Here is a 51,758-nt window from a genome sequence, read left to right on the forward strand (position 1 = left end):
CGCAGGCAAGCCAGCGCCCACATGGGAACTCCAGTGTTCTTGAGGCAGTAGCCGGATCAGAACCCGCGCTGTTTGCTGATCGTTCCCACGCTCTGCGTGGGAATGCCGCCCTGGGCGCTCTGCGTCCACTCTTAAAGTCGTGACGCGGAGCGTCTCCAGATGCATGCCCACGCGGAGCGTGGGGACGATCAGCGCCAGGCCTTAAAACCCGCGATGTTTCTTCAGGTGCTCATTGATCTTCGCGGCCGGCACTTTTTGCAAGGTACACAGCAAGTCATGGGACAGCTCCCGCAAGCCATGAGTCTGGCGCAGTTCCTGGGCCAGGTGCGCTGTGAGGTTGGCGGCCATTTCCGCATCCGCCAGCGCCCGGTGAGCCTGGCCGGTGTGGGGCAGTTTGGCGTAGGTGTTGAGGGTGCCGAGCTTGTGGTTGGGCGCCGCCGGCATCAGGCGGCGGGCCAGCAGCAGGGAGCAGGCGAATTTCTGCAGGCGGGTGCGGCGGATCAGGCCCAGTTCAAAGTCCCAGAACTTCTGGTCGAACGCGGCGTTGTGCGCCATCAAGGGCGTGGTGCCGACGAACTCATTGACTTCGTTCATCACCCGTTCAGCCGGTGGCGCGCTGCGCAGCATGGCGTTGCTGATGCCGGTGAGCTGTTCGATAAACGCCGGTACGCGCACACCGGCGTTCATCAGGCTCTGGTAGCGGTCCACGATCTGCCCACGCTCGAGGATGACCACGCCAATCTCCGTGGCCCGGCAGTGGCTGCTGGGGGTGATGCCAGTGGTTTCAAAGTCGATGACCGCTATACGTTCCAAACCTGTTCCAACTCCGTTCTACGATCTATTTGAGCAACAACGCGCCTTCGATCGGCACGTAGTGGCTGGCGGCGCGTATCAATGAGTTGGCCGTCAGCCCCGGCACGCCGTAGGCCACGGCCCGCACGCCATGCTTGTGGATGATGCGTTCGAGCAACATGTCGAAATCACCGTCACCGGAGGCCAGCACGACTTCGTCGACATGGTCGGCGGCGTCCATGATGTCCAGCGTGATGCCCACGTCCCAGTCGCCCTTGGCGGAGCCGTCGCTGCGCTGGATATACGGCTTGAGTTTTACCGTGAAGCCCAGGTTGCGCAGGATCTGCTGGAACTGTTGCTGCTTGCTGTCGCCGCGGTCAATGGCATAGGCGTACGCCTCGACAATCTGCCCGCGCGCGCTGATGTCAGCCCACAGGGCGGCGTAGTTGAAGTGGCAACCATAGGCCTGGCGCACGGTGTAGTAGAGGTTTTGCACATCGGCGAACACTGCAATTTTTTTCACCGCACTTCCTCATGGACAGCCAGGCGCCAGCGCCCGGAAAGGGCGCCAGTATGCCAGCCAAGGGAGCGTTTCCGGGAAAAAATCAGACCGGAGCGCAGCAGCGCCCCGGGCCTGGTGTGTCAGACGAAGGAATCGTCGTCGCCAAAGGAAGAGGAATCGTCGGAATAATCGCTGTCGGCGAAGCTATCGGCGTTATTGCTGCCCCAGCTGTCGTTGCCGGCAAACGTCTGGTCATCGTTGCCCCAGTTACCTGAATCACTGGCCGGTGCCGGTTGTTCGATGATCTCCTCCACCACCTGCGGTTGCTGGTTGTGATGGAACAGGCTGCTGATCCCTTCGGCCAGCAACACCCCACCGGCCACGCCGGCGGCGGTCTTCATGGCACCACCGAGGAAGCCACTGCCGGCTGGCGCGGCTGCCGGTGCTTGCGCCGGCTGATAGTTCTGCTGGGGCGCTGGCTGGTTGAACGATGGCCGCGCCGGTTCACGCCAGCCGCCACCTGAGTTGCTCGGCGCAGGCTGTGGCTCACGGGAGCCGCCGCCAAAGATGCTCGACAGGAACCCACCATCGCTGGCCGGCGCAGGTTGCGTGGCCTTGGCCCGTTGCAGCTCGTCCTGCAATTGCTGAATCTGCTGGGCCTGTTGCTTGTTCTGCGCGTCAAGACTCTGCAACGCATGTTCCTGTACCAGAATCGACTGGGTCATGTAGTAGCCGACGGCAGGTTGGCGAGCCATATGCTCCTTGATCCGCGCTTCGGCCTGGGCGTCGCGGGGGGCTGAGTCCGTTTCGGCTTGCTGCAACCGTGAAAACAGTCCATCGATCAGGGTTTGCTCTTCGCTATTCATGGCGACCTCGTTAGATTGCCGATAAAAAATTCCGGTCCCGCCTGTGATCAGGCTGGGGGCTTTCCAGTTATGGGGATGTTACGAGTTGTTTCAATGGTCTTTACTCAAGGTTTACGTTTGCGCCCCTTGGACCCTGATCGGTTAAAGTGTGGCCCTCTGCTTCCAGGCCTGTGATGACCCTGATGAATCCGTTAGACGTTTTGCGCGACTCCTTCCGCTTTACCCAGCGCAACCTGGGCGCCATCGTCCAGCTGTGCCTGCCATTGGTGATCCTCGAAGCCTTGCTGCAACAGGTGCTGGACCACACGCTGGGCCCGGATGCGTTTCCCGGCTACAGCGTGGTCGTAGGTTTGTTGGTGTACCCGCTGTACACCGGCGCCCTGATCCTGTTTCTCGACGCCCGCACCCGAGGCGAGTCGCCGCGCACCAAGGACGTGTGGGCCATGGCCTTGAGCCTGTGGCCGCGTTTTGCCCTGCTGACAGCCATGAGCACGTTGCTGATTCTGTTGGGGCTGTCGCTGTATTTCCTGCCGGGCTTGTGGCTGATGGTGGTGCTGGCGTTTGCCGAATACCTGCTGGTGCTGCGCGGCATGCCCGCCCTGGAGGCGATGAAGGAAAGCTTTCGCCTGACCCGCGGGCATTTCTGGCGCATCCTGGTGTGCCTGCTGTGTGTGATGACGCCGTTGTGGCTGCTCAAGGGCGCCAGCGTGGCGGCGTACCCTGAGCCCGCGCCGTTGCTGGGGTTGCTGATGGACAGCGCCCACAGCTTCCTGCAACTGTTCACCAGCGTGGTGCTGTTCCGTTTATTCATGCTGATCGGTGGCGACGCCGACGTGCGGTGATATGCTCCGTGGCTCTTCTGACACGCATATAAGCCGAGCCGATGACCCGTTTATTGCGCATAACCCTGTTGAGCCTGTTGATCATCGCCGGCCTGCTGGCCGCGCTGATCTACAGCCTGACCTGGCGCCCTGCCGACAAAGAGACCCTGCCCGTCAGTTGCGTGGCACCCCGCGCCCCGACACTGTTGCCGGGGCAGGCGCTCAAGGTTATGACCTGGAATGTGCAATACCTGGCCGGCAAGAACTACGTGTTCTGGTACGACACCCCGGACGGCAGCGGCCCCGACGATCGCCCCACCGTCGAAGACATGGCCTTTAGCCTCGACGAAGTGGCGCGGGTGATTCGCGACGAACAACCCGACATCCTGCTGTTGCAGGAAGTCGACGAAGGCGCCAAGCCTTCCCATTATCAGGACCAGCTTGCGCTGTTGCAGGAGCGTCTGGTCGACCTCTACCCGTGCAGCGCCCAGGCCTTCGACTGGAAAGCCGATTTTGTGCCCAGCCTGCATATCTTCGGTAGCGTCGGGCGCAAGCTCGCTACGCTCAGCCGCTACCAGATCGAACACGCCGAACGCCTGCAATTGCCAACCGCCGACGCCAACTTTGTCAGCCGTCAGTTCCAACCCAAGCCGGCCCTGCTGCTGACGTATCTGCCCTTGAGCGACGGAGGCCAACTGGCGGTGCTCAACACCCGCCTGGACGCCGGTGCGCCAGGGCGCAGTGCCGTGCGGGAGCAAGTGACGAGTACGGTAAGACTGCTGGATAAACTCGAAGGTCGCGGCACACCCTGGTTGATTGGCGGGGATTTCAACCTGCTGCCACTGGGCCAGTTCCTGCGCCTGGACGCAGAAAAGCGTGGCCAGTATTCGCCGGACAGTGAGTTGCATCTGCTGTGGGACAAGTACCCGATGATCCCCAGCAACAGCCAATCCAGTGGCATCGACCGCGAGAAATGGCTGACGCACTTCCCCAACGACCCAGGCCTTGATGGCCCGGATCGCACGCTGGATTATCTGTTCTACAGCTCGCGGATCAAACGCGTGGAAGCCAAGGTGCGGCAGGAAGATACGTTGCGTATTTCCAATCACCTGCCGGTGATCGCCCGATTCCTGTTGCCTGCCGCGCAATAACCCCTAGGGTTTCAGGAGCGGCTTAAGCCACTCAAGGCTGGCAACCGTGGTGCCGGATGGGCGGTATTCACAGCCGATCCATCCTCGGTAGCCACGCTGCTCCAGCGCCGCGAACAAGCCAGCAAAGTCCATGGTCCCGGTGCCCGGCTCATGACGCCCCGGGTTGTCGGCGATTTGTACATGGACGGTCCTGTCGTAAAACTGCGCCAGCACCCCGGCTGGGTCGCAGGTCAACAACTGGGCATGGTAAAGGTCCAGAATCAGCCCGACACTCGTAAAGGTTTCCAGCACCTGCTGGGCCTTGCTGAAGTCAGACAGGTAATAGCCAGGCATCGCCTGCGGGCTGATGACTTCTATCAACGTTCGCAAACCCTGATCTTCAAGGTACTTGATCGCGTATTCCAGGTTATTGGTGTAGGCAAGCGCGCTCTCATCCTGAGGCGTGGTCACGCCCGACATGATGTGCACATCCGAGCAGTTCAGCGCCTGCGCATAGCGGGCCGCCTCGCGCAGCCCCTCGCGAAATTCCTGTTCCTTGCCCTGCAAGGCAGCGATGCCTTTGGTCACGCCCGCTGGCGCTGCGAACTGAATCAACGGCAGGTTGTATTGGGCCAGATGGTCAGCGAGCAGGCTGGCGTCGAATTCATAGGGTGACGGGAACTCCACTGCCCTGAAACCGGCAGCGGCGGCGGCTTCGATGCGTTGCAGAAAAGGCAACTCGTTGAATTGGAAACCGAGGTGAGCATTGAACTTGAGCATTGGGTACATATCCATCCTGGGAAAAAACGAAATCATCAGCCTTGGGTGTCGTTGGCGGCCGAATCCCTGATTCCAAGCCTTCAGGTAATGAGCCCAGCCTGCGTAAAGACTGGGAATGACTTGAACACTCAGGGCTTTCTGGGCTTGATCCTGGCCGTCGCTTCGGCCACCAACGGGTCATCCGGCCAATAATGCTTGGGGTATCGCCCCTTGAGATCCTTCTTCACCTCGGCATAGGTACTGCGCCAGAAGTTCGCCAGGTCCTGCGTGACCTGCACCGGCCGACGCGCCGGGGACAGCAAGTGCAACTTCACGGCCAGGCGTCCGCCGGCAATGCGCGGGGTGTCTGCCAGCCCGAACAATTCCTGCAAGCGCACCGCCAGGATCGGCGGCTGCTCGCTGTAGTCCAGGCGTACCGATGACCCCGACGGCACTTTCACATGCTGCGGCGCCAGCTCTTCCAGGCGTTGGGGCAAGGGCCAGGGCAGCAGGTTGTGCAGGTAGCTGGAGATATCCAGGTTGGCGAAATGGCTGAGGCGCGAGACTTTGCCCAGGTAAGGCATCAGCCAGTGTTCGAGGCTGGCGAGCAGGGCCTTGTCGCTGAGGTCGGGCCACTCGCTGGTGTTGCCGGCATCCAATTGGCGCAGCAGCATCACACGGGCTTGCCACTGACGCAGTTCCGGGGTCCAGGGCAGCAGTTCCAGGCCTTTGCGGCGCACCAGGTTGACCAGCGCCTGGCTGCGGGCGGATTCGTCGAGGCCGGTCAGGGGGTCGCGGCTGAGCACCAGTTCACCGACTTTGCGTTGGCGCTCGGCACGCAAGACGCCTTCGCGCTCGTCCCAGTCGAGTTGGTCGACGTTGCGCACTTGCTCGGTCAGCACCGTGTCGAACAGTGCCGGATCAAAATCCGCCGCCAGGTAGATGCGTTCTTCGCGCTGGCCCTGGCGGCTGCCCAGGTCGGCGATCACCAGCCAGGGTTGTTTCATCAGGCTGTCGGCTTCGGCAAACAGCGCTGCGCGGCCATTGGCCAGGCGGTATTCAGCGCCACCGGGGCGACGTTGCTGGGCGACGCGGTCCGGGTAGGCCAGTGCCAGCAAGGCGCCGAGCCAGCGCGGGTGGTCGGGGTTGTCCACCGGCTGGGTCGCCTTGCCGCGCAGGTAGCCACGGTATTGCCGGGCCAGTTGCTTGGCGCGCTGCACGCCACCCTGGGTACCTCGCGCACGCTCCTCGCCAGACATCAGCGCCAGGCGGCTGTGCAAATCGGCACCGCCGCCGCGCAGGATATCGCGCTCGCCCAACAGCGCCGCCACGTCACAGGCGGTGGCGGCGAGCCCCAGGTCTTGGCCACGCAATAACAGGTGGGCAATACGCGGGTGGGCGGGCAACTCGGCCATCTTCTGGCCATGGGCGGTGAGGTTTTCGTCGTTCAATGCACCGAGGCGTTGCAACAGGTCCTGGGCCTGGGCATACGCGGCTGTGGGCGGCGCATCCAGCCACACCAACTGGCTGGGCGTCACGCCCCAACGGGCCAGTTGCAAGGCCAGCCCCGCCAGGTCGGCGGCGAGGATTTCCGCGCTGCCATAAGCGGCCAGACCGTCGTGCTGGTCTTCGGACCACAACCGATAACACACCCCCGGTTCCAACCGTCCTGCCCGACCGGCGCGCTGGGTGGCGCTGGCGCGGGAGATGCGCTGGGTGTCGAGGCGGGTCATGCCGCTGCCGGGGTCGAAACGCGGCACCCGAGCCAACCCGGCGTCGATCACCACGCGTACGCCGTTGATGGTCAGGCTGGTCTCGGCGATGTTGGTAGCCAACACCACTTTGCGCTTGCCGGCCGGCGCCGGGTCGATGGCGGCGCGCTGGGCATTGAGGTCCAGCTCACCGTGCAACGGGCACAGCAGCACATCAGGGCGATCACCCAGGGCATCGGCCAGTTGCTGGTTGACCCGGCGAATCTCCGCCTGCCCCGGCAGAAATACCAGCACACTGCCGGCCTCGTCATGCAGGGCTTCGAGGATGGTTTGCACCACGCGCGGCTCGATAAACTCCCCGGCCTGGTAAGGGCGCCCCCAGCGCATCTGCACCGGGAACATGCGCCCCTCACTGCGCAGGATCGGCGCGTCATCCAGCAGACCGGCCAGGCGCTCGCCTTCGAGGGTGGCGGACATCAGCAGGATTTTCAGCGGCTGCTCGTCGCGAAACAGCTCGCGGCCGTTAAGGCTCAGGGCCAGCGCCAGGTCGGCGTCGAGGCTGCGCTCGTGGAATTCGTCGAAGATCAACAAGCCCACGCCGTCCAGCGCCGGATCGTCCTGCAGGCGGCGGGTGAGGATGCCTTCGGTGACGACCTCGATGCGCGTGTTAGGGCCGACTTTGCTGTCCAGGCGAATGCGGTAGCCCACGGTCTCACCGACCTTTTCACCCAGTTCACTGGCCAGCCGCTCGGCAGCAGCACGAGCAGCCAGGCGCCGGGGTTCGAGCATCAGGATGGTTTGCCCGGCGAGCCAGGGCTCATGCAACAAAGCCAAGGGCACGCGGGTGGTTTTACCGGCGCCGGGGGGCGCTTCCAGCACGGCTTCATGGCGATGAGCCAAGGCGTCACGCAAGGCGGGTAAAACATCATCGATCGGCAACGAATTCATACTGGCTCCAAAGCAGAGCGGCGAGTATAACGGCGAACTGCCGGATGCCGATGCGGGTCTCAAAAACAGCCACTCTTGGGACTGGGAATGCAGTCAAAGGTCGGAGCTGGCTTGCCTGCGATAGCGGTATGACAGTTGCCACTGTATTCCCCGAGCCGACGCTATCGCAGGCAAGCCAGCTCCCACATGGATTCATCGGCGCCTGGCCGATCTGGCTTATAGTCACCCTTAAATCTGTTCAGGAGACTTTTTCATGCGTATCGCTTCCCGTGTCATCGGCGGTGTCCTCGCCGTCACCCTGCTGAGCCAACTCACCGCCTGTGGGTCGATTTTCTACCCCGACCGCCGTGGCCAGATCGACGGCAAGATCGACCCAACCATCGCGGTACTCGATGCCCTCGGCCTGTTGTTTTATGTGATCCCCGGCCTGATCGCCTTCGGTGTCGACTTCGCCACGGGCGCCATTTACTTCGAACCGGGCAAGACCGCCCAGGTCGCCCCCGAGAAACTGCACGAAGCCATCGGCGCCGACGGCACGGTCGATAACGCCAAGCTGCAAAGCATCATCCAGAAGGAAACCGGCCGCACCTTGCCGCTGGATGACCCGCGCCTGATCCAGTTCAAGGGCAGCGTGCAGCAACTGGCGGCCCTGGGCCTGCAGCCTGCCGCGTAAGGACAGCTCATGACCAGCAGCCCCGAACACGCAAGGCTCTTGCGCCTGGCCACCCGCGCCTCGGTGGGCGTGGCCTGTGTGCTGATTGTGACCAAGGCCATCGCCTGGTGGCTCAGCGGCTCGGTGAGCATGCTCGCCGGGCTGACCGACTCACTGCTCGACGGCGTCACTTCGCTGTTGAATTTGCTGGCAGTGCATTACGCCCTGCGCCCGGCCGATGACGATCACCGTTATGGGCATGGCAAGGCGGAGTCGCTGGCGGGGATGGCGCAGGCCTTGTTTATCGCCGGCAGTGCGGTGCTGATTGCGCTCCAGGCGTATGAACGGCTCAAGCACCCAGAGCCGGTTGGCGCACCGTGGTTGAGTATCGGCGTGATTATCTTGTCCCTGGCGCTGACCGTGGCCCTGCTGGTGCTGCAACACCGCGTGGTGCGCGAGACCGGCTCCAACGCGGTGCGCGCCGACTCGCTGCATTACCGCTCAGACTTGCTGCTCAATGGCAGCATCCTGATTGCGCTGGTGTTGGCAGGCTTTGGCTTTCATCAGGTCGACGCCTGGTTCGGCCTGGGAATCGCCGCTTACATTCTGTGGAGCGCGATCCAGATCGCCCGGGAAAGCTTTGCGGTGCTGATGGATGAAGAGTTACCGCCAGACGTCAGCCAGCACATGCTGGAACTGGCCCGGGGCGTACCCGGCGTGCTGGGTGCCCACGACTTGCGTACGCGGGTTTCCGGCAACCACTGGTTTGTGCAGTTGCACCTGGAGTTGCCGGGCGAGTTAACGCTGTCGGTGGCCCACGGCATCAGCGACCAGGCCGCCGATGCCATCCACCGGGAATATCCGAAGGCCGAAGTGCTGGTGCATGCCGACCCGCGGGAAGTGGTCACCGGCAACAAAACCTAGTACTGCACCTGATATCCACGACTGCCCAGGCAGTTGCCCTGGGCCTGGCGGTAAGTTTGTACCACCGTAGGGTCCGGGGCATAGGTAACGGTGCGCGGGTCGAAGCCACTTTGTTGCACCGCCCAGCGATAACAGTCGTAGCCGTCCTGCTGTACCTGGGCTGGCGATTGGCCGTTGGCCGGGTAAGCCACCACGTCATAGCCGTTGCCTTGAGGCGTCGGCGGAGGTGATGGCACCTGCGTCGGTGGTTGTACCACCACGTATTGCTGGGTGCTTTGCTCGTAGGCGTAATAGGCGCCTGCGGCGAGGAACAACAGCGAGCCGCCTACCCACACTTCACGTGCGTAGTCCGGCAGGTAATGCACGCGAATGCCATAGGGCGGCGTCACCACTACGTAGCGTGGGCCTTGGGGGCGATACCAGTAGCCGCCGGAGAAAAAGTAGTCCTGGCCACGGTAAGGCACGCGGTAATTGCGATCGGGGAAACGGTCGATGACATATCCAGGGCGATGCTGCGGGCCTGGGCCCCAGCCATTGCCATGCCCGTCGGGGCGGCCTGGCCAGCGGTTATCACCGGGGCGATCGTTACTCGGACGCGAACCGGGGCCGCCGGCCTCCCAATGCCGGTTGTCATCGGGGCGTCTGGGAATATCACGGTAATAACCCTGGCGCGGCTCCTGGGTCTGGCGCACGGTATCGGGCCGGCCCTGGATCGGCAGGTTATTGGAGGGTTGCGGTTGCGGTGCTGGTCGCCCCGGCTCATGACCTTGAGGCCGACCTTGCCATTGGCCACCCTCGTGCTCGCCGCCACGATCACCCTGCGGGTTTTGTGGGCGTGGCTGATTGTGCTCAGGCCGTTGCCCCTGGCCCGGTGAGTTATCGCGTTCGTCGGCCATCGCCTGGGAGCCGACGCTGACCACCAGCAAACCAACACCTGCCATACGCCAGATGCGCTTCATGCTTTTCCTCACTGCGGATTGGGGCTTGATCATGAGACTGGAAACGCCTCGCCCGGTTCTGAGACAGGTTATCAGTCACGAGAACTATTTTCTGAAGGCAAAACGCGCACAAAGAAAAAGGGGTGACCCGTCGGCCACCCCTTGAGAATTTCGTCCGTGCTCAACGCTTTTGACGTTGGCTCACCTCACGCCGTCTTGTGGACAGTGTGCAGCCTGGAGGCCGGCTCAACCCTGCTGGGGCGGCGGCCGCAACGGGCCTGATTGGGCGCGCTGCTGTGGACTGTTGTCCAGGCGGTGATTCTGTTGGTAATCATAGGCGTGCCAGGCGGGCAGAGGATTGCGAAGATTGCGTCAATAAACAGTGCTTGCGCAATTTTTAACCCTTCATGGATAATTCACCGCAATAGTTACGACAAAGGCCAACCCAATGAGCAAGCTTGACCGATACGACCTGAGTATTCTGGCGGAATTGCAGCGCGACGCGAGGATCTCCAACCAGGAGCTGGCCGAACGCATCGGCCTGTCGCCTTCGCCCTGCTCACGCCGGGTCAAGCAATTGGAAGACGACGGCTACATCGCCCGCCAGGTCGCCCTGCTCGACCGCAAGATGCTCGGCCTGAGCCTTACGGCCTACGTACTGATCGGCATGGACCGTCACACGCCGGAACGCTTCGAGAATTTCGAAGCCGCCATCCGCACCCTGCCGCAAGTGCTGGAGTGCAGTTTGGTGACCGGGATGGATGCGGACTACCAGTTGAAGGTGGTAGTGCCGGACATGGATCACTATCAGAAATTGCTTCTGGGGCATCTGACCCGAATCGAAGGGGTGACCAGCGTGCGGTCCAGCTTTGTGCTCAACCAGGTATTGAACAGCACCGAACTGCCCCTGACCCACCTGCGCACCTGAGAACAACGATGCTCAACTGTAGGAGCGAGCTTGCTCGCAAAAAACGTTAACGATAACCCGTGCCTCCTGAATGAACGCGGCGTCTGTGAGTTTTTCGCGAGCAAGCTCGCTCCTACAATGACATCAGGCCCCCCACAGTTTGACCGTGCAGGACTCAGGTCAATGTTGCGTCTGTGACGCTGCCGTATACTGCTCGCTTGTCTTGTCGGAAGAGCCCCATGAACAACATCGACCCCGCCCTGTTTGAAGAATGGATGATGACCGGCCTGGTCACTATCCTCATCATTTTCATGGGCTTCATCGTCTGGGACCTGGCGAAGAAATCCAAGGCCGGGCGTTTTGGTTCGTTCATCCTGTTTTTCGTGCTGGGCCTGGGCGTGGCGGCGTTCATCATCAAGAGCGTGGTGATCGGCCTGATTGAATCCGGCGCCTTATAAGCGCGCCGGCACTGCCTTCCACTGGCCTTGATCCAAGCCGTCGATCGACCACTCACCAATACGCACGCGCACCAGGCGCAGCGTCGGCAAGCCCACTGCTGCGGTCATGCGCCGTACCTGACGGTTGCGCCCTTCACGTATCACCAACTCCAGCCAATACGTCGGCACGCTTTTGCGAAAGCGTACCGGCGGGTTGCGCGGCCATAATGCCGGCTCATCCAGTTGCCGTGCCTCGGCCGGCAAGGTCATGCCGTCGTTGAGTTCCACGCCTTGGCGCAGGCGTTGCAGCTGTTCTTCGGTGGGTTCACCTTCTACCTGCACCCAGTAGGTTTTCGCCAGTTTGTGCTTGGGGTCGGCAATCCGCGCTTGTAGCTGACCATCGTTGGTCAGCAGCAGCAGGCCCTCGCTGTCACGGTCCAGGCGCCCTGCCGGGTAAATGCCGGGGATATCAATAAAATCCTTGAGGGTCGCGCGCCCACCTTCGTCGCTGAACTGGGTCAGCACATCGAAGGGTTTATTGAACAGGATCAACTTGGGCTCGGCCGGTGGCGCCTTGGCAACGCGGCGAGCGGCAGAGTGCGGTGGTTTCACGCCAGGACGGCGCGAATCAGGACGGCTGGGACGGGACATGGCAAAGGAACATCTAACGGTCAGGACCGACAATGCTAGTGGCCTGACCGCTAAATGACCATCCCAACCGCTTAGCGGAACGGCGGCTCGTCGAAGCTGCGTAGTTTGCGCGAGTGCAGGGAGTTGAGTTCGGTGCGCAACAGGTCGACCGCCTCGATGCCGATCTTCAAGTGCTGGCTGACCGCACGCTCATAGAACGCGTTGGCCGAACCCGGCAGCTTGATCTCGCTGTGCAAGGGTTTGTCCGATACGCACAACAAGGTGCCGTAAGGCACGCGCAAACGGTAACCCTGGGCGGCGATGGTGCCACTTTCCATGTCCACGGCCACGGCGCGGGACAGGTTGATCAGCGGCCGCTCCTGGGCCCAGCGCAGTTCCCAGTTCCGGTCGTCATAGGTCAGCACGGTACCGGTGCGCAGGCGTTTTTTCAGCTCTTCGCCTTTTTCGCCAGTGACCTTGGCCGCCGCCTGCTGAAGCGCCAACTGCACTTCGGCCAGGGCCGGAATAGGGATGTTCGGCGGTACCACGCGGTCGAGAATCCCGTCGCGGCGCATATAGGCGTGGGCCAGTACGTAGTCGCCGATGGTCTGGGATTGGCGCAGGCCGCCGCAGTGGCCGATCATCAGCCAGCAATGCGGGCGTAGTACGGCCAAGTGGTCGGTGATGTTCTTGGCGTTGGACGGGCCTACGCCGATGTTCACCAAGGTCACGCCGTGGCCGTCAGTGGCCTGCAGGTGATACGCCGGCATCTGGTAGCGGTGCCAGACCACGCCGGCGGCAATGGCCGAGGCTTCGCCGTGGTCCATGCTCTTGTCGATCACCACGTTGCCGGGCAGCACCATACGGATAAACCGCGGGTCGCTGCGCAGTTGCTCCAGGCCATGCAGGATGAACTGGTCCACGTAGCGGTGGTAGTTGGTCAGCAAGATCCACGGCTGCACATGGCGCCAGTCGCTGCCGGTGTAATGCACCAGACGACGCAGGGAAAAGTCCACGCGGGCGGCATCGAACAGGGCCAGGGGCAGTGGGTCGGTGTTTTCCCAGTCGTACAGGCCATCGGCAATGCCGTCGGTGGCGGCGGACAGGTCGGTACTGGGGAATACACGAGCCAGGGTCGCGGCGGTGACGCCGGAGCCGGCCAGTTCATCACCCTGCTCCACCACATAGGGGTACGGGATGTTCTGCTGGCTGACGCCCACTTCCACCGTCACGGTGAAGTCGTGCATCAGCGGCACCAGTTGCTCCAGCAGGTACTTACGGAACGCGGCCGGGTGGGTCACGGTGACGCTATAGGTACCGGGCAACTGCACCTTGGCATACGCACGGGTGGTCTGTGGGACTTCGCCGTGGCAGTGGTAGGTCAGGCGCAGTTCCGGGTAGCGAAACAGTGCGCGTTGAGCGGCGTCGGGTTCGACGCGGTCCTTGAGGTATTGCTTGAGCGCTTGGTTGAGCGCGCCAGTCGCACGCTCATGCAGCGCCGCCAGCCGGTCCACGGCTTCTTCGGCGGTTTTAACGACAACAAAAGCTTCGGTCACGGTAAGCATCCTGTGTTCTGACTTGCAGGCCTTTATCTTGCCTGTATCCAGGCCTCACCGAAACACCGGAAGTGGAATGCTTTGATAGGTGGGAGCTGGCTTGCCTGCGATAGCGGTCTATCAGCCACATAATTGCTGGCTGGACCACCGCTATCGCAGGCAAGCCAGCTCCCACATTTGACTGTGTTTATTCAGAGGGATTGTGGGGTTGAGCGGGCGACAATAGCTTGCACATCCACCCCACGCGGCAAGGTGCCATATACCCGCCCCGACGACTCACCCAACCGACTGGCGATAAACCCGTCGCTCACCGCCGCATTGCCCGCCTCCAGCAACAACTTGGCCTGCAACGCCAGGGCAATGTCCTCGGTCAGTTGCCGTGCCCGATACTGGATATCCTGGGTGTCCATGAACGCCGCCTTCAACTGCTCGATATGCCGCGCCAGCTGTTTGTCGCCATGGCCATCCCCCAGCTCCACAAACAACACCTCCAGCACACCCGGCTCTTTGGACAACGCACGCAGCACGTCCAGGCATTGCACATTGCCAGAGCCTTCCCACGTGGAGTTAACCGGTGCCTCACGGTAAAGACGCGGCAGGATGCTGTCTTCCACGTACCCGGCGCCGCCCATGCATTCGGCGGCTTCGTTGATCATCGCGGGCGCGCGCTTGCAGATCCAATACTTGCCCACGGCTGTGACCAGCCGGGCGAACTTGGCTTCATGTTCATCATCAAGCTGATCCAGGGCACGCCCCATGCGCAGGCTCAAGGCCAGGGCCGCTTCGCTTTCCAGGGCCAGGTCGGCCAGCACGTTCTGCATCAGCGGCTGCTCGCTGAGCACGCGGCCACCCACTTGGCGATGGGCGCAGTGATGGCTGGCCTGGGTCAGCGCCTGGCGCATCAAGGCGCTGGAGCCGACCATGCAATCGAAACGTGTCATGGCAACCATTTCGATAATGGTTGGAACGCCGCGGCCTTCTTCACCGACCATCCACGCCAGGGCGCCGCGAAACTCCACTTCGCTGGAGGCGTTGGAGCAGTTGCCGAGTTTGTTCTTCAAGCGCTGGATGTAGAACTCGTTGCGCGTGTCATCCGGGCGGTGCCGGGGCAGCAAAAAACAGGTCAGACCCTTATCGGTCTGGGCCAGGGTCAGGAAGCCATCGCACATTGGTGCCGAGCAGAACCACTTATGCCCCACCAGTTCGTAGGCTTGGCCGGGGCCACCCGCGCCCACGGGATAAGCGCGAGTGGTATTGGCGCGCACGTCGGTGCCGCCCTGCTTCTCGGTCATGGCCATGCCGATAGTAACGCCGGCCTTGTGGGCGATGCCGACATTGCGCGGGTCGTAGTGAGTATTGAGCACTTTAGGCAGCCAGAGGTCCGCCAGCTCCGGTTGCAGGCGCAGGGCCGGAACGCAGGCGAAGGTCATGGTCAGCGGGCAGCCGCTGCCGGCTTCGGCCTGGCTATGCAGGTAGGTCATCGCCGCACGCGCCACATGGGCGCCAGGCTGCGGATGGGCCCACGGCAACGACGGCAGGCCATGCTCGACGGCGGTGCGCATCAACTCGTGATAAGCCGGGTGAAACTCCACCAGGTCGATACGATGGCCGTAACGGTCATGGCTACTGAACACCGGTTTGTTCTGGTTGGCCAGGAACCCGGCTGCCATCAACGGCCCACCGGCCAGCGCACCGTAGGCATCAATGCGCGCTTGTGCCCAACCGGCGCCGAAGCGGCGTGACCATTCCTGCAAAGGCAAGTCGATGCGATACAGGTTAGTGCCGTCCAGGGACGGTGGCTGGTTGGTGACGTCGTGGGTTTCGGCAAACTGATGCAGGTTCATGACGGGCCTCCTGGAAAAAGGCCGCATCGATCTCAGGCTGCCTGTAGGAGCGAGCTTGCTCGCGAAAAACCTGAGAGCAACGCGCTAACCCAGGCGGGGCGCGTTATCGTTGACGTTCTTCGCGAGCAAGCTCGCTTCTACAAAAAACACGGATCGATTGAGGCCGGTTTTTTCAGTTAAGCATCGCCACCGCGCTTAAAAAAGTGGCATACGTGCCGAATGCTCGGCGCTTTCACCCTCATCCGCACACAGCACGCTGCGCTCAAGCGCCGCCTGCAAGGCGTCGAAACGCACCGGTTTGGCCAGTCGGTCCGTCATGCCAATACCATGGCAGCGCTCACGCTCCGGCCCATTGGGCGAAGTGCTCAGGGCGATCACCGGCAATTCACCGCAGCCGGGCAATGCGCGAATCTGGCAGCACAACGAAAAGCCACCCTCTGGCACATCCAGCAGCACGGCGTCGAAACTGTGCCCCTGCAATGCAGCGAGCGCCGCCGGGCCGCTGTCCACGGTTTTGACCCGGTAACCGAGCTTGAGCAACATGCCACGCACCGCCAACTGGCCCACGCTGTTGTCGTCCACCAACAGCACCGTGCATTCCTGAGGCGCACGCTGTGCAGGCAAAGCCTGCGCGGCCGGCGTCACCTGCTGCGGCACGGCGCTGACGTCCATTTCCAACTGGAAGCGGCTGCCTTTACGGGGCTCCGAATGATGGGTCAGGCGCCCGCCCAGCAGTTCGATCAACTGCCGGCAAATCGCCAGGCCAATGCCCAGGCCGCCGTATTCACGCGTCATCGAGCCGTCCAACTGAAAGAAACGCTGATACAACGTGGCCTCATCGAGAAAGGCAAAGCCGATACCGGTGTCGGTGACGATAAAGCTCAAGTGCAAGGCGCCATCCCCTTGCGGCACGCCCACCACACGCAAACGCACCGCGCCGACGTGGGTGAATTTGAACGCATTGTCGAGCAGGCAATCCAGGCACTGACGCAACTTTTGGGCATCGCCGATGAGCCGGTCTGGCAGCTCATCCGCGACGTCAATGGAGAACGCCAGCCCCTTGGCCTGGGCGCTGCCGGTGAACTGCTGGCGCAAGGTATCGAGCTCGCCGCGCAGGCTGAACACTTGCGGCTGGGCCACCAGGCGACCGGCCTGCAACTCGGTGAGGGTGAGGATGCCGTTGACCATGCGCATCATGTCCCGCGCCGAGCCGGCGGCGGTTTGCTGGTACTGCGTCAGGTCATCGTCCAAAGGCACGGTTTGCATCAGTTCCAAAGAGCCGATCACACCGTTCATCGGCGTGCGCAATTCGTGGGTCAGGGTGGCGAGAAATTCGTCTTTGAGGCGATTGCTGCGGGCCAGTTGCTGGTTGAGCGCTTCCAGCTTCTGGCTGGCATCGAGGAGAATCTGCGCCTGCTGTTCGCGCATGCCGTTGATACGGTCAGCCAGGGCCAGGGACAACAGCGCCACTTCAATGGCTGAGCCGAGCTGGCTGGCGTACATGGTCAGGAACACGTTAGGCAGATAACCCAGCACCATCAGGGTATTGATCACCCCGCCGAGCAGGAAGGCCGACCAGGCGATGATGAAATAACGCGCCATGCGCTGCCCGCAATACCAGGCCTTGATGGCCGCCACGAAGATGGTCACGGTAAACACCAGCGCCAGCGCAGTGGCCAGGCGCAGGGCCACGGCGTAACTGGTCAACAGCGCCAGTGCCATCACCAACCCGCCACAGGCCGCCAGCGCCAGCAGGATGCGGTTGAGCCAGCGACTGTGCTGCGCAGTGTGCAGGAAACTGCGCGCGAACAGGCTGCCGAACAAAGCCGCCGAGCCGATCAGGAACGGAACCGCCGCATTCGCCCACCAGGGGTTGTTCGGCCAGAAGTACTCCACCGCAACGCCATTGACCGACAGCTGATACAAGCCGAACGAAGCGATATAGAAGATGTAATAGAGGTAGCTGGTGTCGCGTACGCTCAGGTAGATAAACAGGTTGTAGATCAGCATGCCCAGCAACACACCGTAGATGGCGCCGAGCACGTACAAACGCAACGGTTGCTCTTCCATATAGGCAGTGCCCGCCCACAACGTCAGCGGTGCCTGGATCGAGCCTTGGCTTTGCAAGCGCAGGTAGACGGTTTGTTGCTGGTCGGGCAAGAAGCTGAGCTTGAACAGGTAGTTGCTCTGGCTCACCTCACGGCTGGAAAAAGGCAATGCGCTGCCGGTGCGGGCGGTGAGGCGGTAGTGGCCGGTGCCGTCGTTCTGGTAGAGGTCCAGGCGATTGAGCGGCGGGTAGGCCAGTTCCAGAAACCAGGTGCGTGGTGCGCGGGGATCTTTGGCGGTGTAGTGCAGGTTGACCTTCAGCCAGAACACCGAGCGTGAATAGCCGGCATTGAGCGTGTCTTTGTCGTGGGTCTTGAATTGGGCGGCATAGGCGGGGGAACTGACATCGGCGATGGTGAGGGCATCGGTTGGGTCTTCGAGCACTTGCATGACCCGGCCCAACGGGAGGCTGCGCGTGTCCTGGTTGAACTCGACAGCGCCGGCGAGCATCGGTAGCCCGCACAATATAAACATCAGCAAATAGCGCATAGAGCCCCAGCGTAGCCTGGTCCGGTTGTGTCAAAAGCCCCCCATTCCTTTTGAGAAGACGTACACCGGCGATACAGTAAGTTATTGGGATGCACTTTAGCATAGCCAGTAAAAGCCATTAGCCACTGCCGGAACTTTTTTTAGAACAGCTCTAGCGCAATGCTTTCAGACCACTGCGTTGCAGCGTTCGGCCACGCAAAGCGACGCTGCAGCAGCAAACTTCTGCCATCGCCAGGCAGCCACGCAAAAAGCGTTTGGTGGTAAGCTCGCGCACCATGAATATCTACAGTTCTCGCCCCGTTGTCCTCTGTCTCTCCGGCCACGATCCCAGTGGTGGCGCCGGCCTGCAGGCAGATATCGAAGCCCTGCTCGCCCAGGGTTGCCACGCGGCCCCGGCCGTCACCGCGCTGACCGTGCAGAACACCGTCAATGTCAGTGATTTCCGCGTGCTTGACCGTGAGTGGGTACTGGCCCAGGCCAATGCCGTGCTCGGCGACTCTGAAGTCGCGGCGGTCAAGCTGGGCATGCTCGGCTCCACTGCGATGGTCGACACCGTGGTCGAGCTGCTGCAGGCGCACCCGCATTTGCCGGTGGTCTGCGACCCGGTGCTGCGCGCCGGCGGCGGCGGTAGCCTGGGCAAGGACGAGGTCGGTTATGCGATGCGCGAGCGGCTGCTGCCCCTGTCATTGATCGCCACCCCCAACCTGCCAGAAGCGCGCATCCTCGCGGAACTGCCCGACGGCAGCGCCGACGACTGCGCCGACAAGCTGCTGCCGTACATCAAGCACCTGCTCATCACCGGCGGCCATGGCGATGAGCACGAAGTGCACAATCGCCTGTACAGCCGCGACGGCACGCGCCAGACCTTTACCTGCCAGCGCTTGCCCGGCAGTTATCACGGCTCGGGTTGCACCTTGGCCAGTGCGCTGGCCGGGCGCATTGCCCAGGGTGAAGGTTTGGCCAGCGCCGTGCAATCGGCCCTCAACTACACGTGGCGTACCCTGCGTGATGCCGAACAACTCGGCCAGGGCCAGTTCGTGCCGCGCCGATTGCCGCTGGATTTCTGCTCGTAACTTATCGCTCGTCAGCAAGGGGTTTGCCCGATGAAACTACGCGGCCTTTACGCCATTACCGACAGCCAGCTGTTGGCCGGCAAATTCCTCGCCTACGTCGAGGCGGCGCTGGACGGTGGCGTCACCCTGTTGCAGTACCGCGACAAAAGCAGCGACGAGGCACGGCGCCTGCGTGAAGCCGAAAAGCTCTATGAACTGTGCTCGCGCTACAAGACTCAATTGATCATCAACGACGATGCCGAACTGGCCGCGCGACTGGGCGTCGGCGTACATCTGGGCCAGACTGACGGTCCGCTGACCTCGGCCCGGGCACTGCTCGACGCCAAGGCGATCATCGGCGCCACCTGCCACAGCCAGATCGAACTGGCCGAACAGGCCGCCAAAGAAGGCGCCAGCTACGTCGCCTTCGGCCGCTTCTTCAATTCCACGACCAAACCCGGCGCACCCGCCGCCACCGTTGACATGCTGGCCCAGGCCCGCAAGCGCCTGCACCTGCCGATCTGCGTAATCGGCGGCGTCACCCTGGAAAACGCCGAGCCGCTGGTGGCCCACGGGGCCGACCTGCTCGCCGTGGTCCATGGCCTGTTCGGTGCCGACAGCACCCAGGAAGTCACCCGCCGCGCCCGTGCATTCAACGACCTTCTTAAATCTTCAGTTTAGAGAGCCCGATCATGTCCCGTTCCGAAACCCTGTTTGCCAACGCCCAGAAACACATCCCCGGCGGTGTGAACTCCCCTGTGCGTGCGTTCAAGAGCGTGGGCGGCACGCCGTTGTTCTTCAAGCATGCCGAAGGCGCCTACGTCACCGATGAAGACGACAAGCGCTATGTCGACTATGTCGGCTCCTGGGGCCCGATGATCCTCGGCCACAGCCATCCGGACGTGCTGGACGCGGTGCGCCAGCAACTGCAGCACGGCTTGTCCTACGGCGCCCCGACCGCGATGGAAACCGAGATGGCCGACCTGGTCTGCTCGATCGTGCCGTCTATGGAAATGGTGCGCATGGTCAGCTCCGGCACCGAAGCCACCATGAGCGCGATCCGCCTGGCCCGTGGTTTCACCGGCCGCGACAACATCATCAAGTTCGAAGGCTGCTACCACGGTCACTCCGACAGCCTGCTGGTAAAAGCCGGCTCCGGCGCGCTGACCCAAGGCGTACCCAATTCTGCTGGTGTACCTGCGGCGTTCGCCAAGCACACCCTGACCTTGCCGTTCAACGACCTCGCGGCCGTCGAGCAGATGCTCAGCGAAGTCGGCCAGGACGTTGCCTGCATCATCGTCGAGCCAGTCGCCGGCAACATGAACTGCGTTCCACCGGCCCCGGGTTTTCTTGAGGGCCTGCGCGAGCAGTGCGACAAGCATGGCGTGGTGCTGATTTTTGACGAAGTGATGACCGGTTTCCGGGTCGCCCTCGGTGGCGCCCAGGCTTACTACGGCGTCACGCCAGACCTGAGCACCTTCGGCAAGATCATCGGCGGCGGCATGCCGGTAGGCTGCTTCGGCGGCAAGCGCGAGATCATGCAACACATCGCCCCGCTCGGCCCGGTCTACCAGGCAGGCACCTTGTCGGGTAACCCGCTGGCAATGGCCGCCGGCCTGACCACCCTGCGCCTGATCAGCCGCCCGGGCTTCCACGCCGAGCTGACCGACTACACCACACGCCTGCTCGACGGCCTGCAACAGCGCGCCGATGCCGCCGGCATCCCGTTTGTGACCACCCAGGCCGGTGGCATGTTCGGCCTGTACTTCAGCGGCGCCGACGATATCGTCACCTTCGATGACGTGATGGGCAGCGATGCCGAGCTGTTCAAGCGCTTCTTCCACCTGATGCTCGAAGGCGGCGTGTACCTGGCACCGAGCGCCTTTGAAGCTGGCTTCACTTCGATCGCCCATGGCGAAGCCGAACTGAAATTGACCCTGGATGCTGCCGAGCGCGCGTTCGCGGCCCTGAAATAAGTGACGGCAACCTCTGACGTTGCCCCTGGCAGCGTCAGATTTTCTACTTTGCTTACAGAGAATTCCTGGTTTTTTCGAGAATTGCCCTGCAATCCGGCAGATAACTTGCCCAAGCAGCAGAAAAACGAGTAAAGACTTTGTAAGCAGAGGCCTGCTTATTTCATAATGCGCGCTTATTGGACTCCCTCGAGGGTCCGCGCGCCCCGTCAGAGGTAAGTCGATTCCCATGAAACGCACCGGCCGCACCCTGGTTCTGGGCTGCCTGTTGCTCCTTCAACCGCTACTGGCACATGCCCAGGCCGGCGGCAACTCGTTGTTAATCCCAGCGATGGGTCGTTGCACCCTCAATACCCAGCCAGAGAGCCAGGCCGAAGCCCTGAGCGCGTGCCAGAAACAGGCCGAGGAAGGGGATGCGCAAGCACAATACGAGTTGGGCGAGTACTACCACGACAGCAAGAACCCGGCCGTTGACCTCAACAAAGCGTTGAGCTACTTCGAGAAAGCCTCGTTGCAGGGCCACGCCCAGGCGCAATACCAGTTGGGCAACATGTTCTTCAAAGGCGAAGGCGTGCCGGCCAACAACGTCCAGGCGTACATCGTGCTGAAAATGGCCGCGGTCAACGGCGCCGAAGACGCACTGGACACTGCCGACGAAGTCGCCGAGCACATGCAGCGCGATGAACTGGAAGTGGCGACCCAGGTGCTAGGGCAGATTTTCCGCAACTACCTGCAGGAATTGCAGAGTGCTGATGGGCGTTCGCCGTTCTCACCCCTTCCCTGATTTTTTGTAGACCTTACATCGCTATCGCAGGCAAGCCAGCTCCCACAGTGACTGCATTCCAGCATTGAAACGCGGTCGAGTGTGGGAGCTGGCTTGCCTGCGATAGACCCCCCCTCGGTCTAAAGCCCTACTTCTCAGGCATCGGCATCGGAAACGGCATCACATTGCTCATGCCCCGAGCTTCACTGATCTTCGGCGTCCCCAAGCGCTCGACTTCATCGATGCGCACAATCGAATGCATGGGCACAAAGCTGCGCACTACCCCTTCGAACTGGGCCTTGAGCTTTTCTTCGCCCGGATCGACCACCAACTGGGTGCGCTCGCCAAAGACGAACTCTTCCACCTCCAGGAAGCCCCACAGATCACTTTGATAGATCTGCTTGGCGTACATTTCGAACACCTGGCCCTGGTTGAGGAAAATCACCTTATAGATTGGAGCTTCACGTTTGGTCATGGTGGGCGAACAACACATGGGGATATAAAAGAGGGCGCGAACTATAGCATGGCACCCGATGCACAGCGCTAGGAACCAATGGGCATGCCCCCCTATAATGCGCGGTTCTTTACCACCAGTTGACGATTCCCATGGCCAAGAAGCTTTACATCGAAACCCACGGTTGCCAGATGAACGAGTACGACAGCTCGCGCATGGTCGACTTGCTGGGCGAACACCAGGCCCTGGAAGTCACTGCCCGCGCCGAAGATGCCGACGTGATTTTGCTCAATACCTGCTCGATCCGCGAGCGGGCCCAGGACCGTGTGTATTCGCAGCTGGGCCGCTGGCGCGAATTGAAACTGGCCAACCCGGACATGGTGATCGCCGTCGGCGGGTGCGTGGCCAGCCAGGAAGGCGCTGCGATCCGCGACCGCGCGCCCTATGTCGATGTGGTGTTCGGCCCGCAAACCCTGCACCGTCTGCCAGAGATGATCGACGCCGCACGTATCACCAAGCTGCCGCAGGTTGACGTGTCGTTCCCCGAAATCGAAAAATTCGACCATCTGCCCGAACCGCGCATCGATGGGCCGAGCGCCTATGTGTCGGTGATGGAAGGCTGCAGCAAGTACTGCACCTTCTGCGTGGTGCCTTACACCCGTGGCGAAGAAGTCAGCCGGCCGTTTGACGATGTGCTGTCGGAAATCATCCACCTGGCTGAAAACGGCGTGCGCGAAGTGACCCTGCTGGGCCAGAACGTCAACGGCTACCGTGGCCAGACCGATGACGGCCGCCTGGCCGACCTGGCGGAATTGATCCGCGTGGTCGCCGCCGTTGATGGCATCGAGCGCATCCGCTACACCACCTCGCACCCGCTGGAGTTTTCCGACAGCCTGATCCAGGCCCACGCCGAAGTACCAGAGCTGGTCAAGCACCTGCACTTGCCGGTGCAATCGGGTTCGGACCGCATTCTCTCGGCGATGAAGCGCAACCACACCGCACTGGAATACAAATCCAAACTGCGCAAACTTCGCGCCGCCGTGCCAGGCATTTGCATCAGCTCGGACTTTATCGTCGGCTTCCCGGGCGAAACCGAGAAAGACTTCCAGCAGACCATGAAGCTGATCGAAGACGTGGGTTTCGACTTCTCCTACTCGTTCGTCTACAGCCAGCGCCCAGGCACTCCGGCTGCCGACCTGCTGGATGAAACCCCGGAGGCGTTGAAAAAAGAGCGTTTGAACGCGCTGCAACATCGCCTCAATCAGCAGGGCTTCGAAATCAGCCGACAAATGGTCGGTTCGATCCAGCGCATTCTGGTGACCGATTATTCGAAGAAAGACCCGGGTGAATTGCAGGGTCGTACCGAGAACAACCGAATCGTCAACTTCCGCTGTGACAATCCCACGCTGATCGGCCAGTTTGCCGATGTGCACATTGATGCGGCGCAGCCACACTCGTTGCGTGGCTCGTTGATCAACTGATCTCGCTGACCGGATGAAGATCAAAATGTGGGAGCTGGCTTGCCTGCGATAGCGATGTATCAGTGCCCAATGTGCCAACTGACCCACCGCTATCGCAGGCAAGCCAGCTCCCACAGGGGTTCTTCAGGGTTATCGAGAGTGGGGCCAGGCTATTTAAGTGCTTTCGCACACCAGCGCCTGGCGTTATTCTCTCTCTCACCTCATCAGCCAAAGGGCGGCTAAAAGCAACCTTGAACGCACCCATAGCAGAACCCCATCGTTTTATCCTCGAGCCTTTTGAGGCTCGCCGTTTCGCCAACCTGTGCGGACAGTTCGACGAGCACCTGCGCCTGATCGAACAACGCCTGAGCATCGAGATCCGCAACCGCGGCAATCAGTTCGAGCTCATTGGTGAACCCCAACACACCACGTCTGCAGAAAACCTGCTGCGCCGTCTCTACCGCGAAACCAAGGGTAGCGAGCTGTCGCCGGAGACCGTGCACCTGTACCTGCAGGAGTCGGCTGTGGAAGACCTGGCCAATAACCCGGTGGCCGAAGCCAGCGTGGCCTTGCGTACCAAAAAAGGCATGATTCGCCCACGCGGCTTGAATCAGCAGAAGTACGTCAAGGAAATCCTGGGCAACGACATCAACTTCGGCATCGGCCCGGCCGGTACCGGCAAGACCTACCTCGCGGTGGCCTGCGCCGTCGACGCCCTGGAGCGCGAGCAAGTGCGGCGCATCCTGCTGGTGCGCCCAGCGGTCGAGGCCGGCGAAAAGCTCGGTTTCCTGCCCGGCGACTTGGCCCAGAAGATCGACCCGTACCTGCGCCCGCTCTACGACGCGCTGTACGAGATGCTCGGTTTTGAATACGTGGCCAAGCTGATCGAGCGCCAGGTGATCGAGATCGCCCCGCTGGCCTACATGCGTGGCCGTACGCTCAACAACAGCTTCATCATTCTCGACGAAAGCCAGAACACCACCGTCGAGCAGATGAAGATGTTCCTCACCCGTATCGGTTTCGGCTCCACTGCCGTGATCACGGGCGACATCACCCAGGTCGACCTGCCCAAGGGCACCAAGTCGGGCCTGGGCCAGGTGATCGAGGTGCTCAAGGACGTGCCGGGTATCAGCTTCACGCACTTCATGCCCAAGGACGTGGTGCGCCACCCGCTGGTGCAGCGCATTGTCGAAGCCTATGAGCGTTTCGAACACCGCGACGACGCGCCCGCCAAGGACGCTCGCCACGATGCTTGAGCTCGACCTGCAGCTGGCCACCGACGCGCCCGCCCCCAGCGAAGCCCAGTTCCGCCAATGGTGTGAACTGGCTTTGCGCCAGCGCACCGCTGACTCGGAGCTGACCATTCGTCTGGTGGACGAGGCCGAAGGCCGTGAGCTGAACCACACCTGGCGCCAGAAAGACTACGCGACCAACGTGCTGTCCTTCCCCGCCGACGTGCCCGACGAATTGCTGGATATCCCGCTGTTGGGCGACCTGGTGATCTGCGTCGCGGTGGTCGAGCGAGAAGCGGCGGAACAAGGCAAGGAACTTGAGGCCCATTGGGCCCATCTAGTCATCCACGGCTGCTTGCATCTCTTGGGTTACGACCATATAGACGATGACGAAGCCGAGGAAATGGAAGCACTGGAACGAACGTTGCTTGCAGAACTGGGTCACCGCGACCCATATGCAGACGACGAAAGCTGATCAACACTCAACTGTCACATCAAAGGATTTAGAGTAATCGCTATGAGCGAAGACCGATCGAGCAACGGGCAGAAGTCATGGCTGGGTAAACTGACCCAGGCTTTTGCCCACGAGCCGAAAAACCGCCAGGAGCTCTTGGAGCTGCTGCGCGATGCACACCAGAACAAGTTGCTGGACAGCGAAGCGCTGGCCATCGTCGAGGGCGCCATCCAGGTGGCTGATCTGCAAGTACGTGACATCATGGTCCCGCGCTCGCAGATGATCAGCATCAAGGCGACCCAGACCCCACGGGAATTCCTCCCGGCCGTGATCGACTCGGCGCATTCGCGCTACCCGGTGATCGGTGAAAGCCATGACGACGTCATGGGTGTCCTGCTCGCCAAGGACCTGCTGCCGTTGATCCTCAAGGAGAATGGCGACAGCTTCAACATCAAGGACCTGCTGCGCCCGGCCACCTTCGTGCCGGAGTCCAAGCGCCTGAATGTGCTGCTGCGCGAGTTCCGCGCCAACCACAATCACATGGCCATTGTGATTGACGAATACGGCGGCGTGGCCGGCCTGGTCACCATCGAGGACGTGCTGGAGCAGATCGTCGGCGACATCGAAGACGAGCACGACGTCGAAGAAGACAGCTACATCAAGCCGCTGCCCAGCGGTGACTTCCTGATCAAGGCGCTGACGCCCATCGAGAACTTCAACGAGTTCTTCGACAGCGAGTTTTCGGACGATGAGTTCGACACCGTCGGCGGCCTGGTGATGAGTGCGTTCGGGCACCTGCCCAAGCGTAATGAAACCACCGAGATCGGCGCCTATCGCTTCCGCATCCTCAATGCTGATAGCCGTCGTATCCATCTGATCCGTTTGACACCCATCGCCCGCTAAGGACTGACATGCGCCGTCTCACCTCACCCGGCTGGCCCGGTAACTTGCTGGCCGTGGTGGCCGGCGCCATCACAACCCTGGCGCTGGCGCCGTTCGATATCTGGCCGTTGGCGCTGGTAGCGGTCGGCCTGTTCTATATCGGCCTGCGGGAGCTGACACCCCGCCAGGCCCTGGGCCGTGGCTGGTGTTTCGGCTTCGGCCTGTTTGGTGCCGGCACCAGTTGGATCTACTACAGCATCCACCACTTCGGCGGCGCTTCGGTGCTGCTGGCGGGGTTCCTGATGCTGCTGTTCACCGCCGCCATCGCCTGGTTCTTTGCCCTGCCCGCCTGGCTATGGGCGCGCTGGTTGCGCCGTAACGAAGCACCACTGGCGGATGCATTGACGTTCGCCGCGTTGTGGGTCGGCCAGGAAGCCTTTCGTGGCTGGTTCCTTACCGGCTTCCCGTGGTTGTACTCCGGTTACAGTCAACTCGATGGGCCGTTGACCGGCCTCGCGCCATTGGGTGGGATGTGGCTGATTTCCTTCGCCCTCGCGCTCACTGCCGCATTGCTGTGCAACCTGCCGCGCCTGCTGGCCAGCAAGCGCAATGCCTTCATCGGCGCGGGCCTGTTATTGCTGGTTGCGCCCTGGGCGATTGGCCTGGCACTCAAGCATCACGCCTGGACATCGCCGTCTGGTGCGCCCCTGAGCGTGGCTGCGATTCAGGGCAACGTCGAGCAAAGCATGAAGTGGGACCCGGACCAGCTCAATGCACAGTTGGCGCTGTACCGCGACATGAGCCTGAGCTCCAAGCGCGTCGACCTGCTGGTCTGGCCGGAAACTGCCGTGCCGGTGCTCAAGGAGTCCGTGGAGGGCTACCTGGGCATGATGGGCAAGTTTGCCGCCGACCGGGACAGTGCGCTGATCACCGGGGTACCGATTCGCCAGGAAGTGCACCACCAGAAGCGCTACTTCAACGGCATCACCGTGGTCGGCGAAGGCGACGGCACCTACCTCAAGCAAAAACTGGTGCCGTTTGGCGAGTACGTTCCGCTGCAGGACATGCTGCGCGGGCTGATTGCCTTCTTCGACCTGCCCATGTCGGACTTCGCCCGCGGCCCTTCTGACCAGGCCATGCTGCAGGCCAAGGGTTATCAGATTGCGCCGTTCATTTGCTATGAAGTGGTGTACCCCGAATTCGCCGCCGGCCTGTCGGCCCAGAGCGACCTGCTGCTGACTATCAGCAACGACACCTGGTTCGGCCGCTCCATCGGCCCGCTGCAGCACCTGCAAATGGCGCAAATGCGTGCGCTGGAGGCTGGCCGCTGGATGATCCGCGCCACCAACAACGGCGTGACCGGGCTGATCAACCCGTTTGGGCAGATCACCGCGCAGATCCCGCAGTTCGAGCGCGGCATTCTCTATGGGGAGGTGGTGCCGATGCATAACCTCACGCCGTACCTGCAATGGCGTTCGTGGCCGTTGATCATTGTGTGTGTGCTGCTCTTTGGCTGGGCGCTGTTGGCTGCTCGGATGGCCAAAACGGTCTGACCTGTGGGAGCTGGCTTGCCTGCGATGGCGGTGTATCAGTGCCCTGAGTGCTCACTGACCCACCGCCATCGCAGGCAAGCCAGCTCCTACATTTGACCTCCTGTGTTGCGCCTACCGGTAGAACAACCGATACCCCACCTGCCCCACCGCTTCATTGATCAACTGCCCGCTTTGCCACACCGCCTTGACCTCCGGCATCCAGCCACCCAGCGGTCGGCCATGGTCGACACCCAAAAAGCCCACCGGCCCCGGCACCACGGTGAAGCCGGCCTTTTCAAAACTCCACACCGAACGCGGCATGTGCCAGGCCTGGGTCACTACCACTACACGCTTGATGCCTTGCGGCAACAAAATCTCGGCGCTCATCTGGGCGTTTTCCCAGGTAGTACGGCTGCGCTCTTCTTTCCAGCGCACGGTGACACCGAAGTCATCCTGCATCGACACGGCCATCAGCTCGGCCTCACTGGGCGGCGTGCCGTAGTGCAAGCCGCCGCTGGTCAGCACTGGCAAACCGGATGCCTTGGCCAGCCGCGCGGCAAAACGCTCACGTTCCAGGCCAATACCGGTGGGCTGGTCGCTGCCCCACGCAATATCTCCACGCTCGCGCCCCGAGCCCAGCACCACAATCGCATCGGCACGCTGGGCCAGGGTGGCCCAGTCTTCCCGGACCAAAGGCGGCTCTGTCTCCAGGGCACGGGCGCCCCATTGCACCATCACTGGCAGGCTGATCAACCACATTCCGCCCAGCCCCAGGGCAAAGCACAAGCCCGCCAGGCGCGGACGGCTGCGGCGAAACCACCAGGCACACGCCAACAACAGCAGAAAAATACCGGGCGGCAACAACAGTTGTTTAATGAAATAACGAAAAGGCATCGGGCATCTCCAAAGATGCCCGAAGCCTAGATGCATCGGGGTTTTGCAACAATCCTTACCGACAACATTTTGATAACGCTAACGGATAACGCGGGGCTCACTTGCACCGCACGGAGCGGAAGTTCTCTGGCCCGCGGCCGGTCGCCAGGTCTTTGAGCCAGATGACCTTGGCCGAATGAGCAGGCGGGGAAGCCTGCCCATGGGAGGCGCGGTCGTGATTCAACGCCAGATAGTTCTTGATCAATTCAAGCTCCGCCAGGCTCAAGCCTCGCAACTCCAGCTCCAGAGGCCGTTCATCACGCAATCGGCCTGCGGTTCTTGCGGCGTCCAATGCCCGACCCAAACGGTCGATCAATCCTTCATACAACTGCGGTTTCGTTAAAGTTCGCTGCGATTCAACCATCCCCTCACCTCATTGAAGAAATACTTGCTCCCCACTAAACAGCGTAGCCCCCGTTGCTGCGCCTGCCCGGTGCCGCGACAGACGGCCCTTGGCGCGCAATCAGGGTTTCCCTCGATAGAGTGGGGTCATGTATGCTACGGCGCTTCCTGTAACTCCACTTCCCGCAGGGTTTGGGCACGGACGCGCCGCTTCTTGGTGTCGAACAACCCGGACAGTGCACCGAAGAGGATTAGGCCACCCCTATCCAGTTCAAAAGTAGCCATGCACGAACAATATCAGCCCCGTGAAATAGAAAATGCCGCCCAAACCTTCTGGGACGAGCAAAAGTCCTTTGAAGTCAGTGAACAGCCAGGCAAGGAGACTTACTACTGCCTATCGATGTTCCCTTACCCCAGCGGCAAGCTACACATGGGGCACGTGCGCAACTACACCATCGGCGACGTGATTTCGCGCTACCAGCGCATGCTCGGCAAGAACGTGCTGCAACCCATGGGTTGGGACGCCTTCGGCATGCCGGCAGAAAACGCCGCGATGAAAAACAACGTGGCGCCCGCCAAGTGGACCTACGAAAACATCGCCTACATGAAGACCCAGTTGCGCAGCCTGGGCCTGGCGGTGGACTGGTCCCGCGAGGTCACCACCTGCAAGCCGGATTACTACCGCTGGGAACAATGGCTGTTCACGCGCCTGTTCGAAAAAGGTGTTATCTACAAAAAAAGCGGCACCGTGAACTGGGACCCGATCGACCAGACCGTACTGGCCAACGAACAGGTCATCGACGGTCGCGGCTGGCGTTCCGGCGCGCTGATCGAAAAGCGCGAAATCCCGATGTACTACTTCAAGATCACCGCCTACGCGGATGAACTGTTGTCGAGCCTTGACGATCTGCCGGGCTGGCCTGAACAGGTCAAGACCATGCAGCGCAACTGGATCGGCAAATCCAAGGGCATGGAAGTGCAGTTCCCGTACAACGTCGACTCCATCGGCGAAGCCGGCGCACTCAAGGTGTTCACCACCCGCCCCGACACCCTGATGGGCGCGACCTACGTCGCCGTGGCCGCCGAACACCCGCTGGCCACCCAGGCCGCACAGAACAACCCTGAGCTGCAGGCGTTCATCGCTGAATGCAAAGGCGGCAGCGTGGCCGAAGCCGACGTCGCCACCCAGGAGAAAAAAGGCCTGCCGACCGGCCTGTTCGTCGAGCACCCGTTGACCGGCGAGAAACTGCCGGTTTGGGTCGCCAACTACGTATTGATGCACTACGGCGATGGCGCCGTCATGGCCGTGCCGGCCCACGACGAGCGCGATTTCGAATTCGCCACCAAGTACAGCCTGCCTATCAAGTCGGTCGTGCGTACCAGCTCGGGTGATACCAACCCCGCTCCGTGGCAAGACGCCTACGGCGAGCACGGCACGCTGATCAACTCCGGCGAATTCGACGGCCTGGACTTCCAGGGCGCGTTCGACGCCATGGAAGTGGCCCTGATCAAGAAAAACCTCGGTGCCTCGCGCACCCAGTTCCGTCTGCGTGACTGGGGCATCAGCCGCCAGCGCTACTGGGGTTGCCCGATCCCGATCATCCACTGCCAAACCTGCGGTGACGTGCCGGTACCGGAAGACCAACTGCCGGTCGTGCTGCCAGAAGACGTGGTGCCGGATGGTGCTGGCTCGCCGTTGGCGCGCATGCCCGAGTTCTACGAGTGCAGCTGCCCTAAATGCGGCGCGCCGGCCAAGCGTGAAACCGACACCATGGACACCTTCGTCGAGTCCTCGTGGTATTACGCTCGTTATGCCTCGCCGCACTATGAAGGCGGCCTGGTGGAGAAATCCGCAGCCGACCATTGGTTGCCAGTGGATCAGTACATCGGTGGCATCGAACACGCCATCCTCCACCTGCTGTACGCGCGCTTCTTCCACAAGCTGATGCGTGACGAAGGCCTGGTGAGCTCCGATGAGCCGTTCAAGAACCTGCTGACCCAGGGCATGGTGATCGCCGACACTTACTATCGCCGCGAAGCCAATGGCGCCTACACCTGGTTCAACCCGGCGGATGTCGAGCTTGAGCGTGACAGCAAGGCCAAAGTCATCAGCGCCAAGTTGAAAGCCGACGGCCTGCCGGTGGAAATCGGTGGCACCGAGAAAATGGCCAAGTCCAAGAACAACGGCGTCGACCCACAGTCGATGATCGATCAGTTCGGCGCCGACACCTGCCGCCTGTTCATGATGTTCGCCTCGCCGCCTGACATGAGCGCCGAATGGTCCGACTCGGGCGTCGAAGGCTCGCATCGTTTCCTCAAGCGTGTCTGGCGCCTGGCCCACGCTCATGTCAGCCAGGGCCTGCCGGGCAAGCTTGATATCGGCGCGTTGAACGACGAGCAGAAAGCCGTTCGCCGCAGCATCCACCTGGCTATCCGCCAGGCCAGCCAGGACGTTGGGCAGAACCACAAATTCAACACCGCCATCGCCCAGGTGATGACGCTGATGAACGTGCTGGAAAAAGCCTCGCAGGCGACCGAACAAGATCGTGCGCTGATCCAGGAAGGCCTGGAAACAGTTACCCTGTTGCTCGCGCCGATCACGCCGCACATCAGCCATGAACTGTGGAGCCGTCTGGGCCACAGCGGTGCCGTCATCGATGCCGCCTGGCCGGTGCAGGATGACAGCGCCCTGGTACAGGACACGCTGCAACTGGTCATCCAGGTTAACGGTAAACTGCGTGGCCAGATCGACATGCCGGCCAGCGCCAGCCGTGAAGAGGTTGAAGCAGCTGCACGTATCAATGAGAACGTGCTGCGCTTTACCGAAGGCCTGACCATCCGCAAGGTGATCGTGGTGCCCGGCAAACTGGTCAATATCGTCGCCAGCTAAATCGGATCGGGCGCGGGGCTTGGCCCCGCGCCGAACTAAACCTTTAGGGCCCGATAAGGCCCACCTGGTTTCAAGGGGAGCAACAAAATGATCAAACGCAATCTGCTGGTTATGGGCCTTGCCGTGCTGTTGAGCGCTTGCGGCTTCCAGCTGCGCGGCACCGGCACCAATGAGCTGTCGCTCAAGGAACTCGACGTCAGCGCCCGCAACGCCTACGGCGAAACCGTCACCCAGCTGCGCCAGACCCTGGAAAACAGCGGTGTGCACGTGTACAACGGCGCAACCTACAAACTGATCCTGACGGATGAGCGAGAAACCCAGCGCAATATCAGCTACGCCAGTGCTGGCCGTGCGTCCGACGTCGAGTTGAACACAGCGCTGATGTTCGAAATACAAGGCCGTGATCAGTTGCCGTTGATGGGTGACAAGATCCAGGTGCAGAAAGTGGTGAGCCACGATGGCAACAACCTGGTGGGTTCGGACTCCGAGACCATCCAGGTGCGCAAGGAAATGCGTCGTGAGCTGATCCAGCGCATGATGACTCGCCTGCAAATGCTCACCCCGGAAAAACTGGCTGAGCTGCAGCAAGTGGCCGACAACAAAGCCAAGGCTGACGCCGACGCCCTGAAAGCCGCGCAGGAATATGAAGACAACACACCGAAACAGTCGCCTGTTGAAGTCCCTGTCGAGTAAGCCAGACGGGGCGCCCCTGGCGCCCCGTTCGCCCCGCCTATGAAACTTGCCCCCGCCCAACTCGCCAAGCACCTGCAAGGTGGCCTTGCGCCTGTCTATATCGTCAGCGGTGATGACCCGCTGCTGTGCCAGGAAGCGGCCGACGCTATTCGCACCGCCGCACGCCAACAAGGCTTCGATGAACGCCAGGTCTTCAGTGCCGACGCCAGTTTCGACTGGGGCACGCTGCTGCAAGCTGGCGCGAGCATGTCGCTGTTTGCCGAGAAACGCCTGCTGGAACTGCGCCTGCCCTCGGGCAAGCCGGGCGATAAAGGCGCGGCGGCGTTGATGGAATACTGCTCGCGCCCCGCCGAAGACACCGTGTTGCTGGTCAGCCTGCCCAAGCTCGACGGCAGCGCGCAGAAAACCAAGTGGGGCAAGGCTCTGGTTGAAGGTCCACAGACTCAGTTCATCCAGATCTGGCCGGTGGACAGCAACCAGTTGCCGCAGTGGATTCGTCAGCGCCTGTCTCAATCAGGTCTCGCTGCGACACAGGATGCCGTGGAGCTGATCGCCGCTCGGGTCGAGGGCAACCTGCTTGCCGCCGCCCAGGAGATCGAAAAGCTCAAGCTGATGGCCGAAGACGGGCAGATCACCGTCGAAACCGTGCAAGGCGCAGTGGCCGATAGCGCGCGCTTTGATGTGTTCGGCCTGGTGGACGCCATCCTCAACGGCGAGCCCGCCCACGCCCTGCGCATGCTTGAAGGCCTGCGCGGCGAAGGGGTGGAACCCCCGGTGATTCTCTGGGCCCTGGCCCGTGAGCTGCGCGTGTTGGCGAACATTGCGCTGCAATACAGCCAGGGCACACCGCTGGACAAATGCTTCAGCCAGGCCCGGCCACCGGTGTGGGACAAGCGCAAACCCCTGATGAGCAAAGCCCTGCAACGGCACTCGGCGCAACGCTGGGCGCAACTGTTGCTGGAAGCGCAGCGCATCGATGCACAGATCAAGGGCCAGGCGGCCGGCTCGCCATGGATGAGCCTGAGCCGTCTGTCGCTGTTGATGGCCGGCCAGCGCCTGGCGTTGCCTGCCGAATAAACCCTTCTGTACAACAGCTCCCACATTGACTCTGCCCACTGCTTATTTGCGACATTTCCCACCTATCGACGGGCTTTACAGCCGGCCCACTTCGGCAGATGATTTGCACCGCTGCATTCCACCCCCAAGCGAGAGAATCCATCATGAGCAAAAAGCCATCCAAGCATGGCCCCAACAAAGCCAAATCCATCATCGCCCAGCCACTGTTCCGCAGCCGTCAGGAACGCGCCGGCAAGGGCAAAGGCAGCTACCGCCGCGAAGCCTTCCAGTCTAATAGCTGGGAGGCTTCTTACTTTCTGGCTGCCTGAAGGCAAGCGCCCCTCTGGCATGATAAGGTCTGTACCTGATTTGTAACCCCTGGACCTGTGCATGCCCTCTCGTCTTTCTCGTCATTGGCACCTGCGCCAATTGATCGCTGCCTCCAGCCTCATTCTGCTCGTCGCCTGCGCCGAAAAACCTACCGCTGCGGACGCTCAACCCCTGCCCAAGCTCCAGACGGCCCCGGCTATCGCGCCTGCCGTGGTGGCCCCGTTGGCGGTGGACAATCTCGATATCCAGCCGACCCAGACCTTTGCCGAATGGCAAGCTGGCTTCCGTGCGCAAGCGCTGCAGGCCGGGATCACTGCGGCCGTGTTCGATAACGCTTTTGCCGGCGTCACACCTGATATGGCGGTGATTCGCGCCGACCGCAGCCAACCCGAATTTTCCCGCCCAGTGTGGGAATACCTCGACGGAGCACTGTCGCCGGTGCGCGTGCGCAATGGCCAGGCACTGCTGGTCAAGTACGCCGATATTCTGCAAAGCATCGAGCAACGCTATGGCGTCGACCGCCAGGCGCTGGTCTCGGTGTGGGGCATGGAGAGTAACTTCGGCGCTTTCCAGGGCAATAACTCGGTGATCCGCTCCTTGGCCACCCTCGCCTATGAAGGACGTCGTCCGGCCTTTGCGCAAGCGCAGTTGCTGGCAGCGCTGCAGATCATCCAGCATGGCGATATTCAGGCCGACCAGATGAAAGGTTCCTGGGCCGGGGCGATGGGCCAGACCCAGTTCATCCCGACCACCTACAACACCCATGCCGTGGACTTCGACGGTGACGGTCGCCGCGATATCTGGAACAGCCCGTCCGACGCCCTCGCCTCCACGGCGCATTACCTGCAAAGCTCGGGGTGGCAGAAAGGCCAGCCGTGGGGCGTTGAAGTACAGCCGCTGCCGTCGGGCTTCGACTACAGCCTGGCCGATGGCGGCGTGCGCAAGACCGTGGCGCAATGGCTGCAACTGGGCATCCAATTGCCGCCTGGCGTGAGCCTGCCGGCCAATGTCGACCAGCTGTCCGCCGCCCTGCTGCTGCCGGCCGGCTACCGTGGCCCGGCGTTCCTGGTGCTGGATAACTTCCGCGCGATCCTCAAGTACAACAATTCGTCGTCCTATGCACTGGCGGTTGGTTTGCTGTCGGAGCGATTTGGCGGCGGCGGTGTGATTCGGGGCAGTTGGCCAAAAGATGAGCTGCCACTGAGCCGTTCGCAACGCATAGACCTGCAGACGGCGCTCAGCGCCAAAGGCTATGACGCGGGTAATGCCGACGGGATTATTGGCGCCAACACGCGCAAGGCGATTCGGGCTGCACAGCAGGCGCTGGGCTGGCCGGCGGATGGGTATCCGACGGTGAAATTGCTGGAATCGCTGCAGAACCGCTGAAGTGATCGCTCCCACGCTCTGCGTGGGAGCGCTGCCTTGGACGCTCCGCGTCGGCGGCTGAAGAGGGTGACGCAGAGCGTCACTGGAGGAATTCCCACGCAGAGCGTGGGAACGATCAGGCCTTGAACACTACATCCTGCTCCAACACCACCCGCTGCTCCCCCGCATCCAGGCGCACCAAGGCGCCCATCGGCAATGTCAGGTTCGGGTCGCAATGCCCACTGCGCCAGCCTGCCAGCACTGGAATGCACAGCGGCTCAAAGGTCTGCTTCAGCAGACGCGCCAATGCCGCGCTATCCACACCGGCCACATCCCCTACCAACACGCCAGCGACTTGAGCCAGCTTGCCAGCCAGGCGCAGGTGGGTCAGCAGGCGGTCGATGCGATAGAGCGGTTCGTTGACGTCTTCGATAAACAGGATGATGCCATCAGCGTCTATTTCGTAAGGCGTGCCCATGACCGCGGCGATCATCGACAAGTTACCGCCCAGCAAACGCCCACAAGCCACACCTGGCTCGATTGTGGTCAGCGGGTAGGCCATCGGGTGCGGCAGCACACTGCCGGCGCCCCGTTGGCCACGCAGCAGGCTGAACAAAGAGGATTCGGTGGGCGGCTGTTTGCCACCGAGCAGGTCGGCATTGAGCATCGGGCCATGGAACGTCACAAAGCCCGCATAGCGGTTGATGGCCAGGTGCAAGGCGGTGATATCGCTGTAGCCCACAAACGGCTTGGGGTTGGCGCGCAGCAGGTCAAAGTCCAGCGCATCGAGCAAACGGGGCGTGCCATAGCCGCCACGCAGGCAGAGGATGGCATCGATGTCGGGGTTGGCGAAGGCGGCATGCAAATCGCGCAGGCGCACTTCATCGCTACCGGCCAGGTAGCCGTCGCGCTCGTGCACACCAGGGAAAATGTGCAGGTCGTAGCCACGGGCACGCATCCATTGCCGGGCTTTTTCAACATCCAGCGCGGCGGGGCCGGCGGGGGCGATCAGGCCGAGGGTGCCTTCGGGGCGCAGTGCAGGTACGGCGGCGGTCATCCATGGTTCTCCCTATATGACGCAGAACGAAATGTGGGAGCTGGCTTGCCTGCGATGCAAGCGCCTCGGTGTATCAGTGACACCGAGGTGATGCTATCGCAGGCAAGCCAGCTCCCACACAAGCCCGCATTTCACATTGATTCTGGAGCGGCTTACGAAACCAGGCTCGCCTTGACCAGCTTGGCCTGCTCATCGGCGTGGTACGAAGACCGCACCAACGGGCCCGAGGCCACGTTCTTGAAGCCCATCTTGTAGCCTTCCTCGGCGAACCAGGCGAAGGTGTCCGGGTGCACGAAACGCTGCACCGGCAAGTGGCTGCGGGACGGTTGCAGGTACTGGCCCAGGGTCAGCATGTCGATGTCGTGTTCGCGCATGCGCTTCATGACTTCGATGACTTCTTCGTCGGTTTCACCCAGGCCCAGCATCAAGCCGGACTTGGTCGGGATGTGCGGCATCATCTGCTTGAATTTCTGCAGCAGGGTCAGCGACCACTGGTAGTCCGAACCCGGGCGCGCCGCCTTGTACAGGCGCGGCACGGTTTCCAGGTTGTGGTTGAACACATCCGGCGGCTCGGCAGCGGTGATGTCCAGGGCGACGTCCATCCGGCCACGGTAGTCCGGCACCAGGGTTTCGAGCATCACGTTCGGCGACAGCTTGCGGATCTCGCGGATGCAGTCGGCAAAGTGCTGGGCACCACCGTCACGCAGGTCGTCGCGGTCTACCGAGGTGATCACCACATACTTGAGCTTCAGGTCGGCGATGGCGATGGCCAGGCTTTCTGGCTCATTGACGTCCAACGGCTTCGGACGGCCGTGGCCGACGTCGCAGAACGGGCAGCGACGGGTGCAGATGTCACCCATGATCATGAACGTGGCGGTGCCGCCAGAGAAGCACTCGCCCAGGTTCGGGCAGGAGGCTTCTTCGCATACGCTGTGCAACTTGTGTTTGCGCAGCAGCGACTTGATACGGTCGACTTCCGGCGAAACCGGGATGCGCACGCGAATCCAGTCAGGTTTCTTCGGCAGTTCGGTGGTCGGGATGATCTTGACCGGGATGCGTGCAACCTTCTCGGCGCCGCGCAGCTTGACGCCGGCTTCCACCTTGGCACGCGGGGCCGGGGCTGGACGCTCAGTGATGTCCAGCGTCGGGATCATGGTTTGCACAACATCAGTAGTCATATCAATCGATTCCGCCCGTCAGGGTCGTCTGCTCTGCATAGTCGAGGTGTTTGACGAGCTGCGCGCGCAGCCGGGCACTTACCTCGGCAAATTCTATGGATGTTGCATGGTCACTCAACTGGGTCATCGCAAGCCCGGCGTAACCGCACGGGTTGATCCGTCGGAACGGCGCCAGGTCCATGTCCACATTCAAGGCCAGGCCATGAAAGGAACAACCGTGGCGAATGCGCAGCCCCAGGGAGGCGATTTTCGCGCCATCCACGTATACACCCGGTGCATCGGGCTTGGCCACGGCGGTCACGCCGTAACTGGCCAACAGCTCGATCAGGCACGTCTCCATGCGGCTGACCAGGTCGCGCACGCCAAACCCCAGCTTGCGCACGTCCAGCAGCAGGTAAGCCACCAGTTGACCGGGCCCATGGTAAGTCACTTGCCCCCCTCGGTCGACCTGCACCACCGGAATATCACCCGGCAGCAGCAAGTGTTCGGCCTTGCCGGCCTGGCCTTGGGTGAATACCGGCGGGTGTTCTACCAGCCAGATTTCATCCGGGGCCGAAGTGCCGCGCTCATTGGTAAAGCGCTGCATGGCATGCCAGACCGGCTCGTATGCCATCCGGCCGAGCTCGCGAAAGCCCAGGACTTGCGACATCACAGCACCATATGCACGAAGCCGGTGGCTCGCAGTTCGCTGTTGATGTTGTAGAGCTGGTCTTGATCGGTCGCAACGATGTGCAACTGGATCGTGGTGTACTTGCCGGTGGAGCTTTGGCGCTCGTCCACGCGGTTGTCGTTGATCGTCGCGTGCTTCCTGACGATCTCGAGAATCTTGTCCTTGCGGCCGACACCGGTATCGCTGATCACCTTGACGGGATAATCCGTCACAGGAAATTCGATCTTTGGCGCCTTTACTTCTACGTCTTTATCGGTCATGGCAGAACAGCCTCGTAAGCGCTAAGCCGTGGCGACGGGCAAAGCCCCGCGTTGGATCAACGCGGGGCTTTGCAGGTGCACACAATCAGTTGAACAAGCCGTAGAAGAATAGACGGATGCTATCCCATACGCGGCGGAAGATACCACCTTCCTCGACAGCGTCCAGCGCGATCAGGTCGGCGCTGTGCACCACCTTGTCGTCGAGCTTGACTTCGACCTTGCCGATCACATCACCCTTGGCGATTGGCGCAACCAATTGCGGGTTCAGGGTCATGCTGGCGGCGAGCTTTTTCAGCTGGCCTTTAGGCATGGTCAGGGTCAGGTCGTCGGCCAGGCCGGCCTTGACTTGCGACGTCGCGCCCTTCCACACCGGCGCGGTCGCCAGCTCAGCACCCTTCTGGTAGAAGGTCTGGGTTTCGAAGAAGCGGAAGCCGTAAGTCAGCAGTTTTTGCGTCTCGGCCGCACGGGCCTGCTCGCTGTTGGTGCCGAATACCACGGCGATCAGGCGCTGGCCATCACGTACGGCGGACGACACCATGCAGTAGCCGGCTTCGTCGGTGTGGCCGGTCTTCAGGCCATCGACGGTCTTGTCGCGCCACAGCAACAGGTTGCGGTTAGGCTGCTTGATGTTGTTCCAGAAGAATTCCTTCTGGGAGTAGATCGCATAGTGCACCGGGTCAACGCGGATGATGGCGCGCGCCAGGATCGCCATGTCATGAGCCGACGAATAGTGCTCTGGGTTCGGCAGGCCGGTCGGGTTCATGAAGTGGCTGTTGGTCATGCCCAGCTCACCGGCGGTTTTGTTCATCATGTCGGCGAAGGCGTCTTCGCTGCCGGCGATGTGCTCGGCCAGGGCGACGCTGGCGTCGTTACCGGACTGGATGATGATGCCGTGCAGCAGGTCGCTCACGGTGACTTGCGAACCCACCTTGATGAACATCCGCGAACCACCGGTACGCCAGGCGTTTTCGCTGACGGTAACCGGGTCGTTTTCGCCGATCTGGCCGCGACGGATTTCTAGGGTCGCGATGTAGGCGGTCATCAGCTTGGTCAGGCTGGCAGGCGGCAGGCGTACATCACCGCCGTTTTCGACCAGCACGTTGCCACTGGCGGCGTCCATGAGGACCCACGACTTGGCGGCCAGTTGCGGGGAGGCCGGCACCATTTCAACCGCCCAGGCGGCTGGCGTGATGATCAGCGAGATAAGCAGGCACGTACGTTTGGCTAAGGTGGTGATGTTCATCCGTCTCTCGAAATTGCTTATGGAAACTTGCCCTCGCGGGCAAAACTATTCAGACAGCCCGCTTCCAGACTGTCACGTGTTCGGTTGCCCGCTCACCCCTTGCCCCTGGGTTTTTATTGTTCAACGAGCCAACAACCAGGGTTCAAGCGCGCATGCGCGTCTGAGCCATCAATCCGTTACTGCTTATTCTGCGGTGACCACGCTGGGTTGCCCCAGATTGGCCAGACGCACGCTGTTCTGCACTTGCGCCACTTCGCTCGGCGAGCCGATAGGGCCCATGCGTACACGGTGCAAGGTTTGCTGGTTACGCACGATGGAACTGATGAAGACCGGCGCGCTGACCATGCCGCTGAGCTTGGACCTTAACAGTTCTGCCGCATCCGGGTTGGCGAAAGCGCCGACCTGCAGGTATTGCCCACCGGCCATGGAGGCGCCCGCTGCCGCGTGAGGTACCACCACGGTATCAGGCGCATGCTGCGCAGGTGGCGGGGTCCATTGCTCGATCTTGCCGGTGGAGGCCGTCACTTGCGGTTGCGGGGTTGGCGGTTCGTTGAGCATCAACGGCGCGGGTTTGCCACGCTGGGCCCAATACTGCGCCGGATCGATGCCTTCGACCTTGACCCGTGCGGTGCCGGTTTCGGCATAACCGAGTTTCTTGGCGGCCGCGTAGGACAAGTCGATGATCCGGTCCGAATAGAACGGCCCACGATCATTGACCCGCAGGATCACGGTGCGATTGTTGTCCAGGTTGGTCACGCGCACATAGCTGGGCAGCGGCAGGGTCTTGTGGGCCGCGCTCATGCCATACAGGTCATACACTTCGCCGTTGGCGGTGTTCTGGCCATGGAACTTGGTGCCGTACCAGGACGCGGTGCCCGACTGCACGTAAGTCTTGGATTCCTGCAGCGGGAAGTAATTCTTGCCCAGCACGGTATAGGGGTTGGCCTTGTACGGGCCGGTGTGCAGGGTCGGCGTGGCGTCCGGGATTTTCGACACATCCACATCCCACCACGGCGCGCCGTCTTTGTGCGCGCGGTTGATGTCCAGGCCCGGCTGGGCACGTACCACCGCACCGCCCGCCTTCTTGGCCGGCGCACGGTTAGGGGTGGTGGAGCAACTGGCTAGCAACAAGGACAACGCGGCGAACGCCACCAGCTTGAGCGGTTTTTTGAACGGCGATACCCGCATTACTTGTTGCCCCGTGCTTGAACCAGCTCATCTGACAGCTGATGCACGGCCATGGCGTACATCACACTGCGGTTATAACGCGTGATTGCGTAGAAATTCTTCAGGCCCATCCAGTATTCAGGGCCATTTGCGCCTTCCAGGCGGAATGCCGTCACCGGCATGTCGTCGCGTGGCGCATTCTGACTCGACCAGCCCAGCGCTCGCAACTCCCCGACGGTCTTGACCGGTTCGATACCTTGGGTCAGGCCCTCGTCGGCGCGCTCGCCCGTGACATCGGCGCGGATAACCACCGGCTCCCCGGCGACCCAACCGTGGCGCTTGAAGTAGCTGGCCACGCTGCCGATGGCATCGTCGGGGTTGCTCCAGATATTGATGTGCCCGTCACCGTCGAAATCCACCGCATAGGCGCGAAAGCTGCTCGGCATGAACTGCGGCAAGCCCATCGCCCCGGCGTAGGAGCCCTTGAGGCTCAGCGGGTCGACCTGCTCTTCGCGGGCCAGCAACAGGAATTCGCGCAGTTCCTTGCGGAAGAACTCGGCGCGGGGCGGGTAATCGAAGCCCAGTGTCGACAAGGCATCGATCACCCGGTAGCTGCCGGTGTTGCGCCCGTAGAAGGTTTCGATGCCGATGATCGAGACGATCACCTGCGCCGGCACGCCGTACTCCTGCTCGGCGCGGGCCAGTACCGCCTCGTGCTGGCGCCAGAAATCCACGCCGCGGGCGATGCGCGCATCAGTGAGGAACATCGGGCGATAGTCCTTCCACTGCTTGACGCGTTCGGCGGGCCGGGAGATGGCGTCGAGGATCGCCTGCTTTTTCTGGGCTTCGCGAAACACGCCCATCAGTTGCTCACCGGCAAAACCGTAGTCGCGGGTCAGCTCACCGACAAATTCGGCAACCTGGGGAGAGCCATCGTAGTCACCGGCCTGCGCCTCTTGCGTTGCACCCAGCAGCCCGATCAGGCCCATCCAGGTCGCATGCCGAGTCGCCCAGCCGCGCATTACTTGCATTGACATCTTCACCTTATTCAAACCTGTGCGATCCACTTGCGATGCGTATGAATCGACATCAAAACCCCAAACGCTGACAGCAATGTCACCAGCGAAGTTCCGCCGTAGCTAATGAATGGCAACGGCACCCCAACCACCGGCAGCAGGCCACTGACCATACCGATGTTGACGAAAACATAAACAAAAAAAGTCATGGTCAGGCTGCCGGCGAGCAATTTGCCGAACAGCGTCTGCGCCTGGGCAGTGATCACCAGGCCGCGACCAATCAACAGCAGATAAATCAGCAACAACGCGCAAATGCCCACCAGGCCGAACTCTTCGCCCATCACCGCGATGATGAAGTCGGTGTGGCTCTCGGGCAAGAAGTCCAGGTGAGACTGGGTGCCCAGCAACCATCCTTTGCCAAATACCCCGCCGGAACCGATGGCCGCCTTGGATTGGATGATGTTCCAGCCAGTACCCAGCGGGTCGCTCTCCGGGTCGAGGAACGTCAGGATCCGTTGCTTCTGGTAGTCGTGCATGAAGAAGAACCACATGGCCACGGCCACGGGCACGGCGGCTGCCAGCACGCTGAGGATCCAGCGCCAGCGCAGGCCGCCCATGAACAATACGAACGCCCCACCGGCGAGGATCAATAACGAGGTGCCAAGGTCCGGCTGGCGCACGATCAACACAAAGGGCACACCGATCAGGATCAGGCTGATCGCCACGTGCTTGAGCTGCGGCGGCAAGGTGCGCTTGGACAGGTACCAGGCAATGGTGGCGGGCATCAGGATCTTCATGAATTCCGACGGCTGGAAGCGAATCACACCGGGGATGTTGATCCAGCGTGTGGCGCCCATGGCGTTGTGGCCCATGACGTCCACCACCACCAGCAACAACACGCCGGCGACATACCCCAAGGGCACCCAGCGCGCCATGAAACGCGGCTCCAGTTGGGCGATCACCACCATCGACAGCAGGCCCAGGCCAAACGAGGACGCCTGCTTGATCAGCAGGTCCCAGTTCTTGCCGCTGGCCGAATACAGTACAAAAAGGCTGCCGGCCGCCAGGGTCAGCAGCAGGATCAGAAGGGGGCCATCAATGTGCATGCGTTGCAGCAACGTCGCACGGCGACGCATCACATCTTCGCTGGAGAGGATGCGGTCAAAATTACTCTTCACGGGCCGTAACCTCGGGGCTTGAAGGGGGGCCGCCATACTCGGGCTTGAGCCGGCCATCGTCGGCCAGCAGCCAGGCGTCCATCACCTGGCGTACCACTGGGGCCGCGACGCCGGAGCCGGACTCGCCGTTCTCGACCATCACTGCCACCACGATCTTCGGGTCTTCCGCCGGGGCAAAGCCGACAAACAAGGCGTGGTCGCGGTGGCGTTCCTGCACCTTGGAGCGGTCATACTTTTCGCCCTGCTTGATCGCGACCACTTGGGCGGTACCACTTTTGCCGGCAATGCGGTATTGAGCGCCAATTGCCGCTTTGCGCGCAGTGCCGCGAGCGCCGTGCATCACCTGCTGCATGCCGTGGTTGACCTTGGCCCAATCGGACGGGTCACGCAGCACAATGTCAGGAATAGGATTGTCGTCCACCGGCTTTTCGCCTTCGATGGTCCTGGCCAGGTGCGGTCGATTCCACACGCCTTTGTTCGCCACCAGCGCCGTGGCCTGGGCCAGTTGCAGCGGAGTGGCCTGCATATAGCCCTGGCCGATACCCAGGATCAGCGTTTCGCCAGGGAACCACGCCTGGCGGCGGGTCGCACGCTTCCACTCCCGCGACGGCATCAGGCCGGGGGATTCTTCGAACATGTCCAGGGAGACTTTCTGACCGAGGCCGAACTTGCCCATGTAGGCAGACAGCCGATCAATTCCCAGTTTATGGGCCAGGTCGTAAAAATAGGTGTCGTTGGAGCGCATGATCGCGGTGTCCAGGTCGACATAGCCGTCACCGGAGCGGTTCCAGTTACGGTACTTGTGGTCGTAGTTGGGCAGCATGTAGTAGCCAGGGTCGTACACCCGGCTTGAGGCCGTGACCACGCCAGCATCCAGGCCGGCAATCGCAACCGCCGGCTTGATGGTCGAGCCCGGTGGGTACAGGCCGCGCAACACACGGTTGAACAGTGGCCGGTCGATGGAATCACGCAGCTCGGCGTAGGCCTTGAAGCTGATGCCAGTCACAAACGGGTTGGGGTCGAAGCTGGGCTGGCTGACCATCGCCAGCACTTCGCCAGTCTTCGGGTCCAGCGCCACTACGGCACCCCGCCGACCGCCCAGGGCCATCTCGGCAGCTTCCTGCAACTTGATGTCCAGACTCAGGACAATGTCCTTGCCAGGCACCGGATCGGTGCGCTTGAGCACGCGCAATACGCGACCACGCGCATTGGTCTCGACTTCCTCGTTACCTACCTGGCCATGCAACTCGGCCTCGTAGAAGCGCTCGATACCGGTTTTGCCGATGTGATGGGTGCCGCTGTAGTTGATCGGGTCGAGGGTTTTCAGCTCTTTCTCGTTGATCCGCCCCATGTAGCCAACGGAGTGGGCAAAGTGCGGCCCTTGCGGGTAATGCCGCACCAACTGCGCCACCACTTCCACACCCGGCAGGCGGAACTGGTTCACCGCAATACGGGCGATCTGCTCTTCGGTCAGCTCGAACAGGATCGGCACCGGCTCGAACGGCCGGCGCCCCTGCCGCATGCGCTTCTCGAAGACGGCCCGGTCTTCCGGCGTCAGTTGCAGCACCTCGACGATGACATCCAGGACCTGCTTCCAGTCGCCGGAGCGTTCACGGGTCATGCTCAGGCTGAAGCTGGGCCGGTTATCGGCAACCACTACGCCATTGCGGTCGAAAATCAGGCCACGGGTCGGGGGAATCGGCTGCACATGCACCCGGTTGTTTTCCGACAGCGTGGAGTGATAGTCGTACTGGATCACCTGGAGGAAATACAGCCGCGCAATCAGCACGCACATCAGCACCACCACCAAGACAGCACCGAACACCACCCGCGCGCGTACCAGACGTGCGTCTTTCTCGTGGTCCTTGATGCGGATCGGCTGGGTCATCGGGGGCGGCGCAGACTATTTGTGGTAAGGGTGCCCGGACAGAACTGTCCAGGCGCGATACAGCTGTTCACCGATCAGAATCCTTACCAACGGGTGCGGCAACGTCAGCGCCGACAGCGACCAGCGCTGATCGGCCCGCGCACAGACTTCCGGCGCCAGCCCTTCCGGGCCGCCGACCATGAAATTGACCGTGCGCGAATCCAGGCGCCAGCGATCCAGTTCCACCGCCAGTTGCTCGGTGCTCCAGGGCTTGCCGTGCACTTCAAGGGTGACGATGCGCTCATTGGGGCCGACCTTGGCCAGCATGGCTTCGCCTTCCTGACGGATAAAGCCCGCCACGTCGGCGTTCTTGCCCCGGGTATTGAGCGGTATTTCCACCAGCTCAAGCGACAGCTCAGCGGGCAGACGCTTGGCATATTCGTGCCAGCCTTCTTCCACCCACTTGGGCATGCGTGAACCGACAGCGATCAGACGCAGGCGCACAGCCGTTCCTTATTCCTGGTCTTTGTTGAGCTTGTCGAAGTGCGCGTGGCCCACTTCCGGGCTGTGGTGCTTGCCATCGGCGGCACGGCTCTGCTCGGCGCCTTTCCACAGACGTTCCAGGTCGTAGAACTGGCGAGCATTGGAGGTCATCATGTGAACGATCACATCGTCCATGTCCAGTAGCACCCAGTCGCTGTCGCCCTTGCCTTCTTCACCCAGTGGCTTGACGCCCTGGGCTTTGACGGCTTCGCGAACCTTGTCCAGCATCGCGCCGATCTGGCGGTTGGAGGTACCGGTGGCGATGATCATGAAGTCGGTGATGCTCTGCTTGTCGCGCACGTCCAGCACCTGGATGTCCTGGGCTTTAACGTCTTCCAGGGCAGCCACGGCGACTTTCACCAGCTCTTCGCCAGCCAATTCCGGGCCGACATGGGCTTCAACCGGCAGCGGCGCGCTTTTGAAGGTGCCTTTGCGCTTAACTTTGCTTACGTCTTTGTTCGTCATATAAAACTCGTTTTGCTCGTATGTTCGGGCGCTTGCTGCACGGTTCGTGCGTTCAAGCGCGCCTTTTCAGTTCGACGCACGGTAAAGCCCGTGCGCATCGATGTAGGCCAGGACCGCGTCAGGCACCAGGAAACGTACCGACTTCCCGCTGGCCAGCAGTTGACGGATCTGGGTGGCGGACACCGCAAGCGGGGTCTGCCAGACGAATGCAATATTCCCGTTCGGCCCGGTCAGGGCCAAGGGGTCACTTACCGACCGCGCGGCCAGCAGGTTGCGCAAGGCATCCGGCGGTTCGCTGTCGGCATCCGGGCGTTGCAAAACCAGGATGTGGCAATGCTGGAGGAGTTCCTCCCAGCGGTGCCAAGAGGGCAGGCCGCAAAATGCGTCCCAGCCCAAAAGCAGAAACAGTGGGTCATCCGCGGCCAATTCGGCGCGCATCAGCTCCAGGGTGTCGATAGTGTAGGACGGTTTATCGCGCTTGAGTTCGCGATCGTCCACCACCAGCGGCGATATACCTTCCACGGCAACACGCACCATTTCCAGGCGTTGCTCGGCGGCCACCTGCGGCGTGTCGCGATGGGGCGGCCGGAAATTGGGCAGCAGGCGCAGCTCATCCAGCGCAAGGGCATCCGCAACTTCGAGGGCACTGCGCAAATGGCCGATGTGCACGGGGTCGAAAGTACCGCCGAGCAGCCCGATGCGTTTAGTCATCAAGTGCGCACATGACCGTCGCCAAACACCACGTACTTCTCACTGGTCAGCCCTTCGAGGCCCACCGGGCCGCGTGCGTGGAGCTTGTCGGTGGAAATACCGATCTCAGCCCCCAGGCCGTACTCGAAGCCGTCGGCAAAACGCGTCGAGGCGTTGACCATCACCGAAGCGGAATCCACTTCGTTGAGGAAACGCCGGGCATCGCTGAAATGCTCGGAAACGATGGCGTCGGTGTGCTTGGAGCCATAGGTATTGATGTGTTCGATGGCCTGGTCCAGATCGTCGACGATGCGGATCGACAGGATCGGGGCCGTGTACTCGGTGTACCAGTCCTGCTCGGTCGCCTCGATGACGTCCGCACCCAGCAGCGCACGGGTGCGCTCGCAACCGCGCAGCTCTACCGACTTGTCACGGTAGATGGCGGCCAGCGGCGGCAGCACACGCTCGGCAATGCCAGCGTGCACCAGCAGGGTTTCCATGGTGTTGCACGGCGCGTAGCGGTGGGTCTTGGCGTTGTCGGCAATGCGAATCGCCTTGTCGAGGTCGGCGGCGATGTCGATGAACACATGGCAGACGCCGTCCAGGTGCTTGATAACTGGCACCTTGGCATCACGGCTGACGCGCTCGATCAGGCTCTTGCCACCCCGCGGCACGATCACGTCGACGAATTCCGGCATGGTGATCAGCGCGCCCACGGCAGCACGGTCGGTGGTTTCCACTACTTGCACCACTTCAGCCGGCAACTCGGCCACGGCCAGGCCCTGCTGGATGCAGGCGGCGATGGCGCGGTTGGAATTGATCGCTTCGGAACCGCCACGCAGGATAGTGGCGTTGCCAGACTTAAGGCACAGGCTCGCGGCGTCGATGGTCACGTTCGGACGCGACTCATAGATGATGCCGATCACGCCCAGGGGCACGCGCATCTTGCCCACCTGGATGCCGGACGGCAGGTAGCGCATGTCGCGAATTTCACCGATGGGGTCAGGCAGCTTGGCCACCTGACGCAGGCCTTCGATCATGTCGTCGATACGTGCCGGGGTCAGCGCCAGGCGGTCCAGCAGGGCTGGCTCCAGGCCGTTAGCGCGCCCATTGGCCAGGTCCAGCTCGTTGGCGGCGGTCAACTCGGAGCGCGAAGCATCCAGAGCATCCGCAGCCGCCAGCAGCGCACGGTTCTTCTGCGCGGTGCTCGCACGGGCGATCAACCGCGAGGCCTGCCGGGCAGCGCGACCCAGGCGGGTCATGTAGTCAAGAACGGACTCAGTCATGGTCAGGGAGTCTTGGCAAAGAGGAAAGCGGCAGATTATAGCTGTGACGCCGCCCGACTGACAGCGGTGAGGGGCGGATGGTCGAAATGAACTGTAAAAACCCCAGGTTCAGCCGTAATTAAGGTGAGAGTTGTTATGATTCGGTCACATTTAGCCGTATCAACCCTTGACCGCCATGCCCGACTTCCCCCCGCTGCTCCCCGCCAGCCCGCTGCCCGATAGCTTCTTCGACCGCGATGCCCAACTGCTTGCGCGTGAATTACTCGGAAAAGTCATTCGTCATCGTGTGGGCGATCTCTGGCTTTCGGCGCGAATTATTGAAACCGAAGCCTATTACGTGGCCGAAAAAGGCAGCCACGCCTCACTCGGCTACACAGAAAAGCGTAAGGCTTTGTTTCTGGATGGTGGCCATATCTACATGTACTACGCCCGTGGCGGTGATTCGTTGAACTTCAGCGCCCACGGCCCGGGTAATGCCGTGCTGATCAACACGTCCATGATTTACCTGTGATTTAACTGTTCTTTATCCCTCGAATCATAACGGCATATAAGAAGCATTAGAATAATTACCATTTAGATTTAACTGTGTGATGTAGAAAATGCTAACAAGAAGTGACCACGAAGTGATGGCAAAATGCTTTGCTGTGAAATATAATTAACGAATCGGTTCGTTTTTTTGTGCAGGGCAACTGAAATGTTTAGTTTTTTTACAAAAAGGCAAAAGCATTACGATATTGTCAAACATATACTGCGGAAAGACTACAAAATTGAAAGCGAATTAAATCCAAATTTTATTTTGGTTTCGGAATATAAAAGCATAGTTAGTGAAGCGGTTCGTAATGAGATAAGTGATGAAGAGGTCGCAATAAAAGTTGCGGCTAGATATTGTGCAAAATTAGCAGTTCATGACCAAATACAAGAAGCAAAGCAAATCACGCCAAGACTGCTACTTGCTGCTGAATATTTTTTAAGTCGAGGTTTAATCTCGAAAGAAGTCTGGGATTACGTGCATGCAGAGCTATCAAATTCTGTTCTATCTACAAAAGACAAGATGTAACACATTTACTTGCAAGGTCGATTTTTGTGCTTGAACTTGTTCAAGTATAAAAATTGAGCACATATAAATTTTCAAAAGTGAAATTTGTGCTAAATCAAAAACAAGTCTTTTACAACCACAAATCTCATCTTCGCACTGCAAGCATTAAAATGCTATTTTCAAAAAAAATCTAAAAGTTTTTTCATAACTTTACATGAAATTATTGATAGTTTGATTTTTCTAACCATCAATTAATGGCTTATATACGGCAAAAAACGTTGTCAATAGCAAATCGAAAATATATTTATAGTCCGACCTTATTCACATTTACGGGTCAACCTTATTTAACTTTTTCTTAATTGAGTTTTGCAACTAACCACTTCAACAAAAAGCATCGAGAAACCTAAAAATCTCTCCCAGTTTAATTTCATTCTCGAACGTGGGGGTGGGTCACCCAAAAAAATGAAAATATTCAAACCCTACCACTCGATTTAAAAATAAAACACAACTCACAAAAACAAGCATAAGACCCATGATTTCAGTTAATTGATATTAGGGTAGCGTAAAACGCTTACCCCCTTTAAAAACGTCATTTGCGTGAGTTGTATTTTCAAAAGCATTTCGTTGCTTTTCTAAAAGCGAAGCTACCAGATGCTTTTGACTTTATTCCCAGTTCAACCCAATAGGGCAAGGGGTTTATAATTTTCAAAGTGTCACACACGCGGTAGTAAAGCACTGGAAAAACTTCGTTTTATGATTTGCTTCGCTTCGCTCTTCAAATCTGCGAACTTCGTTCGCCTTTCCCAGATGCTTTTGACTTTTCGCCCCGAACGGGGCATGGCTTTTGATTTTGATTGTAAAAGTATTTAAGAGTATTTAAGAGTCCTTAAGAGTATTTAAGGTAGTTATTTTTTACTGTTTCCAAGCCAAAAATCAGGCTAATAGGCCCAGCGTTATATGCATAAAGGCCCAGCGTAATATGATGATAGGCCCAGCGTAATATGTAAATAGGTCCAGCGTTATATGTGAATAGGCCCAGCGTAATATGTAGCATTATCATGCTAAATAAAAGTTCTAGCGTTGTTCTGTTGACTTATTAAAATACTATGATTAGATAGTATTAGTAGAACAATAAAAAGGAGACGCTATGCAGCTAATATTCAACCAGATTGAAACCAAAAAAAAGATTTATGCACAAGATACATACATGACTTTTGCAAAGTCAATTCTTCACCTACCTATCTTTCAATCCGTCAAGAACAGCGAGCGAAAGAGAACAACGTTAAAAATTGAGAATATTTATGGGTTTAAGAATGTAGAAATGCGTTTCTATCCTTTGTCAGTAGGCTTTGATTTTGACGTTTTTTATTACATTCTTCAAAAAAAGATGAAATCCGAAAAACTGTCATTCACAATTAACCTTACCCACTTTATGAAGTTCCACAAGGTTCACCCTAGCAACAAGAAGGTTTACATAGAGAAATTAAAGCAGTCGCTTGATAACATGCTTGATTTTTACTTAAAGTTTTCATACGGCCCTAAAACATACAAATGCCATTTATTGACCCATGTTGAAGAAAATGAAGAAAATAGAGAAGAGATAAAGATAACTTTCAGCAAGTTTTTTGAGAACTTCTACAAGCATGACCCTGATTTGATTTTCAATCTCCAACTTGACCAATTTAAAGAAATCAAAGGCGACTATGCAAAAATATTGTATATGTTCTATTTCACAAATAGATTTAATGATAGTGTTAAATTCAAAATTGACGAAGTGCTACAAAGGTTGCAGGCTGATTTTTCTGTCAAGAAAAAGGCGTATGAATACATAAAAAAAGCACATGATGAACTGATAAATATTGGGTATTTGAAAAGTGTAAAAGTCATTAAAGATGGTCGTGAATTATCTGGCTATGAAATTGAATTTGAAAAAAGAAGAGCGAAGCCATTACCTGAACCAAAAGAAGAAATTCAAACTAAAGAAAAAATATCGTTTGAAGAGTTCGATGAAGAGTTGCCTTTTTAATGAGGTCATGCAATACAAAAAAGCCCATAGGGCTTTTATTATTTATCTGCTATAAAAAATCACGTCTTGATTTTGGCTAATCTGTTCTTCTTTTTACCCAAAAAGCCACCTTCAAACTTTACAGGAATATCATTTTTTTCAAGTTCAACTTCTTGAACATCTAAAAACTCATTGATGTATTTTTGACCATCAGGCGAATCAAGTTCTTTATGCATTAACTTTAATTGGTCGTTTATTTTATCAAGTTGTGCTTTGTTAGGTTTTGACTGTTGGTAATTGATACTACGATTAATACAAGCCTCAACGAAGTTTTTAACAGATGAAAACGCGTCTGTAAGTCTTTCATAATAGGTTCTTTTATCTTCGATTTTAATATCAAGCTCGTTGATTTCATCAGTTTTTGAACTTATTGAAGAAACTAGCTTATCTTCGTTTTGCTGCAATATAAGAATGTTATCAACAATGGCATTAACTTCTTTTTTACCATCATCAATCTTCAAGCCAAGCTCTTCGTTGGTGGTTTTTAGTTGTTCATTTTCAGTTTTATAGATACGATTAGCACCTAAAATTCTTTTAAGGTCTTTGTCTAATCTAGCTTTATCTTCAGCCTTTTGTTTTAATTCTTTACTAAGGGCTTCAAGCTCTTCAATAC

49 protein-coding genes and 1 pseudogene are annotated in these 51,758 nt (G+C 60.0%); 23 read left to right on the plus strand and 27 right to left on the minus strand.

The genetic code is table 11. The features are described 5' to 3' along the window. Positions 1-201 precede the first annotated feature (201 nt). From GIW79_RS20625 to GIW79_RS20635, 3 genes are all read right to left on the minus strand, one after another. Complete coding sequence (locus GIW79_RS20625; protein ID WP_032895195.1) at positions 202-813, minus strand: 3'-5' exonuclease; 612 nt, start codon at positions 811-813, stop codon at positions 202-204. Positions 814-838: 25 nt separating this feature from the next. Beyond that, positions 839-1,315, minus strand: a complete 477-nt coding sequence (locus GIW79_RS20630) for a LabA-like NYN domain-containing protein (protein WP_003194396.1) — start codon at positions 1,313-1,315, stop codon at positions 839-841. 119 nt (positions 1,316-1,434) lie between these two features. Continuing rightward, positions 1,435-2,160 carry a DUF2076 domain-containing protein gene (locus tag GIW79_RS20635; protein WP_200583410.1) on the minus strand — a complete coding sequence of 242 codons (726 nt, stop codon included), beginning with the start codon at positions 2,158-2,160 and terminating at the stop codon, positions 1,435-1,437. 182 nt (positions 2,161-2,342) lie between these two features. On the opposite strand from GIW79_RS20635, the gene GIW79_RS20640 reads away from it, so the two are divergent. Together GIW79_RS20640 and GIW79_RS20645 are read left to right on the plus strand one after the other, a co-directional pair. Further along, positions 2,343-3,002 (plus strand): YciC family protein, encoded by a 660-nt coding sequence (locus tag GIW79_RS20640; RefSeq protein ID WP_032873246.1) that lies wholly within the window; start codon positions 2,343-2,345, stop codon positions 3,000-3,002. Positions 3,003-3,043: 41 nt separating this feature from the next. Next, on the plus strand, positions 3,044-4,132 hold the full coding sequence (locus GIW79_RS20645) for an endonuclease/exonuclease/phosphatase family protein (RefSeq protein ID WP_060764064.1): 1,089 nt from the start codon (positions 3,044-3,046) through the stop codon (positions 4,130-4,132). Between the two features lie 3 nt (positions 4,133-4,135). Here the strand turns inward: GIW79_RS20645 and GIW79_RS20650 are convergent, their stop codons facing one another. Together GIW79_RS20650 and hrpB are read right to left on the minus strand one after the other, a co-directional pair. Next, positions 4,136-4,891 (minus strand): hydroxypyruvate isomerase family protein, encoded by a 756-nt coding sequence (locus GIW79_RS20650; protein WP_200583409.1) that lies wholly within the window; start codon positions 4,889-4,891, stop codon positions 4,136-4,138. Between the two features lie 128 nt (positions 4,892-5,019). Next, entirely contained in the window at positions 5,020-7,530 is a 2,511-nt protein-coding gene (hrpB, locus tag GIW79_RS20655) for an ATP-dependent helicase HrpB (RefSeq protein ID WP_200583408.1), read from the minus strand. 253 nt (positions 7,531-7,783) lie between these two features. Here hrpB and GIW79_RS20660 point away from each other — a divergent pair, with 253 nt between their 5' ends. Both GIW79_RS20660 and GIW79_RS20665 read left to right on the plus strand, forming a co-directional pair. After that, positions 7,784-8,203: a hypothetical protein gene (locus GIW79_RS20660; protein WP_003194410.1), complete on the plus strand. Its 420-nt coding sequence runs from the start codon at positions 7,784-7,786 to the stop codon at positions 8,201-8,203. A 9-nt stretch (positions 8,204-8,212) separates the two neighbouring features. Beyond that, positions 8,213-9,106 carry a cation diffusion facilitator family transporter gene (locus GIW79_RS20665; protein ID WP_054896180.1) on the plus strand — a complete coding sequence of 298 codons (894 nt, stop codon included), beginning with the start codon at positions 8,213-8,215 and terminating at the stop codon, positions 9,104-9,106. Here GIW79_RS20665 and GIW79_RS20670 read toward each other — a convergent pair. Beyond that, positions 9,103-10,065 carry a DUF6515 family protein gene (locus GIW79_RS20670; protein ID WP_200583407.1) on the minus strand — a complete coding sequence of 321 codons (963 nt, stop codon included), beginning with the start codon at positions 10,063-10,065 and terminating at the stop codon, positions 9,103-9,105. The genes GIW79_RS20665 and GIW79_RS20670 overlap by 4 nt on opposite strands. Before the next feature lie 427 nt (positions 10,066-10,492). On the opposite strand from GIW79_RS20670, the gene GIW79_RS20675 reads away from it, so the two are divergent. After that, positions 10,493-10,972 (plus strand): Lrp/AsnC family transcriptional regulator, encoded by a 480-nt coding sequence (locus GIW79_RS20675; protein WP_003194418.1) that lies wholly within the window; start codon positions 10,493-10,495, stop codon positions 10,970-10,972. A 227-nt stretch (positions 10,973-11,199) separates the two neighbouring features. After that, on the plus strand, positions 11,200-11,409 hold the full coding sequence (locus GIW79_RS20680; protein ID WP_025999909.1) for a DUF2788 domain-containing protein: 210 nt from the start codon (positions 11,200-11,202) through the stop codon (positions 11,407-11,409). On the opposite strand, the gene GIW79_RS20685 is transcribed toward GIW79_RS20680, so the two are convergent. From GIW79_RS20685 to GIW79_RS20700, 4 genes are all read right to left on the minus strand, one after another. Next, positions 11,404-12,039, minus strand: a complete 636-nt coding sequence (locus tag GIW79_RS20685) for a pseudouridine synthase (protein ID WP_232914643.1) — start codon at positions 12,037-12,039, stop codon at positions 11,404-11,406. The genes GIW79_RS20680 and GIW79_RS20685 overlap by 6 nt on opposite strands. Positions 12,040-12,110: 71 nt before the next feature. Continuing rightward, positions 12,111-13,583 carry an AMP nucleosidase gene (gene amn / locus GIW79_RS20690; RefSeq protein WP_153475217.1) on the minus strand — a complete coding sequence of 491 codons (1,473 nt, stop codon included), beginning with the start codon at positions 13,581-13,583 and terminating at the stop codon, positions 12,111-12,113. 182 nt (positions 13,584-13,765) lie between these two features. Further along, positions 13,766-15,418: an acyl-CoA dehydrogenase family protein gene (locus tag GIW79_RS20695; RefSeq protein WP_089042506.1), complete on the minus strand. Its 1,653-nt coding sequence runs from the start codon at positions 15,416-15,418 to the stop codon at positions 13,766-13,768. 195 nt (positions 15,419-15,613) lie between these two features. Further along, positions 15,614-18,013 (minus strand): hybrid sensor histidine kinase/response regulator, encoded by a 2,400-nt coding sequence (locus GIW79_RS20700; RefSeq protein WP_197901259.1) that lies wholly within the window; start codon positions 18,011-18,013, stop codon positions 15,614-15,616. Positions 18,014-18,288: 275 nt separating this feature from the next. On the opposite strand from GIW79_RS20700, the gene GIW79_RS20705 reads away from it, so the two are divergent. The 4 genes from GIW79_RS20705 to GIW79_RS20720 all read left to right on the plus strand — a co-directional run bounded on the left by GIW79_RS20705 (position 18,289) and on the right by GIW79_RS20720 (position 21,822). Continuing rightward, positions 18,289-19,086, plus strand: a complete 798-nt coding sequence (locus tag GIW79_RS20705; protein WP_236454465.1) for a hydroxymethylpyrimidine/phosphomethylpyrimidine kinase — start codon at positions 18,289-18,291, stop codon at positions 19,084-19,086. Positions 19,087-19,116: 30 nt separating this feature from the next. Next, on the plus strand, positions 19,117-19,746 hold the full coding sequence (thiE, locus tag GIW79_RS20710; protein WP_236454466.1) for a thiamine phosphate synthase: 630 nt from the start codon (positions 19,117-19,119) through the stop codon (positions 19,744-19,746). An 11-nt stretch (positions 19,747-19,757) separates the two neighbouring features. Then, positions 19,758-21,041 (plus strand): glutamate-1-semialdehyde 2,1-aminomutase, encoded by a 1,284-nt coding sequence (gene hemL / locus GIW79_RS20715; RefSeq protein ID WP_072448264.1) that lies wholly within the window; start codon positions 19,758-19,760, stop codon positions 21,039-21,041. Between the two features lie 226 nt (positions 21,042-21,267). Continuing rightward, positions 21,268-21,822, plus strand: coding sequence for a tetratricopeptide repeat protein (locus GIW79_RS20720; protein WP_034126914.1), 555 nt, complete (start codon positions 21,268-21,270; stop codon positions 21,820-21,822). 127 nt (positions 21,823-21,949) lie between these two features. Here GIW79_RS20720 and GIW79_RS20725 read toward each other — a convergent pair whose 3' ends face one another. Next, positions 21,950-22,276 (minus strand): DUF1820 family protein, encoded by a 327-nt coding sequence (locus GIW79_RS20725; RefSeq protein WP_003215457.1) that lies wholly within the window; start codon positions 22,274-22,276, stop codon positions 21,950-21,952. A 131-nt stretch (positions 22,277-22,407) separates the two neighbouring features. On the opposite strand from GIW79_RS20725, the gene miaB reads away from it, so the two are divergent. From miaB to lnt, 5 genes are all read left to right on the plus strand, one after another. After that, on the plus strand, positions 22,408-23,736 hold the full coding sequence (gene miaB / locus GIW79_RS20730; protein WP_014720071.1) for a tRNA (N6-isopentenyl adenosine(37)-C2)-methylthiotransferase MiaB: 1,329 nt from the start codon (positions 22,408-22,410) through the stop codon (positions 23,734-23,736). A 230-nt stretch (positions 23,737-23,966) separates the two neighbouring features. After that, entirely contained in the window at positions 23,967-24,971 is a 1,005-nt protein-coding gene (locus GIW79_RS20735) for a PhoH family protein (RefSeq protein WP_019818064.1), read from the plus strand. Further along, the gene (ybeY, locus tag GIW79_RS20740; RefSeq protein ID WP_003194442.1) at positions 24,964-25,422 is read left to right on the plus strand and encodes an rRNA maturation RNase YbeY; all 459 of its coding nucleotides are present in this window, start codon (positions 24,964-24,966) and stop codon (positions 25,420-25,422) included. Before GIW79_RS20735 ends, ybeY begins: the two co-directional genes overlap by 8 nt. A 42-nt stretch (positions 25,423-25,464) precedes the next feature. Continuing rightward, positions 25,465-26,304: an HlyC/CorC family transporter gene (locus tag GIW79_RS20745; protein WP_003194444.1), complete on the plus strand. Its 840-nt coding sequence runs from the start codon at positions 25,465-25,467 to the stop codon at positions 26,302-26,304. Between the two features lie 8 nt (positions 26,305-26,312). After that, positions 26,313-27,836, plus strand: coding sequence for an apolipoprotein N-acyltransferase (lnt, locus tag GIW79_RS20750; protein ID WP_034126913.1), 1,524 nt, complete (start codon positions 26,313-26,315; stop codon positions 27,834-27,836). Positions 27,837-27,947: 111 nt separating this feature from the next. On the opposite strand, the gene GIW79_RS20755 is transcribed toward lnt, so the two are convergent. Both GIW79_RS20755 and GIW79_RS20760 read right to left on the minus strand, forming a co-directional pair. Beyond that, positions 27,948-28,709: a YdcF family protein gene (locus GIW79_RS20755; RefSeq protein ID WP_089042510.1), complete on the minus strand. Its 762-nt coding sequence runs from the start codon at positions 28,707-28,709 to the stop codon at positions 27,948-27,950. Positions 28,710-28,806: 97 nt separating this feature from the next. Further along, entirely contained in the window at positions 28,807-29,112 is a 306-nt protein-coding gene (locus GIW79_RS20760) for a hypothetical protein (protein ID WP_034126911.1), read from the minus strand. A gap of 261 nt (positions 29,113-29,373) precedes the next feature. Between GIW79_RS20760 and leuS the strand changes: the two genes are divergently transcribed. From leuS to GIW79_RS20785, 5 genes are all read left to right on the plus strand, one after another. After that, the gene (gene leuS, locus GIW79_RS20765) at positions 29,374-31,980 is read left to right on the plus strand and encodes a leucine--tRNA ligase (protein ID WP_003194453.1); all 2,607 of its coding nucleotides are present in this window, start codon (positions 29,374-29,376) and stop codon (positions 31,978-31,980) included. An 87-nt stretch (positions 31,981-32,067) separates the two neighbouring features. After that, positions 32,068-32,673, plus strand: a complete 606-nt coding sequence (locus tag GIW79_RS20770; protein WP_014720078.1) for an LPS-assembly lipoprotein LptE — start codon at positions 32,068-32,070, stop codon at positions 32,671-32,673. Between the two features lie 39 nt (positions 32,674-32,712). After that, a complete protein-coding gene (gene holA, locus GIW79_RS20775; protein WP_003194456.1) occupies positions 32,713-33,750 on the plus strand; it encodes a DNA polymerase III subunit delta in 1,038 nt (345 codons plus the stop codon). 143 nt (positions 33,751-33,893) lie between these two features. Next, positions 33,894-34,058 (plus strand): alternative ribosome rescue factor ArfA, encoded by a 165-nt coding sequence (gene arfA, locus GIW79_RS20780; protein WP_003176285.1) that lies wholly within the window; start codon positions 33,894-33,896, stop codon positions 34,056-34,058. Positions 34,059-34,119: 61 nt separating this feature from the next. Next, positions 34,120-35,445: a lytic murein transglycosylase gene (locus GIW79_RS20785; RefSeq protein WP_003194458.1), complete on the plus strand. Its 1,326-nt coding sequence runs from the start codon at positions 34,120-34,122 to the stop codon at positions 35,443-35,445. Between the two features lie 115 nt (positions 35,446-35,560). Here the strand turns inward: GIW79_RS20785 and GIW79_RS20790 are convergent, their stop codons facing one another. The 13 genes from GIW79_RS20790 to GIW79_RS20850 all read right to left on the minus strand — a co-directional run bounded on the left by GIW79_RS20790 (position 35,561) and on the right by GIW79_RS20850 (position 48,044). After that, a complete protein-coding gene (locus GIW79_RS20790; protein ID WP_034126908.1) occupies positions 35,561-36,481 on the minus strand; it encodes a S66 peptidase family protein in 921 nt (306 codons plus the stop codon). A 152-nt stretch (positions 36,482-36,633) separates the two neighbouring features. Next, positions 36,634-37,635: a lipoyl synthase gene (gene lipA, locus GIW79_RS20795; RefSeq protein WP_161793230.1), complete on the minus strand. Its 1,002-nt coding sequence runs from the start codon at positions 37,633-37,635 to the stop codon at positions 36,634-36,636. Between the two features lie 25 nt (positions 37,636-37,660). Further along, positions 37,661-38,308, minus strand: a complete 648-nt coding sequence (lipB, locus tag GIW79_RS20800) for a lipoyl(octanoyl) transferase LipB (RefSeq protein WP_034126907.1) — start codon at positions 38,306-38,308, stop codon at positions 37,661-37,663. Then, positions 38,308-38,589 carry a DUF493 domain-containing protein gene (locus tag GIW79_RS20805; RefSeq protein WP_005791752.1) on the minus strand — a complete coding sequence of 94 codons (282 nt, stop codon included), beginning with the start codon at positions 38,587-38,589 and terminating at the stop codon, positions 38,308-38,310. Before GIW79_RS20805 ends, lipB begins: the two co-directional genes overlap by 1 nt. A gap of 85 nt (positions 38,590-38,674) precedes the next feature. Beyond that, entirely contained in the window at positions 38,675-39,832 is a 1,158-nt protein-coding gene (locus GIW79_RS20810; protein WP_003194468.1) for a D-alanyl-D-alanine carboxypeptidase family protein, read from the minus strand. A 183-nt stretch (positions 39,833-40,015) separates the two neighbouring features. Continuing rightward, complete coding sequence (locus tag GIW79_RS20815) at positions 40,016-41,020, minus strand: septal ring lytic transglycosylase RlpA family protein (protein WP_236454480.1); 1,005 nt, start codon at positions 41,018-41,020, stop codon at positions 40,016-40,018. After that, the gene (mltB, locus tag GIW79_RS20820) at positions 41,020-42,030 is read right to left on the minus strand and encodes a lytic murein transglycosylase B (RefSeq protein ID WP_054896188.1); all 1,011 of its coding nucleotides are present in this window, start codon (positions 42,028-42,030) and stop codon (positions 41,020-41,022) included. Before mltB ends, GIW79_RS20815 begins: the two co-directional genes overlap by 1 nt. 17 nt (positions 42,031-42,047) lie before the next feature. Continuing rightward, entirely contained in the window at positions 42,048-43,151 is a 1,104-nt protein-coding gene (gene rodA, locus GIW79_RS20825; RefSeq protein WP_044268991.1) for a rod shape-determining protein RodA, read from the minus strand. Positions 43,152-43,182: 31 nt separating this feature from the next. Next, positions 43,183-45,081 (minus strand): penicillin-binding protein 2, encoded by a 1,899-nt coding sequence (gene mrdA / locus GIW79_RS20830; RefSeq protein ID WP_034126905.1) that lies wholly within the window; start codon positions 45,079-45,081, stop codon positions 43,183-43,185. 15 nt (positions 45,082-45,096) lie between these two features. Beyond that, a complete protein-coding gene (rlmH, locus tag GIW79_RS20835) occupies positions 45,097-45,564 on the minus strand; it encodes a 23S rRNA (pseudouridine(1915)-N(3))-methyltransferase RlmH (RefSeq protein ID WP_236454483.1) in 468 nt (155 codons plus the stop codon). 9 nt (positions 45,565-45,573) lie between these two features. Beyond that, positions 45,574-46,068 (minus strand): ribosome silencing factor, encoded by a 495-nt coding sequence (rsfS, locus tag GIW79_RS20840; RefSeq protein ID WP_003176298.1) that lies wholly within the window; start codon positions 46,066-46,068, stop codon positions 45,574-45,576. Between the two features lie 66 nt (positions 46,069-46,134). After that, complete coding sequence (gene nadD / locus GIW79_RS20845) at positions 46,135-46,779, minus strand: nicotinate-nucleotide adenylyltransferase (RefSeq protein ID WP_003194480.1); 645 nt, start codon at positions 46,777-46,779, stop codon at positions 46,135-46,137. Then, positions 46,779-48,044: a glutamate-5-semialdehyde dehydrogenase gene (locus GIW79_RS20850; protein WP_034126904.1), complete on the minus strand. Its 1,266-nt coding sequence runs from the start codon at positions 48,042-48,044 to the stop codon at positions 46,779-46,781. The genes nadD and GIW79_RS20850 overlap by 1 nt, the downstream gene beginning before the upstream one ends. Before the next feature lie 175 nt (positions 48,045-48,219). Between GIW79_RS20850 and GIW79_RS20855 the strand changes: the two are divergent. The 3 genes and pseudogenes from GIW79_RS20855 to GIW79_RS20865 all read left to right on the plus strand — a co-directional run. Next, positions 48,220-48,552: pseudogene (locus tag GIW79_RS20855) on the plus strand (DNA-3-methyladenine glycosylase); the annotation flags it as partial. A gap of 186 nt (positions 48,553-48,738) precedes the next feature. Then, entirely contained in the window at positions 48,739-49,101 is a 363-nt protein-coding gene (locus tag GIW79_RS20860; protein ID WP_152612749.1) for a hypothetical protein, read from the plus strand. A 1,126-nt stretch (positions 49,102-50,227) separates the two neighbouring features. Beyond that, the gene (locus tag GIW79_RS20865; protein WP_034004180.1) at positions 50,228-51,106 is read left to right on the plus strand and encodes a hypothetical protein; all 879 of its coding nucleotides are present in this window, start codon (positions 50,228-50,230) and stop codon (positions 51,104-51,106) included. A 59-nt stretch (positions 51,107-51,165) separates the two neighbouring features. On the opposite strand, the gene GIW79_RS20870 is transcribed toward GIW79_RS20865, so the two are convergent. Further along, positions 51,166-51,758, minus strand: a 593-nt coding sequence (locus GIW79_RS20870; RefSeq protein WP_236477409.1) for a hypothetical protein, incomplete at its 5' end; no start/stop codon positions are given.

It is taken from the genome of Pseudomonas sp. PA-7-1E (assembly GCF_021605325.1).
GTDB lineage: Bacteria > Pseudomonadota > Gammaproteobacteria > Pseudomonadales > Pseudomonadaceae > Aquipseudomonas > Aquipseudomonas fluorescens_BV.

Bases quoted from the DNA above. Each gene is read 5' to 3' on its own strand.
- GIW79_RS20635 (WP_200583410.1), bottom strand. From the start codon at position 2,160: ATGAATAGCGAAGAGCAAACCCTGATCGATGGACTGTTTTCACGGTTG.
- GIW79_RS20640 (WP_032873246.1), top strand. From the start codon at position 2,343: ATGAATCCGTTAGACGTTTTGCGCGACTCCTTCCGCTTTACCCAGCGC.
- GIW79_RS20645 (WP_060764064.1), top strand. From the start codon at position 3,044: ATGACCCGTTTATTGCGCATAACCCTGTTGAGCCTGTTGATCATCGCC.
- GIW79_RS20650 (WP_200583409.1), bottom strand. From the start codon at position 4,891: ATGCTCAAGTTCAATGCTCACCTCGGTTTCCAATTCAACGAGTTGCCT.
- hrpB (WP_200583408.1), bottom strand. From the start codon at position 7,530: ATGAATTCGTTGCCGATCGATGATGTTTTACCCGCCTTGCGTGACGCC.
- GIW79_RS20660 (WP_003194410.1), top strand. From the start codon at position 7,784: ATGCGTATCGCTTCCCGTGTCATCGGCGGTGTCCTCGCCGTCACCCTG.
- GIW79_RS20665 (WP_054896180.1), top strand. From the start codon at position 8,213: ATGACCAGCAGCCCCGAACACGCAAGGCTCTTGCGCCTGGCCACCCGC.
- GIW79_RS20670 (WP_200583407.1), bottom strand. From the start codon at position 10,065: ATGAAGCGCATCTGGCGTATGGCAGGTGTTGGTTTGCTGGTGGTCAGC.
- GIW79_RS20675 (WP_003194418.1), top strand. From the start codon at position 10,493: ATGAGCAAGCTTGACCGATACGACCTGAGTATTCTGGCGGAATTGCAG.
- GIW79_RS20685 (WP_232914643.1), bottom strand. From the start codon at position 12,039: ATGTCCCGTCCCAGCCGTCCTGATTCGCGCCGTCCTGGCGTGAAACCA.
- amn (WP_153475217.1), bottom strand. From the start codon at position 13,583: ATGCTTACCGTGACCGAAGCTTTTGTTGTCGTTAAAACCGCCGAAGAA.
- GIW79_RS20695 (WP_089042506.1), bottom strand. From the start codon at position 15,418: ATGAACCTGCATCAGTTTGCCGAAACCCACGACGTCACCAACCAGCCA.
- GIW79_RS20700 (WP_197901259.1), bottom strand. From the start codon at position 18,013: ATGCGCTATTTGCTGATGTTTATATTGTGCGGGCTACCGATGCTCGCC.
- GIW79_RS20705 (WP_236454465.1), top strand. From the start codon at position 18,289: ATGAATATCTACAGTTCTCGCCCCGTTGTCCTCTGTCTCTCCGGCCAC.
- thiE (WP_236454466.1), top strand. From the start codon at position 19,117: ATGAAACTACGCGGCCTTTACGCCATTACCGACAGCCAGCTGTTGGCC.
- hemL (WP_072448264.1), top strand. From the start codon at position 19,758: ATGTCCCGTTCCGAAACCCTGTTTGCCAACGCCCAGAAACACATCCCC.
- GIW79_RS20720 (WP_034126914.1), top strand. From the start codon at position 21,268: ATGAAACGCACCGGCCGCACCCTGGTTCTGGGCTGCCTGTTGCTCCTT.
- GIW79_RS20725 (WP_003215457.1), bottom strand. From the start codon at position 22,276: ATGACCAAACGTGAAGCTCCAATCTATAAGGTGATTTTCCTCAACCAG.
- miaB (WP_014720071.1), top strand. From the start codon at position 22,408: ATGGCCAAGAAGCTTTACATCGAAACCCACGGTTGCCAGATGAACGAG.
- ybeY (WP_003194442.1), top strand. From the start codon at position 24,964: ATGCTTGAGCTCGACCTGCAGCTGGCCACCGACGCGCCCGCCCCCAGC.
- GIW79_RS20745 (WP_003194444.1), top strand. From the start codon at position 25,465: ATGAGCGAAGACCGATCGAGCAACGGGCAGAAGTCATGGCTGGGTAAA.
- lnt (WP_034126913.1), top strand. From the start codon at position 26,313: ATGCGCCGTCTCACCTCACCCGGCTGGCCCGGTAACTTGCTGGCCGTG.
- GIW79_RS20755 (WP_089042510.1), bottom strand. From the start codon at position 28,709: ATGCCTTTTCGTTATTTCATTAAACAACTGTTGTTGCCGCCCGGTATT.
- GIW79_RS20760 (WP_034126911.1), bottom strand. From the start codon at position 29,112: ATGGTTGAATCGCAGCGAACTTTAACGAAACCGCAGTTGTATGAAGGA.
- leuS (WP_003194453.1), top strand. From the start codon at position 29,374: ATGCACGAACAATATCAGCCCCGTGAAATAGAAAATGCCGCCCAAACC.
- GIW79_RS20770 (WP_014720078.1), top strand. From the start codon at position 32,068: ATGATCAAACGCAATCTGCTGGTTATGGGCCTTGCCGTGCTGTTGAGC.
- holA (WP_003194456.1), top strand. From the start codon at position 32,713: ATGAAACTTGCCCCCGCCCAACTCGCCAAGCACCTGCAAGGTGGCCTT.
- arfA (WP_003176285.1), top strand. From the start codon at position 33,894: ATGAGCAAAAAGCCATCCAAGCATGGCCCCAACAAAGCCAAATCCATC.
- GIW79_RS20785 (WP_003194458.1), top strand. From the start codon at position 34,120: ATGCCCTCTCGTCTTTCTCGTCATTGGCACCTGCGCCAATTGATCGCT.
- GIW79_RS20790 (WP_034126908.1), bottom strand. From the start codon at position 36,481: ATGACCGCCGCCGTACCTGCACTGCGCCCCGAAGGCACCCTCGGCCTG.
- lipA (WP_161793230.1), bottom strand. From the start codon at position 37,635: ATGATCCCGACGCTGGACATCACTGAGCGTCCAGCCCCGGCCCCGCGT.
- lipB (WP_034126907.1), bottom strand. From the start codon at position 38,308: ATGTCGCAAGTCCTGGGCTTTCGCGAGCTCGGCCGGATGGCATACGAG.
- GIW79_RS20805 (WP_005791752.1), bottom strand. From the start codon at position 38,589: ATGACCGATAAAGACGTAGAAGTAAAGGCGCCAAAGATCGAATTTCCT.
- GIW79_RS20810 (WP_003194468.1), bottom strand. From the start codon at position 39,832: ATGAACATCACCACCTTAGCCAAACGTACGTGCCTGCTTATCTCGCTG.
- GIW79_RS20815 (WP_236454480.1), bottom strand. From the start codon at position 41,020: ATGCGGGTATCGCCGTTCAAAAAACCGCTCAAGCTGGTGGCGTTCGCC.
- mltB (WP_054896188.1), bottom strand. From the start codon at position 42,030: ATGCAAGTAATGCGCGGCTGGGCGACTCGGCATGCGACCTGGATGGGC.
- rodA (WP_044268991.1), bottom strand. From the start codon at position 43,151: ATGCGTCGCCGTGCGACGTTGCTGCAACGCATGCACATTGATGGCCCC.
- mrdA (WP_034126905.1), bottom strand. From the start codon at position 45,081: ATGACCCAGCCGATCCGCATCAAGGACCACGAGAAAGACGCACGTCTG.
- rsfS (WP_003176298.1), bottom strand. From the start codon at position 46,068: ATGACGAACAAAGACGTAAGCAAAGTTAAGCGCAAAGGCACCTTCAAA.
- nadD (WP_003194480.1), bottom strand. From the start codon at position 46,779: ATGACTAAACGCATCGGGCTGCTCGGCGGTACTTTCGACCCCGTGCAC.
- GIW79_RS20850 (WP_034126904.1), bottom strand. From the start codon at position 48,044: ATGACTGAGTCCGTTCTTGACTACATGACCCGCCTGGGTCGCGCTGCC.
- GIW79_RS20860 (WP_152612749.1), top strand. From the start codon at position 48,739: ATGTTTAGTTTTTTTACAAAAAGGCAAAAGCATTACGATATTGTCAAA.
- GIW79_RS20865 (WP_034004180.1), top strand. From the start codon at position 50,228: ATGCAGCTAATATTCAACCAGATTGAAACCAAAAAAAAGATTTATGCA.